56 protein-coding genes, 6 tRNA genes, 1 pseudogene and 1 riboswitch (2 of these 64 running past the window's edge) are annotated in these 56,091 nt (G+C 55.0%); of the genes and pseudogenes, 51 read left to right on the top strand and 12 right to left on the bottom strand.

What is annotated here, in order from left to right; genetic code table 11:
* The 10 genes from OCH02_RS20595 to OCH02_RS20550 all read left to right on the top strand — a co-directional run.
* A protein-coding gene (locus tag OCH02_RS20595; RefSeq protein ID WP_126501385.1) for an N-acetylglucosamine repressor crosses the window boundary here: on the top strand, positions 1-460 show its final stretch. Its footprint begins 761 nt before the window's first position; only the last 460 of its 1,221 coding nucleotides appear in the window; the start codon falls outside the window, past its left edge; the stop codon is at positions 458-460.
* Positions 461-527: 67 nt separating this feature from the next.
* A complete protein-coding gene (locus OCH02_RS20590; RefSeq protein ID WP_012005661.1) occupies positions 528-1,280 on the top strand; it encodes an HAD-IIA family hydrolase in 753 nt (250 codons plus the stop codon).
* 300 nt (positions 1,281-1,580) lie between these two features.
* Positions 1,581-3,035 (top strand): carbohydrate-binding protein, encoded by a 1,455-nt coding sequence (locus tag OCH02_RS20585; RefSeq protein ID WP_261432741.1) that lies wholly within the window; start codon positions 1,581-1,583, stop codon positions 3,033-3,035.
* Positions 3,036-3,449: 414 nt separating this feature from the next.
* A complete protein-coding gene (gene asnB / locus OCH02_RS20580) occupies positions 3,450-5,114 on the top strand; it encodes an asparagine synthase B (protein WP_261432740.1) in 1,665 nt (554 codons plus the stop codon).
* Positions 5,115-5,334: 220 nt separating this feature from the next.
* Positions 5,335-5,411, top strand: a tRNA-Met gene (locus tag OCH02_RS20575).
* A 10-nt stretch (positions 5,412-5,421) separates the two neighbouring features.
* Positions 5,422-5,506 (top strand) — tRNA-Leu (locus tag OCH02_RS20570).
* A 29-nt stretch (positions 5,507-5,535) separates the two neighbouring features.
* A tRNA-Gln gene (locus tag OCH02_RS20565) sits at positions 5,536-5,610 on the top strand.
* Between the two features lie 47 nt (positions 5,611-5,657).
* Positions 5,658-5,732 (top strand) — tRNA-Gln (locus tag OCH02_RS20560).
* A gap of 38 nt (positions 5,733-5,770) precedes the next feature.
* Positions 5,771-5,847, top strand: a tRNA-Met gene (locus OCH02_RS20555).
* A gap of 19 nt (positions 5,848-5,866) precedes the next feature.
* A tRNA-Gln gene (locus tag OCH02_RS20550) sits at positions 5,867-5,941 on the top strand.
* An 85-nt stretch (positions 5,942-6,026) separates the two neighbouring features.
* Here OCH02_RS20550 and ubiF read toward each other — a convergent pair.
* A complete protein-coding gene (ubiF, locus tag OCH02_RS20545; RefSeq protein WP_261432739.1) occupies positions 6,027-7,208 on the bottom strand; it encodes a 3-demethoxyubiquinol 3-hydroxylase in 1,182 nt (393 codons plus the stop codon).
* 325 nt (positions 7,209-7,533) lie between these two features.
* On the opposite strand from ubiF, the gene miaB reads away from it, so the two are divergent.
* From miaB to OCH02_RS20485, 12 genes are all read left to right on the top strand, one after another.
* A complete protein-coding gene (gene miaB / locus OCH02_RS20540; RefSeq protein WP_261432737.1) occupies positions 7,534-8,970 on the top strand; it encodes a tRNA (N6-isopentenyl adenosine(37)-C2)-methylthiotransferase MiaB in 1,437 nt (478 codons plus the stop codon).
* Positions 8,971-9,169: 199 nt separating this feature from the next.
* Positions 9,170-9,505 (top strand): zinc ribbon domain-containing protein YjdM, encoded by a 336-nt coding sequence (locus tag OCH02_RS20535; protein ID WP_261432736.1) that lies wholly within the window; start codon positions 9,170-9,172, stop codon positions 9,503-9,505.
* A 214-nt stretch (positions 9,506-9,719) separates the two neighbouring features.
* Entirely contained in the window at positions 9,720-10,775 is a 1,056-nt protein-coding gene (locus OCH02_RS20530; protein ID WP_261432735.1) for a PhoH family protein, read from the top strand.
* A complete protein-coding gene (ybeY, locus tag OCH02_RS20525) occupies positions 10,772-11,245 on the top strand; it encodes an rRNA maturation RNase YbeY (protein ID WP_012005654.1) in 474 nt (157 codons plus the stop codon). Before OCH02_RS20530 ends, ybeY begins: the two co-directional genes overlap by 4 nt.
* An 84-nt stretch (positions 11,246-11,329) precedes the next feature.
* Positions 11,330-12,208: a CNNM family magnesium/cobalt transport protein CorC gene (gene corC / locus OCH02_RS20520; protein ID WP_012005653.1), complete on the top strand. Its 879-nt coding sequence runs from the start codon at positions 11,330-11,332 to the stop codon at positions 12,206-12,208.
* A gap of 7 nt (positions 12,209-12,215) precedes the next feature.
* Positions 12,216-13,745 carry an apolipoprotein N-acyltransferase gene (lnt, locus tag OCH02_RS20515; RefSeq protein ID WP_261432734.1) on the top strand — a complete coding sequence of 510 codons (1,530 nt, stop codon included), beginning with the start codon at positions 12,216-12,218 and terminating at the stop codon, positions 13,743-13,745.
* Positions 13,746-14,151: 406 nt separating this feature from the next.
* Complete coding sequence (locus OCH02_RS20510; protein WP_261432733.1) at positions 14,152-15,048, top strand: amino acid ABC transporter substrate-binding protein; 897 nt, start codon at positions 14,152-14,154, stop codon at positions 15,046-15,048.
* A 200-nt stretch (positions 15,049-15,248) separates the two neighbouring features.
* Complete coding sequence (locus tag OCH02_RS20505) at positions 15,249-15,989, top strand: amino acid ABC transporter permease (RefSeq protein WP_017891917.1); 741 nt, start codon at positions 15,249-15,251, stop codon at positions 15,987-15,989.
* Positions 15,989-16,663 carry a glutamate/aspartate ABC transporter permease GltK gene (gene gltK, locus OCH02_RS20500; RefSeq protein ID WP_174353221.1) on the top strand — a complete coding sequence of 225 codons (675 nt, stop codon included), beginning with the start codon at positions 15,989-15,991 and terminating at the stop codon, positions 16,661-16,663. The genes OCH02_RS20505 and gltK overlap by 1 nt, the downstream gene beginning before the upstream one ends.
* Positions 16,663-17,388 (top strand): amino acid ABC transporter ATP-binding protein, encoded by a 726-nt coding sequence (locus tag OCH02_RS20495; RefSeq protein WP_012005648.1) that lies wholly within the window; start codon positions 16,663-16,665, stop codon positions 17,386-17,388. The genes gltK and OCH02_RS20495 overlap by 1 nt, the downstream gene beginning before the upstream one ends.
* A gap of 111 nt (positions 17,389-17,499) precedes the next feature.
* On the top strand, positions 17,500-18,432 hold the full coding sequence (rihA, locus tag OCH02_RS20490) for a pyrimidine-specific ribonucleoside hydrolase RihA (protein WP_261432732.1): 933 nt from the start codon (positions 17,500-17,502) through the stop codon (positions 18,430-18,432).
* Between the two features lie 147 nt (positions 18,433-18,579).
* On the top strand, positions 18,580-19,278 hold the full coding sequence (locus tag OCH02_RS20485) for an FMN-dependent NADH-azoreductase (RefSeq protein ID WP_261432731.1): 699 nt from the start codon (positions 18,580-18,582) through the stop codon (positions 19,276-19,278).
* A 57-nt stretch (positions 19,279-19,335) separates the two neighbouring features.
* On the opposite strand, the gene OCH02_RS20480 is transcribed toward OCH02_RS20485, so the two are convergent.
* The gene (locus OCH02_RS20480; RefSeq protein ID WP_261432730.1) at positions 19,336-19,818 is read right to left on the bottom strand and encodes a zinc ribbon-containing protein; all 483 of its coding nucleotides are present in this window, start codon (positions 19,816-19,818) and stop codon (positions 19,336-19,338) included.
* A gap of 333 nt (positions 19,819-20,151) precedes the next feature.
* Between OCH02_RS20480 and leuS the strand changes: the two genes are divergently transcribed.
* The 13 genes from leuS to lipA all read left to right on the top strand — a co-directional run bounded on the left by leuS (position 20,152) and on the right by lipA (position 33,649).
* A complete protein-coding gene (gene leuS, locus OCH02_RS20475) occupies positions 20,152-22,734 on the top strand; it encodes a leucine--tRNA ligase (RefSeq protein ID WP_261432729.1) in 2,583 nt (860 codons plus the stop codon).
* Positions 22,735-22,748: 14 nt separating this feature from the next.
* Entirely contained in the window at positions 22,749-23,309 is a 561-nt protein-coding gene (gene lptE, locus OCH02_RS20470; protein WP_017891912.1) for an LPS assembly lipoprotein LptE, read from the top strand.
* The gene (gene holA, locus OCH02_RS20465) at positions 23,306-24,340 is read left to right on the top strand and encodes a DNA polymerase III subunit delta (RefSeq protein WP_012005642.1); all 1,035 of its coding nucleotides are present in this window, start codon (positions 23,306-23,308) and stop codon (positions 24,338-24,340) included. The genes lptE and holA overlap by 4 nt, the downstream gene beginning before the upstream one ends.
* On the top strand, positions 24,330-24,992 hold the full coding sequence (gene nadD / locus OCH02_RS20460) for a nicotinate-nucleotide adenylyltransferase (protein WP_261095560.1): 663 nt from the start codon (positions 24,330-24,332) through the stop codon (positions 24,990-24,992). Before holA ends, nadD begins: the two co-directional genes overlap by 11 nt.
* A 188-nt stretch (positions 24,993-25,180) precedes the next feature.
* Complete coding sequence (gene rsfS / locus OCH02_RS20455) at positions 25,181-25,498, top strand: ribosome silencing factor (protein ID WP_012005640.1); 318 nt, start codon at positions 25,181-25,183, stop codon at positions 25,496-25,498.
* Between the two features lie 3 nt (positions 25,499-25,501).
* Positions 25,502-25,972: a 23S rRNA (pseudouridine(1915)-N(3))-methyltransferase RlmH gene (rlmH, locus tag OCH02_RS20450; protein WP_004949595.1), complete on the top strand. Its 471-nt coding sequence runs from the start codon at positions 25,502-25,504 to the stop codon at positions 25,970-25,972.
* Positions 25,973-26,010: 38 nt separating this feature from the next.
* On the top strand, positions 26,011-27,906 hold the full coding sequence (gene mrdA / locus OCH02_RS20445; protein WP_153857717.1) for a peptidoglycan DD-transpeptidase MrdA: 1,896 nt from the start codon (positions 26,011-26,013) through the stop codon (positions 27,904-27,906).
* Between the two features lie 8 nt (positions 27,907-27,914).
* Positions 27,915-29,027: a peptidoglycan glycosyltransferase MrdB gene (gene mrdB, locus OCH02_RS20440; RefSeq protein ID WP_012005638.1), complete on the top strand. Its 1,113-nt coding sequence runs from the start codon at positions 27,915-27,917 to the stop codon at positions 29,025-29,027.
* Between the two features lie 10 nt (positions 29,028-29,037).
* Positions 29,038-30,123 (top strand): endolytic peptidoglycan transglycosylase RlpA, encoded by a 1,086-nt coding sequence (gene rlpA, locus OCH02_RS20435; RefSeq protein WP_261432728.1) that lies wholly within the window; start codon positions 29,038-29,040, stop codon positions 30,121-30,123.
* A 178-nt stretch (positions 30,124-30,301) separates the two neighbouring features.
* Positions 30,302-31,513 (top strand): D-alanyl-D-alanine carboxypeptidase DacA, encoded by a 1,212-nt coding sequence (dacA, locus tag OCH02_RS20430; protein ID WP_017891907.1) that lies wholly within the window; start codon positions 30,302-30,304, stop codon positions 31,511-31,513.
* Between the two features lie 111 nt (positions 31,514-31,624).
* Positions 31,625-31,888 (top strand): DUF493 family protein YbeD, encoded by a 264-nt coding sequence (gene ybeD / locus OCH02_RS20425; RefSeq protein ID WP_009636895.1) that lies wholly within the window; start codon positions 31,625-31,627, stop codon positions 31,886-31,888.
* A 134-nt stretch (positions 31,889-32,022) separates the two neighbouring features.
* Complete coding sequence (gene lipB / locus OCH02_RS20420; RefSeq protein ID WP_085115566.1) at positions 32,023-32,691, top strand: lipoyl(octanoyl) transferase LipB; 669 nt, start codon at positions 32,023-32,025, stop codon at positions 32,689-32,691.
* Positions 32,684-33,649, top strand: coding sequence for a lipoyl synthase (lipA, locus tag OCH02_RS20415; RefSeq protein ID WP_012005634.1), 966 nt, complete (start codon positions 32,684-32,686; stop codon positions 33,647-33,649). Before lipB ends, lipA begins: the two co-directional genes overlap by 8 nt.
* Positions 33,650-33,744: 95 nt before the next feature.
* Here lipA and tatA read toward each other — a convergent pair whose 3' ends face one another.
* On the bottom strand, positions 33,745-33,954 hold the full coding sequence (gene tatA / locus OCH02_RS20410; RefSeq protein WP_006324068.1) for a Sec-independent protein translocase subunit TatA: 210 nt from the start codon (positions 33,952-33,954) through the stop codon (positions 33,745-33,747).
* A 219-nt stretch (positions 33,955-34,173) separates the two neighbouring features.
* Here tatA and OCH02_RS20405 point away from each other — a divergent pair, with 219 nt between their 5' ends.
* The 4 genes from OCH02_RS20405 to OCH02_RS20390 all read left to right on the top strand — a co-directional run bounded on the left by OCH02_RS20405 (position 34,174) and on the right by OCH02_RS20390 (position 37,946).
* Positions 34,174-35,235, top strand: coding sequence for a diguanylate cyclase (locus OCH02_RS20405; protein WP_261432727.1), 1,062 nt, complete (start codon positions 34,174-34,176; stop codon positions 35,233-35,235).
* A 95-nt stretch (positions 35,236-35,330) separates the two neighbouring features.
* Positions 35,331-35,393: riboswitch (Fluoride riboswitch) on the top strand.
* 75 nt (positions 35,394-35,468) lie between these two features.
* Positions 35,469-35,852: a fluoride efflux transporter CrcB gene (crcB, locus tag OCH02_RS20400; RefSeq protein WP_153857721.1), complete on the top strand. Its 384-nt coding sequence runs from the start codon at positions 35,469-35,471 to the stop codon at positions 35,850-35,852.
* Between the two features lie 301 nt (positions 35,853-36,153).
* Positions 36,154-36,750: a TetR/AcrR family transcriptional regulator gene (locus OCH02_RS20395; protein WP_261432726.1), complete on the top strand. Its 597-nt coding sequence runs from the start codon at positions 36,154-36,156 to the stop codon at positions 36,748-36,750.
* 5 nt (positions 36,751-36,755) lie between these two features.
* On the top strand, positions 36,756-37,946 hold the full coding sequence (locus tag OCH02_RS20390; RefSeq protein ID WP_261432725.1) for a multidrug effflux MFS transporter: 1,191 nt from the start codon (positions 36,756-36,758) through the stop codon (positions 37,944-37,946).
* Between the two features lie 66 nt (positions 37,947-38,012).
* On the opposite strand, the gene cspE is transcribed toward OCH02_RS20390, so the two are convergent.
* A complete protein-coding gene (gene cspE, locus OCH02_RS20385) occupies positions 38,013-38,222 on the bottom strand; it encodes a transcription antiterminator/RNA stability regulator CspE (protein ID WP_002210315.1) in 210 nt (69 codons plus the stop codon).
* 346 nt (positions 38,223-38,568) lie between these two features.
* Between cspE and OCH02_RS20380 the strand changes: the two genes are divergently transcribed.
* From OCH02_RS20380 to OCH02_RS20360, 5 genes are all read left to right on the top strand, one after another.
* A complete protein-coding gene (locus tag OCH02_RS20380; protein WP_261432724.1) occupies positions 38,569-39,732 on the top strand; it encodes a M20 peptidase aminoacylase family protein in 1,164 nt (387 codons plus the stop codon).
* A gap of 183 nt (positions 39,733-39,915) precedes the next feature.
* A complete protein-coding gene (locus OCH02_RS20375; RefSeq protein WP_261432723.1) occupies positions 39,916-41,241 on the top strand; it encodes an LLM class flavin-dependent oxidoreductase in 1,326 nt (441 codons plus the stop codon).
* A gap of 92 nt (positions 41,242-41,333) precedes the next feature.
* Entirely contained in the window at positions 41,334-41,861 is a 528-nt protein-coding gene (locus OCH02_RS20370) for a GNAT family N-acetyltransferase (protein WP_261432722.1), read from the top strand.
* Positions 41,862-41,909: 48 nt separating this feature from the next.
* Entirely contained in the window at positions 41,910-42,797 is an 888-nt protein-coding gene (locus OCH02_RS20365) for an amino acid ABC transporter permease (protein WP_261432721.1), read from the top strand.
* A gap of 9 nt (positions 42,798-42,806) precedes the next feature.
* On the top strand, positions 42,807-43,634 hold the full coding sequence (locus OCH02_RS20360) for an amino acid ABC transporter ATP-binding protein (protein ID WP_012005623.1): 828 nt from the start codon (positions 42,807-42,809) through the stop codon (positions 43,632-43,634).
* 30 nt (positions 43,635-43,664) lie between these two features.
* Here the strand turns inward: OCH02_RS20360 and OCH02_RS20355 are convergent, their stop codons facing one another.
* Positions 43,665-44,174, bottom strand: coding sequence for a VOC family protein (locus OCH02_RS20355; protein ID WP_261432720.1), 510 nt, complete (start codon positions 44,172-44,174; stop codon positions 43,665-43,667).
* 166 nt (positions 44,175-44,340) lie between these two features.
* Between OCH02_RS20355 and OCH02_RS20350 the strand changes: the two genes are divergently transcribed.
* Positions 44,341-44,820, top strand: coding sequence for a cold-shock protein (locus OCH02_RS20350; protein WP_017891897.1), 480 nt, complete (start codon positions 44,341-44,343; stop codon positions 44,818-44,820).
* Positions 44,821-44,908: 88 nt separating this feature from the next.
* Complete coding sequence (locus OCH02_RS20345; RefSeq protein ID WP_261432718.1) at positions 44,909-45,070, top strand: YnfU family zinc-binding protein; 162 nt, start codon at positions 44,909-44,911, stop codon at positions 45,068-45,070.
* Between the two features lie 5 nt (positions 45,071-45,075).
* Here the strand turns inward: OCH02_RS20345 and OCH02_RS20340 are convergent, their stop codons facing one another.
* The 3 genes from OCH02_RS20340 to OCH02_RS20330 form a co-directional block, all read right to left on the bottom strand.
* Positions 45,076-46,524 (bottom strand): GGDEF domain-containing protein, encoded by a 1,449-nt coding sequence (locus OCH02_RS20340; protein WP_261432717.1) that lies wholly within the window; start codon positions 46,522-46,524, stop codon positions 45,076-45,078.
* Positions 46,525-47,139: 615 nt separating this feature from the next.
* Complete coding sequence (locus OCH02_RS20335) at positions 47,140-47,691, bottom strand: flavodoxin family protein (RefSeq protein ID WP_174353241.1); 552 nt, start codon at positions 47,689-47,691, stop codon at positions 47,140-47,142.
* A 130-nt stretch (positions 47,692-47,821) separates the two neighbouring features.
* Complete coding sequence (locus OCH02_RS20330) at positions 47,822-48,733, bottom strand: LysR family transcriptional regulator (protein WP_261432716.1); 912 nt, start codon at positions 48,731-48,733, stop codon at positions 47,822-47,824.
* A 97-nt stretch (positions 48,734-48,830) separates the two neighbouring features.
* Between OCH02_RS20330 and OCH02_RS20325 the strand changes: the two genes are divergently transcribed.
* Positions 48,831-49,892 (top strand): aldo/keto reductase, encoded by a 1,062-nt coding sequence (locus OCH02_RS20325; protein WP_261432715.1) that lies wholly within the window; start codon positions 48,831-48,833, stop codon positions 49,890-49,892.
* Between the two features lie 315 nt (positions 49,893-50,207).
* A complete protein-coding gene (locus OCH02_RS20320) occupies positions 50,208-50,369 on the top strand; it encodes a YnfU family zinc-binding protein (RefSeq protein ID WP_315899233.1) in 162 nt (53 codons plus the stop codon).
* Between the two features lie 22 nt (positions 50,370-50,391).
* Here OCH02_RS20320 and OCH02_RS20315 read toward each other — a convergent pair whose 3' ends face one another.
* A complete protein-coding gene (locus tag OCH02_RS20315; RefSeq protein WP_261432714.1) occupies positions 50,392-51,339 on the bottom strand; it encodes an MBL fold metallo-hydrolase in 948 nt (315 codons plus the stop codon).
* A 94-nt stretch (positions 51,340-51,433) separates the two neighbouring features.
* Here OCH02_RS20315 and OCH02_RS20310 point away from each other — a divergent pair, with 94 nt between their 5' ends.
* Complete coding sequence (locus OCH02_RS20310; RefSeq protein WP_261432713.1) at positions 51,434-52,366, top strand: LysR family transcriptional regulator; 933 nt, start codon at positions 51,434-51,436, stop codon at positions 52,364-52,366.
* Here OCH02_RS20310 and OCH02_RS20305 read toward each other — a convergent pair.
* On the bottom strand, positions 52,351-53,895 hold the full coding sequence (locus OCH02_RS20305; protein WP_261432712.1) for a glycosyltransferase family 39 protein: 1,545 nt from the start codon (positions 53,893-53,895) through the stop codon (positions 52,351-52,353). The genes OCH02_RS20310 and OCH02_RS20305 overlap by 16 nt on opposite strands.
* A 246-nt stretch (positions 53,896-54,141) precedes the next feature.
* On the opposite strand from OCH02_RS20305, the gene OCH02_RS20300 reads away from it, so the two are divergent.
* Positions 54,142-54,831 (top strand): VIT family protein, encoded by a 690-nt coding sequence (locus OCH02_RS20300; protein WP_261432711.1) that lies wholly within the window; start codon positions 54,142-54,144, stop codon positions 54,829-54,831.
* A 30-nt stretch (positions 54,832-54,861) separates the two neighbouring features.
* Here the strand turns inward: OCH02_RS20300 and OCH02_RS20295 are convergent, their stop codons facing one another.
* Entirely contained in the window at positions 54,862-55,236 is a 375-nt protein-coding gene (locus OCH02_RS20295) for a hypothetical protein (protein WP_261432710.1), read from the bottom strand.
* Between the two features lie 275 nt (positions 55,237-55,511).
* A complete protein-coding gene (locus OCH02_RS20290) occupies positions 55,512-55,919 on the bottom strand; it encodes a DUF3224 domain-containing protein (protein ID WP_261432709.1) in 408 nt (135 codons plus the stop codon).
* A 62-nt stretch (positions 55,920-55,981) separates the two neighbouring features.
* On the opposite strand from OCH02_RS20290, the pseudogene OCH02_RS20285 reads away from it, so the two are divergent.
* A pseudogene (locus tag OCH02_RS20285) lies at positions 55,982-56,091 on the top strand (integrase); its annotated part runs 46 nt beyond the window's last position; the annotation flags it as partial.

Below are 56,091 nucleotides of genomic sequence, written 5' to 3'. Positions count from 1 at the left end.
CGAGCGCTGCCACTGCGGCAACTTCGGCTGTCTGGAAACCGTCGCCGCCAACGCCGCGATTGAACACCGTGTGCGCCAGTTGCTGACCCAGGGTTACCCCAGCAAGCTGACCCTCGACGACTGCAACATTGCCGCCATCTGCAAGGCCGCCAACCGCGGGGACCTGCTGGCCAGCGAAGTGATCGAACACGTCGGCCGCTACCTCGGCAAAGCCGTGGCTATCGCCATCAACCTGTTTAATCCGCAGAAAGTGGTGATCGCCGGTGAAATTACCGAGGCGGAAAAAGTGCTGCTGCCGGCGATCCAAAGCTGCATCAATACTCAGGTGCTGAAGGACTTCCGCAAAAATCTGCCGGTGGTCACCTCCGAACTCAACCATCGCTCGGCGATCGGCGCTTTCGCCCTGGCCAAGCGGGCGATGCTCAACGGCGTGCTATTGCAGCGATTGCTGGAAAGCTGATCCGCCGCTTCAGGCAGGTGTGCTATCTTCGCGTTTTGCCTGCCGCAAATCATGAGAAACAGCAACAATGACAATCAAAAACGTTATATGTGATATCGACGGCGTGCTGCTGCATGACAACACGCCGGTTCCCGGTGCCGATCTTTTCCTGGCGCGCATTCAGGAACAGGGCATGCCGCTGGTGGTGCTGACCAACTATCCGTCACAGACCGCGCAGGATCTGGCGAACCGCTTCGCCGCCGCCGGACTGGAAGTGCCGGAAAGCGCGTTTTATACCTCCGCCATGGCCACCGCCGATTTCCTGCGCCGTCAGGAAGGCAAAAAAGCCTATGTGGTCGGTGAAGGCGCGCTGATTCATGAACTGTATAAAGCCGGTTTCACCATTACCGACATCAATCCGGACTTCGTCATCGTCGGCGAAACCCGCTCCTACAACTGGGACATGATGCACAAGGCCGCCTACTTCGTGAATAACGGCGCGCGCTTTATTGCTACCAACCCGGATACCCACGGCCATGGTTTTGTGCCGGCCTGCGGTGCGCTGTGCGCCCCCATCGAGAAAATCACCGGCCGCAAACCGTTTTACGTTGGCAAGCCAAGCCCGTGGATCATCCGTGCCGCACTGAATAAGATGCAGGGGCATTCGGAAGAAACGGTGATCGTCGGTGATAACCTGCGCACCGATATTCTGGCAGGCTTCCAGGCCGGTCTGGAAACCGTATTGGTGCTGTCCGGCGTCTCGACGCTGAACGATGTCGAAACCATGCCGTTCCGCCCGAGTTATATCTTCCCGTCCGTCGCCGATATCAATATTTTCTAATGCCTGCGGTGGCCATCACGGCCACCCTTATACCCGTCATACTTGAAGCTGCATTTTCGTTGGCTGCGTTTATGCGTCCCAGTCACATAGTTATCTATGCTCCTGTGGACTTACAAACTGGCCGCCTCAATGCAACTCCAATTATTTAGGGTAACGTCCCCAAGTTGAATTAAATTTATTATTGCCCACCAAAGGTTTCACCCCAGCCTCGTTTAAAAAGCGCACTCTATATTTACGCCCCGCCAATCACTGATATTGACGTCGTGCGGAAATAATCTTACTTAAAAAAACGAGGTTACCATGAGCACCAATAATATGATCAATGCACAAGCAGCAGATGACGCAGCCATCATGCCGGACATGACCAATAAAAAAATCATGATGGGTTTTTGGCACAACTGGGCCGCCGGTGCCAGTGACGGTTATCAGCAAGGCCAATTCGCCAATATGAATTTGACCGACATTCCGGCCGAATATAACGTGGTCGCCGTGGCCTTTATGAAAGGCGAAGGTATCCCCACCTTCAAGCCTTACAACCTGTCTGATGCCGAGTTCCGCCGTCAGGTTGGCGTGCTCAATAGCCAGGGCCGCGCCGTGCTGATTTCACTGGGTGGTGCAGACGCGCATATTGAATTGAAAACCGGCGACGAAGACAAGCTGGCCAATGAGATTATCCGCCTGGTGGAAACCTACGGTTTCGACGGGTTGGATATCGATCTGGAACAGGCCGCCATTGGTGCAGCCAATAATAAAACCGTTCTGCCGGTCGCACTGAAAAAAGTTAAATCACACTATGCAGCCGAAGGTAAAAACTTTATTGTCAGCATGGCGCCCGAGTTCCCTTATTTACGCACCAACGGTACTTACCTGGATTATATTACCGCGCTCGAAGGCTATTACGACTTTATCGCGCCGCAATATTATAATCAGGGCGGTGATGGTATCTGGGTGGATGAAGCCAACGGCGGTAAAGGCGCCTGGATCACCCAGAATAACGATGCCATGAAAGAGGATTTCCTGTATTACCTGACCGAAAGTCTGGTAACCGGCACCCGTGGTTATACCAAAATCCCGGCAGCCAAATTCGTTATCGGTCTGCCAACCAACAATGACGCTGCCGCCACCGGCTATGTGGTCGACAAAATGGCGGTTTATAACGCCTTCGCGCGTCTTGACGCCAAAGGTTTGTCGATCAAGGGCCTGATGACCTGGTCGGTAAACTGGGACAACGGCAGGAGCAAGGCCGGCGTGGCTTATAACTGGGAATTCAAAACGCGTTATGCCGCGCTGATCCAGGGAGGGATCACGCCACCACCGGGAAAGCCTGATGCGCCAACGGCGTTGAACGCGACCACGATCGCCGCAACGTCGTTGACGTTGAACTGGGCGGCTGCCAGCAGCGTCAATCCGGTGAGTCAATATACGGTTTACCGTAACGGTAGCGCTATCGGCCAGACCGGCGGCCTGTCGCTGCAAGACAGCGGCCTGACTCCGGCAACGCAATACAGCTACTTCGTTACCGCCACCGATAACCAGGGCAGTACCTCACTGCCGAGCAATGCGCTGGCGGTGAAAACCGCAGACGGCGGCACACCGCCCGATCCTACCCCAGGCGAGTGGCAGAACAACCACGGCTATAAGGTCGGTGATGTGGTGACCTATAAAGGCAAGAAATATACCTGCCTTCAGGCACACACCTCTAACGCGGGCTGGACGCCGGATGCGGCCTTCACCCTGTGGCAGTTGACCGCCTGATAAGCAGCAATGAGTTGCCGGAAAAACCGCCCGGCAACTCATCTATTTAGTAAAAAAATGCATATTCGTTAATTTTATGCGTCATTAACTGAACATCCGCTAATATTCGACCTATCCCAAACAACTATTTTCCAGCGCAGCGCTAAAACGCTTGCATCCCCTGCCGCTTTTGACGCATTTTCATAAACACAACGCAGCAAAACCGTGCCATCGCTGATGAGCCGGCCATGCTGCCTATAAAACCAAACACAACATCACAGTCTATGCCCAAAATAATTCGAGTTGCTTGTAGGCGGCAACTGAGCGAAGCCCCAGGAGCCTACTCAAGTATGTGACTGGGGTGAGTGAAGGCAGCCAACACCCAAGCCACTTGAAGTATGACGGGTATAAAAAAGTCGTTAGGAGAGTCGGTATATGTGTTCTATTTTCGGTGTGCTCGATCTGAAGTCCGATCCCGTTGAACTGCGTAAGAAAGCGCTGGAGCTGTCCCGTCTGATGCGCCATCGCGGCCCGGACTGGTCCGGTGTTTACGCCAGCGATAAAGCCATTCTGGTGCATGAGCGCCTGTCGATTGTCGACGTCAACAATGGCGCCCAACCGCTGTACAACGCTGCGCACACCCACGTTCTGGCGGTTAACGGTGAAATTTACAACCACCAGGCACTGCGTCAGCAACTTAGCGAGCGCTATGAGTTCCAGACCGGTTCCGACTGTGAGGTGATCCTGGCGCTGTATCAGGAAAAAGGCACCGACTTCCTCGACGATCTGCAGGGCATGTTCGCCTTTGCCCTGTACGACTCCGAGAAAGACGCTTACCTGATTGGCCGCGACCATCTGGGCATTATCCCGCTGTACATGGGGCATGATGAATTCGGCAACCTGTATGTTGCCTCTGAAATGAAAGCGCTGGTGCCGGTTTGCCGCACCATCAAAGAATTCCCGGCGGGCAGCTATCTGTGGAGCCAGGACGGTGAGATCCGCGAATACTACCAGCGTGACTGGTTCGATTACGATGCGGTTAAAGACAACGTCACCGACGCCAACGCCCTGCACAACGCGCTGGAAGATTCGGTGAAAAGCCACCTGATGTCTGACGTGCCTTACGGCGTGCTGCTGTCTGGCGGCCTGGACTCTTCGGTGATCTCCGCCATTACCAAAAAGTACGCCGCACGCCGCGTGGAAGATCAAGAGCGCAGCGAAGCCTGGTGGCCGCAGCTGCACTCCTTCGCCGTCGGCCTGGAAGGTTCACCGGATCTGCGCGCCGCGCAGGACGTGGCTAACCACCTGGGCACCGTACACCACGAAATTCATTTCACCGTGCAGGAAGGCCTGGACGCCATTCGCGACGTGATTTATCACATCGAAACCTATGACGTCACCACCATCCGTGCCTCCACCCCGATGTACCTGATGTCACGCAAGATCAAGGCGATGGGTATCAAGATGGTGCTGTCTGGTGAAGGTGCGGACGAAGTGTTCGGCGGTTACCTGTACTTCCACAAGGCACCGGATGCTCGTGAGTTCCACGACGAAACCGTGCGTAAACTGCTGGCCCTGCATATGTTTGACTGCGCGCGCGCCAACAAGGCGATGTCCGCCTGGGGCGTGGAAGCCCGGGTCCCCTTCCTGGATAAAAAATTCCTCGACGTGGCGATGCGCATTAACCCGAAAGACAAAATGTGCGGCAATGGCAAAATGGAAAAACATATCCTGCGTGAATGTTTTGAATCCTACCTGCCAGCCAGCGTGGCTTGGCGCCAGAAAGAGCAGTTCTCCGACGGCGTTGGCTACAGCTGGATCGACACCTTGAAAGAAGTCGCTGCCAAGCAGATCAGCGATCAACAGCTCGAAACCGCACGTTTCCGCTTCCCGTACAACACGCCTAGCTCCAAGGAAGGCTACCTGTATCGCGAAATCTTTGAAGAGCTGTTCCCCCTGCCAAGCGCGGCCGAATGCGTGCCTGGCGGCCCGTCAGTAGCCTGCTCTTCAGCCAAAGCCATCGAATGGGATGAGTCGTTCAAAAAGATGGACGATCCTTCTGGTCGTGCAGTCGGCGTTCACCAGTCCGCCTACAAATAATCGCCGGGCGTTTTATTCCCTGGGCGGGCCTTCGGGCCCGCCTTTTTGTTGATGTTTTCAACCATTAATTGTCGGAATTGGTGATTTTATCGCCATACTGTTCACAACCCAGACAAACAACACATCCGGTCGCTTTTTCGGGAAAAAACTTGTTGACGCAAAACGGCCATATACGCATAATGCGCCCCGCAACGCCGATGAAGGTTGCGCGAAAAAAGATGGCTACGTAGCTCAGCTGGTTAGAGCACATCACTCATAATGATGGGGTCACAGGTTCAAATCCCGTCGTAGCCACCATCTTTTTTTTGCGGGAGTGGCGAAATTGGTAGACGCACTAGATTTAGGTTCTAGCGCCGCAAGGTGTGCGAGTTCAAGTCTCGCCTCCCGCACCATTTCTTATCATCGGGTTGCAGGCATCAGATGGGGTATCGCCAAGCGGTAAGGCACTGGTTTTTGATACCAGCATTCCCTGGTTCGAATCCAGGTACCCCAGCCATTTTTTAAATGGTTGGATGCAGTAAGAAGAAGTTGAAAATTTGTTGATGGGGTATCGCCAAGCGGTAAGGCACTGGTTTTTGATACCAGCATTCCCTGGTTCGAATCCAGGTACCCCAGCCATCAACATCATTGACTTTTAAAGTAAAATATCAAAAAATGGCTACGTAGCTCAGCTGGTTAGAGCACATCACTCATAATGATGGGGTCACAGGTTCAAATCCCGTCGTAGCCACCATATTTTACTGTTACACCATTGGGGTGTCGCCAAGCGGTAAGGCTCTGGTTTCTGATACCAGCATACCCAGGTTCGAATCCTGGCACCCCAGCCACATTTAGAAAAGCCCGCTTCGGCGGGCTTTTTGCTATTGGGCATTCGGGTCAATGGCCGGGCCCAGCAAGCTGAACCCGTTCAGGTTATAAACCCAGCGCATACTTCAACGCATGTTCCTTTAGCTTGCCCGCCCGTTGGGCCGCCATCAACGCAAGATTGCGTGCCACACTTAACGGTGCCAAATTATTGCTAAAGGCGGTGTAAAACAGATCCATACCGCTTTGCATCAGCAGATTATCGGTACGGCGACGACGCTGATAGCGCATCAGCACCGCTTCACTGCTCCCGTCCTCACCCTGTTCCCGCGCCTCACTCAAAACCGCCAGCAAGGCGTCCACATCGCGATATCCCAGGTTCACGCCCTGCCCGGCTAACGGATTAATGGTGTGTGCTGCGTCGCCGAGCAACGCCAGCCCCGGTAACACATAGCGCTGTGCGTGGCGACGCGCCAGCGGGAAAGATCCGGCGGCATGCACTTTCACCGTTCCCAAACGTGCAGGAAACGCCTCAGCGATTTCGCGCTCAAGTTGCGCTGGTGGCATCGCCTGCAACTGACGGATACGCTGTGGGCTGTCGTACCACACCAGCGAAGCCCATTGATCATACAGCGGCAGGAAAGCGCGTGGGCCTGAGGGGAAAAACTGCTGCCAGGTCACATCCTGCTGCGGTGCACCGGTCTCAACGGTGATCAACATGCAGGACTGACGGTACTGCCAGCCGCTGGTACCGATGGCCGCCAAATTACGCACCTGCGAATTGGCCCCATCAGCGCCGACCACCAGACGCGTCTGAAGCGTCTCAGAGGAGTCCAGTGTCACTCGCCAATGCTCGTCACCCCGTTGCAGCGAACGCAGTCTGGCGGGGCAATAGAGCGTCAGATTGTCGCACTGCTCGAGCTGCTGCCACAGTGCCAGTTGCAAAATGCGGTTTTCCACCATAAAGCCCAGCTCGGGCAGGCCGAGTGAAGCGGCGTCAAACGCCACCCGTGCCGATGCCCACTCCCAGGTTTCCAAACGGCGGTACGGCGCAGTGCGCATCGCTTGCACCGCCGGCCAGGCACCGAGCTGTTTGAGCAACCCTACCGAGGTGCAGCCAATCGCGGAAATACGCAAGTCCGGCGGGCTTTGCGCATCGAATGCTTGCGGCGCCTGATGTTCCAGCAATGCCACCGACCAACCGGCCTGCGCCAGCCCCAGCGCAGCGGCCGCGCCAACCATGCCACCGCCTACCACCACCGCGTCATACCGTTTTTGAGAAGTGTTCATATTGTTGGCTATTTTTTCTTGGTTAATTATCGCCATCCCCACCGGCATGGCGTTTGGCATCAGTGTAACGGATTTTTAATTTGGCTTCAGGTCGCATGCCGTTTTCCCCACGCTGGTCACAACGGCGTCAAATGTTTACAATATACCTGTCGTCTTTCAAGCTGCAGCGTTGTTGGCTGCATTCGCTCACCCCAGTTACTTACCTGAGTAAGCGCCTGGGGACTCCCGAACTTGCCGCCTAACTGCAACTTGAAAGCCATAAGTTATAAGCGCCCTGCATGTCGCGTATCGCAACTTTCGCTCCGCACTGAGTAATGGCAAGTCAATGACCAAAAAACTACATATCAAAACCTGGGGCTGCCAGATGAATGAATATGATTCATCAAAAATGGCGGACTTACTGGGAAGCACGCACGGTTATCAATGGACCGACAACGCTGAAGAAGCGGACGTGCTGCTGCTCAATACCTGCTCGATCCGCGAGAAAGCGCAGGAAAAAGTTTTCGCCATGTTGGGCCGCTGGAAGCTGCTGAAAGAAAAGAACCCGGCGTTGATCATCGGCGTGGGGGGTTGCGTGGCCTCACAGGAAGGTGAGCATATCCGTAGCCGTGCGCCTTGTGTCGACGTGGTGTTTGGGCCGCAAACCCTGCATCGCCTGCCGGAAATGCTCAACCACGTGCAGGGCACCCGCAGCCCAATCGTCGATATCAGCTTCCCGGAGATCGAAAAGTTCGACCGCCTGCCGGAACCCCGTGCCGAAGGCCCGACCGCCTTTGTCTCCATCATGGAAGGCTGCAACAAATACTGTACCTTCTGCGTGGTGCCTTATACCCGCGGAGAGGAAGTCAGCCGCCCAAGCGACGACGTGCTGTTTGAAGTCGCCCAACTGGCGGCGCAAGGCGTGCGTGAAGTCAACCTGCTCGGCCAAAACGTCAATGCCTACCGCGGGGCAACCTACGACTGCGGCATCTGCTCCTTTGCCGAACTGTTGCGCCTGGTGGCGGCCATTGACGGCATCGACCGCATCCGTTTCACCACCAGCCATCCGATTGAATTCACCGACGATATTATTGCGGTATACGAAGACACGCCGGAGCTGGTCAGCTTCCTGCATCTGCCGGTCCAGAGCGGTTCAGACCGCATACTGACCATGATGAAGCGCGCGCACACCGCACTGGAATACAAAGCGATCATTCGCAAACTGCGCAAGGCGCGGCCGGATATTCAGCTCAGCTCTGATTTTATTATCGGCTTCCCGGGGGAAACCCAGGCCGACTTCGAACAGACCATGAACCTGATTGCCGAGATTAACTTCGACACCAGCTTCAGCTTTATCTACTCGTCACGCCCAGGTACCCCGGCGGCCGATATGGTGGACGACGTCAGCGAAGACGAAAAGAAACAGCGCCTGTATATCCTGCAGGATCGCATCAACCAGCAGGTGCTGCAGTTCAGCCGCCGGATGCTCGGCACCGTACAGCGCATTCTGGTGGAAGGCACCTCACGTAAAAGCGTGATGGAGCTGGCGGGCCGTACCGCCTGTAACCGCATGGTAAACTTTGAGGGCACGCCGGATATGATTGGCCAGTTCGTGGATGTGGAAATCACCGAAGTCCTGACCAACTCACTGCGTGGTGCAGTGGTGCGTACCGAACAGCAGATGGATCTGCGCGTACATGAATCCCCGCAGTCGGTGATCGCCCGTACCCGCAAAGAGAATGCGCTGGGTGTCGGCATTTACCACCCTTCCCTTCATACTTGAAGTTGCATCTGTGTTGGCTGCGCACGCTCGCCCCGGTCACTTAGTTTACTAAGCTCCCGGGGATTCGCGTCCTTGCCGCCTTGATGCAGCACCAATTATTTTGGGATGACAATTAGCACATCCCCCTTTATTTCTCTGTCGGGCCACGCGCCCGGCAATTTTCTTTTTTTTATTTTTTTGATTGAAGAGGCGACATAGCATGCAACTCCCACACTGCCCGAAGTGCAATTCCGAATACACTTACCAGGACAACAATCTGTTTATCTGCCCTGAGTGCGCCCACGAGTGGAGCGACAGCGCCCCGGTGGAAGACAACGATGCGCTGATTGTCAAAGATGCCAACGGCAACCTGCTGGCCGACGGCGACGCCGTGACCGTGGTAAAAGATCTGAAGGTCAAAGGCAGCTCTTCGATGTTGAAAATTGGCACCAAGGTGAAGAACATTCGCCTGGTGGAAGGCGATCACAACATCGACTGCAAAATTGATGGCTTTGGCCAAATGAAACTGAAATCCGAGTTCGTGAAAAAGAACTGATCCCAGCTTCTCTTCTCAAGTCATTACGCGGCTGTTTTGGCCGCGTTTTTCCGCCCCCTGCCCTTGAAATTCAGCGCCGACGCACAGATAGATCATGGGTAAACTTGCACCCATGCTCCGCACCATGAATAATTCAGGGTAGAGAACCTCAGGGTTTGCCCTGAATGCGCGTACCGAAAATCAACCAGGCCCGATATGAGCCTTGAGGAATAGTTTGAACGTCGCAACACAAGAAATTTTGTTAGAGCCGGCAGACAATCAGCGATTGCTCAGCCTGTGCGGCCCGTTTGATGACAATATCAAACAACTCGAACGCCGGTTGGGCATTGAAATCAACCGCCGTGATAACCGTTTCAAGCTGGTTGGCAAAAACCTGTGCGTGGTTGCCGCCGCCGATATCCTGCGCCACCTGTATGTGGATACCTCGCCCATCCGCGGCGTGATCCCGGATATCGACCCGGAACAGATCCATCTGGCCATTAAAGAAAGCCGGGTGTTGGAACAGGTTGCCGACAGCGTGCCCGATTACGGCAAAGCGGTTACCATCAAAACCAAACGCGGCATGGTGAAACCACGCACGCCGAACCAGGCGCAGTACATCGCCAATATTCTCGACCATGATATTACCTTCGGTATTGGCCCGGCCGGTACCGGCAAAACCTATCTGGCGGTTGCCGCTGCGGTAGACGCGCTGGAACGCCAGGAAATTCGCCGCATTATGCTGACCCGCCCTGCGGTCGAGGCCGGTGAGAAACTGGGCTTCCTGCCGGGAGATCTGAGCCAAAAGGTCGATCCTTACCTGCGCCCGCTGTACGACGCCCTGTTCGAAATGCTGGGCTTTGAGCGCGTGGAGAAACTGATTGAACGTAACGTGATTGAAGTTGCACCGCTGGCCTATATGCGTGGCCGCACCCTGAATGATGCGTTTATCATTCTTGATGAGAGCCAGAACACCACCATCGAACAGATGAAAATGTTCCTGACGCGCATCGGCTTCAATTCAAAGGCAGTGATTACCGGTGACGTGACGCAGATAGACCTGCCGCGCAACCAAAAATCCGGCCTGCGCCATGCCGTGGAAGTGCTGTCGGACGTTGAAGAACTGAGCTTCAACTTCTTCCATAGTGAAGACGTGGTACGTCATCCGGTGGTGGCCCGCGTGGTCATCGCCTATGAAGCCTGGGAAGCCGCCGAACAAAAGCGCAAAGACGCCATTGCCGAACAACGTAAACGCGAGGCGATCCTCGCCTCCGAGCAGGAGACACCATGAGTCAGGTGATTTTGGATCTGCAGCTGGCCTGTGCAGACAACAGTGGCCTGCCGGACGAAGCCACCTTCCAGCGCTGGCTGGAAGGCGTGCTGCCGCAGTTTCAGGAAGAAGCAGAGGTCACCATTCGCCTGGTGGATGAAGCCGAAAGCAATGAACTGAACCTGACCTATCGTGGCATGGACAAACCGACCAACGTGTTGTCATTCCCGTTCGAAGCACCTCCGGGTATCGAGCTGCCGTTGCTGGGCGATCTGATCATCTGCCGTCAGGTGGTTGAACGAGAAGCGGCTGAGCAAGACAAGGCGCTGGAGGCCCACTGGGCGCATATGGTTGTCCACGGCAGCCTTCATCTGCTAGGGTATGACCACATCGAAGACGATGAAGCCGAAGAAATGGAGTCTTTGGAAACCGAAATCATGCACGGACTGGGTTACCCGGACCCGTACCTGGCGGAAAAAGACCCCCTCTGACGTCAGCTGATTTCCCCACAGCCCCCGTATGGGGCTGTCGCTGACTCCCCTAACTCTGACATGAGTGATATTAACTAAAACGCCATGAGCGACGACCATTCACAAAGCAATGACAGCCCCAGTCCCAAGAAGGGGTTCTTTACTCTTATCCTTAACCAGCTGTTCCACGGCGAACCTAAAAACCGTGGCGATCTGGTAGAGCTGATCCGTGATTCCGAGCAAAACGATCTGATCGATCCCGATACCCGAGACATGCTGGAAGGCGTGATGGATATCGCCGAGCAGCGCGTGCGCGACATCATGATCCCGCGCTCCCAGATGGTGACGCTCAAGCGTAACCAAACGCTGGAAGAGTGCCTGGACGTGATTATCGAATCCGCCCACTCGCGCTTCCCGGTGATCAGCGAAGATAAAGATCACATCGAAGGCATTCTGATGGCCAAGGATCTGCTGCCGTTTATGCGCGCAGAGTCCGAGGAATTCAGCATCGACAAGGTGCTGCGCACCGCGGTAGTGGTGCCGGAAAGCAAGCGGGTCGACCGGATGCTGAAGGAGTTTCGCTCCCAGCGTTATCACATGGCGATTGTCATTGACGAATTCGGCGGCGTGTCCGGCCTGGTCACTATCGAAGACATTCTGGAACTGATTGTCGGCGAAATTGAAGACGAGTATGACGACGAGGACGACCTGGACATCCGCCAGCTCAGCCGTCATATGTATACCGTGCGCGCACTGGCGCCGATTGAAGACTTCAACGAAGCCTTTGGCACCCACTTCAGCGACGACGAGGTCGACACCATCGGTGGCCTGGTCATGCAAGCCTTCGGCCACCTGCCTGCACGTGGGGAAACCATTGAAATCGAAGGTTACCTATTTAAAGTTGCGATGGCAGACAGTCGACGTATCATCCAGGTTCATGTAAAAATTCCGGACGATTCTCCGCAACCGAAACTGGAAGAATAAATCGAACATGGCTAAAGCCTCTTACCTTGATCGCCAGTGGGTTCGCGCCCTGCTGGCGCTGTTGACGGGTGCCAGTGGCACGCTGGCATTTTCCCCTTACGACATTTGGCCGGCGGCCATTGTCTCCCTGTTTGGCCTGCTGGCCGTTACCCTGAACCGCACCACCAAACAGTCCGCCCTGCTCGGCTTCTGCTGGGGCTTTGGCCTGTTTGGTACCGGGATCAACTGGGTTTACGTCAGTATCGCCGACTTCGGTGGCATGCCGTTCTCCGTCAATATCTTCCTGGTGGCACTGCTCGCCGCCTATTTGTCGCTGTATACCGGGCTGTTCGCCGGCTTGCTGGCACGCCTTTGGCCTACCACCAGCTGGTATCGTCTGGCCATTGCCGCACCGGTACTGTGGCAGGTCACCGAGTTTTTACGCGGCTGGGTGCTGACCGGCTTCCCGTGGCTGCAGTTTGGCTACAGCCAAATCAACGGCCCGCTGAAAGGCGTGGCGCCGCTGCTGGGGGTGGATACCATCACCTTTATGCTGATGGCGATTGCCGGGTTGCTGGTATACGCCGTCAGTCAACGCCGCATCACGCCGGCGGTGGTGGCGGTTGCGCTACTGCTGTTGCCGTGGCCGCTGCGCCAGCTGCACTGGTATACCCCGCAGCCGGACAAGGCGGTCAACGTCGCTATGGTGCAGGGCAATATCGCTCAGTCGATGAAGTGGGACCCGAAAGCGCTGGTCAGTACGCTGCAAACCTATCTGGATGAAACCCGTCCATATATGGGCAAAGCGCCGATCATCATTTGGCCGGAGTCCGCCATCCCGGATTATGAAGCCAGCCAGAACGGCTTCCTGACCATGATGGACGACCTGATGCGTGCCAAAAACAGTAGCCTGATCACCGGCATTGTTGACGTGCGCGCCACTCCGCAGGGCCAGCAAATCTACAACAGCGCCATCGTGTTGGGTGAACCGACGCCATACGTGTATCCGGCCAAAGACCGCTACAACAAGCACCATCTGGTACCGTTCGGCGAGTTTGTGCCGTTGGAAACCCTGCTTCGCCCACTGGCCCCTTTCTTCGACCTGCCGATGTCCTCTTTCAGCCGTGGCGATTACGTCCAGCCACAGCTCAGCGTGAAGGGCTATAACCTGACGGCGGCGATCTGTTATGAAATTGTCCTCGGTCAGCAGGTACGCGATAACTTCCGCCCGGACACCAACTTCCTGCTGACCATCTCCAACGATGCCTGGTTCGGTCATTCCATCGGCCCGTGGCAACACTTCCAGATGGCACGGATGCGTGCACTTGAGTTGGGCAGACCTCTGTTGCGCAGCACCAATAATGGCGTGACAGCCGCAGTGGATGCTAACGGTGAAGTGATTGCGGAAATCCCGCAGTTCACTCGCAAGGTGCTGGAGGTGAAAATGCCCCCCACCACCGGCACTACGCCTTATGCCCGCTTTGGTGCCACGCCATTGTGGATAATCACCTTACTGCTCGGCGGTCTGGCGCTGGTCCTCGGCCTGCGTCGTAAATAATCCCCCGGGGCGCGGCCATCGCCACGCCCCGTTCAATGACTCGTGATATACCCTATAAATTTCAAGCGACGGGTATAAACCATACGAAAATCAACGCTTCTGGCACACTCCTTGCTTTAATTACTTTGTGATTTAGAGCCGATTTACTTTTGCTGACGTTTCGTCGTATCTGTGCACAACCCGAGAGCATCACTGGCACCATAAGGGTGCACTGGAGTTTTGTTGCATTAATTTGGTGCGCGTGGCGTCTCAAAAAAAGAAACATTTTAGTTTCAATCTGTTCACAATCGGCTATTTTCTAACGGTTATCTGTTCTAAGACTATCTTTATACTTGAGCAATAAATCTCCATTTAGAATCTGATGCTCTTTGTATTTGAGCCACCACAACAGCAAAGGAGTTGGACCATGCAAATGCGTAAATTGGCGTTATCGTTACTGCTGATCGGTACGGCGGCTAACGTAGCCCATGCGGAAGAACTGACCGGTACGCTGAAGAAAATCAAAGACAACGGCGTGATCGTTGTCGGCCACCGCGAATCGTCAGTGCCGTTCTCCTACTACGACAACCAGCAGAAAGTGGTGGGCTACTCCCAGGACTATTCCAACCAAATCGTTGAAGCAGTTAAGAAAAAACTGAACGCCCCGAATCTGCAGGTCAAAATGCTGCCGATCACCTCGCAGAACCGTATTCCACTGCTGCAAAACGGTACCTTTGACTTCGAGTGCGGCTCGACCACCAACAACCTTGAACGTCAGAAACAGGCCGCCTTCTCCGACACCATCTTCGTGGTCGGTACCCGCCTGCTGGTGAAAAAAGGCTCTGACGTTAAAGATTTCAAAGATTTGGCAGGCAAACCGGTCGTAGTCACCTCCGGCACCACTTCGGAAGTGCTGCTCAATAAACTCAACGACAGCGGCAAAATGAACATGCGCATCATCAGCGCCAAAGACCACGGTGATTCATTCCGCACCCTGGAAAGTGGCCGCGCAGTGGCCTTTATGATGGATGACGCCCTGCTGGCCGGTGAACGTGCGAAAGCCAAGAAGCCGGACCAATGGGAAATCATCGGCACGCCGCAGTCGAAAGAAGCCTACGGCTGTATGCTGCGTAAAGAGGATCCTGAGTTCAAAAAACTGGTCGATGACACCATCGCTCAGGCCCAGACTTCTGGCGAAGCGGCAAAATGGTTTGATAAGTGGTTCAAACAGCCAATCCCACCGAAGAACCTCAACATGAACTTCGAACTGTCAGACGACATGAAGCAGCTGTTCAAAGAGCCTAACGACAAAGCACTGAACTAATAAAACAGGCGCCAGGCCAACCTGGCTCTGTTGATGACTGGGACAGACAGGAGTGCGGGGGGCCGTTCCCCTCCCGCATTTTCCCCTTAACGCACCACCGATGCCCGCACAGACAGGTCAGCCCGACTGGCCGCGGTGCTATCGACGCGGAAAAAGTCATCAATCTTTAGGCGCTCTGCGCCCGCTTAACGGAGTTTGTTATGTCAATAGATTGGAACTGGGGTATCTTCCTGCAGCAGGCCCCGTTTGGGAATACCACTTACCTCGGCTGGATTTGGTCCGGCTTTCAGGTCACGGTAGCCCTCTCCGTCTGTGCATGGATTATCGCTTTCTTTGTCGGTTCGCTATTCGGTATTTTGCGTACCGTACCCAACCGCTTTCTTTCCACCCTCGGCACCTGTTACGTCGAGCTGTTCCGTAACGTGCCGCTGATCGTGCAATTCTTTACCTGGTATCTGGTGATCCCGGAACTGCTGCCGGCCAATATCGGCATGTGGTTCAAAACCGAACTCGATCCTAACGTGCAGTTCTTCGTTTCCTCGATGCTGTGCCTGGGGTTGTTTACCGCCGCTCGCGTATGCGAACAGGTACGCGCTGCCATTCAGTCACTGCCACGCGGTCAGAGAGCCGCCGGACTGGCGATGGGCCTGACGCTGCCGCAAACCTATCGCTACGTGCTGTTGCCGAACGCTTATCGGGTGATTGTGCCGCCGATGACCTCGGAAATGCTTAACCTGGTTAAAAACTCCGCCATCGCTTCCACCATCGGGCTGGTCGACATGGCTGCGCAGGCCGGCAAACTGCTGGATTACTCGGCGCACGCCTATGAATCCTTTACCGCGATTACGCTGGCTTATATCGCCATCAACGCGGTGATCATGCTGTTTATGCGACTGGTAGAGCGAAAAGTGCAGTTGCCCGGCAATCTGGGGAGTAAATAATGTACGAATTTGACTGGGCATCAATTGTCCCAAGCTTCCCTTACCTGCTGCAAGGTTTGTTGATCACGCTGAAGATCACCGTGACCGCCATTGTCTTTGGTATCCTCTGGGGCACCATTCTGGCCGTCATGCGTCTGTCGCCATTCAAGCCCATCAGTTGGTTTGCCGCGCTGTACGTCAACCTGTTCCGTTCGGTGCCGCTGGTAATGGTTCTGCTGTGGTTCTATCTGGTAGTTCCAAGCTTATTGCAAAAGGTTCTGGGGCTGTCGCCGAAAACCGATATTCGCCTGATCTCGGCTATGGTAGCCTTTTCCCTGTTTGAAGCGGCCTATTACTCGGAAATCATCCGCGCCGGTATTATCAGCATCTCGCGCGGCCAGTCTTCCGCCGCACTGGCGCTGGGCATGAGCCACTGGCAGTCAATGAAACTGGTTATTTTGCCGCAGGCGTTCCGCGCCATGGTGCCACTGCTGCTGACTCAGGGCATCGTACTGTTCCAGGATACTTCTCTGGTCTACGTACTGAGCCTGGCTGACTTCTTCCGTACCGCCTCAACCATCGGCGAGCGCGACGGCACCCAGGTTGAAATGATCCTGTTCGCCGGCTTTGTCTACTTTGTTATCAGTCTCGCCGCCTCGGCGCTGGTAAGCTATTTGAAGAAAAGGACTGTTTGATGATATCCCTGAAAAATGTTTCTAAGTGGTACGGTCACTTTCAGGTTCTGACCGATTGCACCACCGAAGTAAAAAAAGGCGAGGTGGTGGTCGTCTGCGGTCCTTCAGGCTCAGGCAAGTCTACCCTGATCAAAACCGTTAACGGCCTGGAGCCAATCCAGCAGGGCGATATCCTGGTGAACGGTACCCCGGTCAACAACAAGAAAACCAATCTGGCGCAGCTGCGTTCCAAGGTCGGCATGGTGTTCCAGCACTTTGAGCTGTTCCCACACCTGTCGATCATCGACAACCTGACGCTGGCGCAGGTAAAAGTGCTCAAGCGCGATAAAGCCGCCTCCCGTGAGAAAGGCCTGAAGTTGCTGGAGCGCGTCGGCCTGACCGCTCATGCCAACAAGTTCCCCGGACAGCTTTCCGGTGGCCAGCAGCAGCGTGTGGCTATCGCCCGTGCGCTGTGCATGGATCCTATCGCCATGCTGTTCGATGAACCCACCTCGGCGCTCGATCCGGAAATGATCAACGAAGTGCTCGACGTTATGGTCGAACTGGCGAACGAAGGCATGACCATGATGGTGGTGACCCACGAAATGGGCTTTGCCCGCAAGGTAGCCAACCGGGTGATCTTTATGGACGAAGGAAAAATTGTCGAAGACCGCAATAAAGACGACTTCTTCAACAACCCCGAGTCAGAGCGTGCCAAAGACTTCCTGGCAAAAATCCTGCACTGATTTATCTGATGCGCTCCATTCGGGGCGCATCTCCCCTCTCCCGGCACTAAAAGCGCTTGTTTCTCCCTGGTTTTGATCTGATGCTCGGAACACAACTACAAGGAGATCTCTATGCCTCGCCCTATCATTATCGATTGCGATCCCGGCCTCGACGACGCCATTGCCCTTGCCATGGCACTGAGTTCACCGGAACTTGAAGTGAAAGCCATTACGACCTCCGCCGGTAACCAGACGCCGGAGAAAACCCTGCATAACGCACTCGGCCTGCTGACGCTGATGAAACGCGAAGACATTCCTGTCGCCGCCGGTGCCGCGGCCCCGCTAATGCGTGAGCTGGTGATTGCCGACTATGTGCATGGCAAAACCGGCATGGGCAATACCCATCTGCCAACGCCCACCATCAATCCGGTCAAACAAAGCGCCGTCGAACTGATCGCCAGCCTGCTGCGCAGCAGCGCGGAGCCCATAACGCTGGTGGTTACCGGTCCGATGACCAATATCGCCCTGCTGCTGGCTCAACACCCTGAGCTAAAAGGCAACATCGAGCGTATCGTCTTTATGGGCGGTGGCATGAACGCCGGTAACACCACCCCGGTGGCGGAGTTTAATATTTTCGTCGATCCGGAAGCCGCCGAAATGGTACTCAAATCCGGCGTACCACTGACCATGGCAGGCCTGAACGTCACCCATCAGGCGCTGGTGCTACCACAGGATATCGAACGAATCCGCCAGATTGACAATCCGGTAGCGCGGGCAGTAGCAGAAATGCTCGACTTCTACCTGCCACTGTATCTCAGCCACCCGCGCGGGTTACCCGGTGCCGCAATGCACGACCCCTGCACCATCGCCTGGCTGCTGGCACCACAGCTGTTTGGCAGTATCGAACGCTGGGTCGGTGTAGAAACCAAAGGGGAGTACACCCAGGGGATGACGGTGGTGGATATCTTTGGGCAAAATGGCAAAGCGGCCAACGTGGAAGTGCTGACCGATATCGATCGTGAAGGGTTTATCAATCTGCTGGCTGAACGCGTCGCACGTTATTGACAGCCGAAACTCGGGCATGGTCAATATTCAGTTTTTTTGATTTAACTCAGCGAATTTTTACGCTATCACTGGCCCAGGCTTGCCTCTAAGATGCTTTAAACGCACAGCAAACGCTGACAACCTTAGAGTAAGCCTGGAGATATCCGCATGAGTCGTATACTGGTCCTGAAATCAAGTATCCTGGGCGATTACTCCCAGTCTGGAAAATTAGTCGATTTTTTTGTTCAACAGTGGCGTGAAGCACACCCAAGCGACAGCTTTACCTTCCGCGACCTGGCCAACCCAACCCTGCCGGAGCTCGATGGTGAAGTGATTGGCGGCTTTAGCGCCGGCGATAAACCCTTAACGCCACATCAGCAAAAGACGTTGGCGCTGTCCGATGAGCTGATTGCCGAATTGAAGTCGCACGACACCATTATCATCAGCGCCCCAATGTACAACTTCAATATCCCGACCCAGTTGAAAATCTATTTCGACCTGGTCGCGCGTGCCGGCCAAACCTTCCGTTATACCTCCGAGGGTTCCGAAGGTCTGGTCACCGGTAAAAAAGCGATTGTGATCTCCAGCCGCGGCGGTATCCATGCTGATACACCAACCGATCTGATCACGCCTTACCTGAAGCTGTTCTTAGGGTTTATCGGAATTACTGACGTGGAGTTCGTGTTGGCGGAAGGTTTTGCTTACGGGCCGGAAGCAGCAGAAAAAGCAACGCAGGACAGCCAGATAGCGGTAGCACAGAAAGTGCCTGCGGCAGTATATACCGCCCCCGCTCGCCAACCTGAACTGACCACAGCGCCGGCCGGCGGCGGTTTCCTCAGTAGCCTGATGAAAAAGCTGTTCGGTTAATGACGACCTCCCTGCCCCGGCCCTTTCCACTCGGGAAAAGGCCAGGGTGCGGGAAACTCAAGGTTCGAAAGGCCGACGCTGAAACTGGTCATGGCCGCATTTCGGGCATAGCGGCAACACTTCCGGCGTGTAAAACGCCAAATGATGATGACACTGCTCGCACACCAGATTCCCCAACCCGACCACCTCACCGCTGTGGTAAACGCCATGGTGACTGACGTCTTTGAAAACTTCGCGCCATTCCAATTGGGTTTTGTCGGTAATGTCCGCCAGTTCCTGCCACAGGCTCTCTTTAATCACCCGCATAAAAACGCTGTCGGTAAATTCTTCCCGGCTTTCCTGGTAACTGCGCGCAAACTCTTCCAGATCGCGCCTTACCGCCAGGGTCACCTGCTCCACTTCATCGCGCGTCAGCTCACCGGCGTCGTTCAGCCGTTTTTCAGCGCTCGCCACCAGTGAATCAATATCACGTTCGCCATTTTTCAGGCGTTCGGTCAGAGATGCCACCAATTCGCGGTAGTACTGAGCAACCTTGTTCATAATCTCTCCTCGGTGAACTTACGTGACAGGGCTTTCCTCCCATACCCTATAACTTAAGCTTTCAAGTTGCAGCTAGGCACCTGGCTGCGGCTTGAAAGATGATGGGAATAAAGTAGCTCTTATCATTTTAGCGGTAAATTGCTGATGTCACTTGGCAACGCATGGGATCCTCAAGATGTGAGTCATATCATGGCGGAGATTTTTTAAATACGCCGAGTCGGGCGCTTGGTGTTGTTGCCGAGAGGTCTTATCAGCTATGCTATGCGGATCTATAAGTACTCAACAGAATGCTACGGATGTAGCTGTTTTACACCTACAGGACCACCAGCCGCCATGCAAGAGCAATACCGTCCAGAAGACATAGAATCGAACGTACAGCTTCACTGGCAAGAGAAGCAGACTTTCAAGGTTACCGAAGATGCAAGCAAGGAAAAGTATTACTGCCTATCCATGCTGCCATACCCATCAGGCCGTCTGCACATGGGGCACGTTCGTAACTACACTATCGGCGACGTGATCTCGCGCTATCAGCGCATGCTAGGCAAAAACGTACTACAGCCGATCGGCTGGGATGCGTTCGGCCTGCCGGCGGAAGGTGCCGCGGTAAAAAACAACACCGCTCCGGCTCCGTGGACCTACGACAATATCGAATATATGAAGAACCAGCTAAAACTGCTGGGCTTCGGCTACGACTGGGATCGCGAGATCGCCACCTGCGATCCGGATTACTACCGTTGGGAACAGTGGTTCTTCACCAAGCTGTATGAAAAAGGCCTGGTCTACAAGAAGACCTCTGCGGTCAACTGGTGCCCACACGATTTGACCGTGCTGGCCAACGAACAGGTTATCGACGGCTGCTGCTGGCGCTGTGACACCAAGGTTGAGCGTAAAGAGATCCCACAGTGGTTTATCAAAATCACCGATTACGCCGATCAACTGCTGAACGACCTCGATACGCTGGAAAGCTGGCCAGAGCAGGTGAAAACCATGCAGCGTAACTGGATTGGCCGTTCCGAAGGGGTGGATATCACCTTTGACGTGGCGGGCAGCGACGAGAAACTGACCGTTTACACCACCCGTCCAGACACCTTTATGGGTGCGACCTACGTGGCCGTTGCCGCGGGTCATCCATTGGCGCAACAAGGCGCGGTGAACAACCCGGCGCTGGCTGAGTTTATCGAAGAATGCCGCAACACCAAAGTGGCCGAAGCCGAAATGGCAACGATGGAGAAGAAAGGCATGCCGACCGGCCTGTTCGCCATCCACCCGCTGTCCGGCGAGCAAGTGCCGGTTTGGGTCGCCAACTTCGTGCTGATGGAATACGGCACCGGCGCGGTAATGGCCGTTCCGGCTCACGACCAGCGTGACTGGGAATTCGCCACCAAATACGGTTTGCCGATCAAACCGGTAGTGCTGGCGCTGGACGGCAGCCAGCCGGATGTCCAGGCAGAAGCGATGACAGAGAAAGGCACGCTGTTCAACTCCGGCGAGTTTGACGGTTTGGACCACCAGGACGGTTTCAACGCCATTGCCGACAAACTGGTCGCCAAAGGCGTCGGCCAACGCAAGGTCAACTACCGTCTGCGCGACTGGGGCGTTTCCCGTCAACGTTACTGGGGCGCACCAATCCCGATGGTCACCCTGGAAGACGGCACCGTAATGCCAACCCCGGAAGACCAACTGCCGGTGATCCTGCCGGAAGACGTAGTGATGGACGGCATCACCAGCCCGATCAAGGCCGACCCCGAGTGGGCGAAAACCACCGTTAACGGTCAGCCGGCACTGCGTGAAACCGACACCTTCGACACCTTTATGGAGTCTTCCTGGTACTACGCGCGCTACACCTGCCCGCAGTACGACCAGGGCATGCTGGATCCGGCCGCCGCCAACTACTGGCTGCCGGTGGATCAGTATGTCGGTGGTATCGAACACGCCATCATGCACCTGATGTACTTCCGTTTCTTCCACAAGCTGCTGCGTGACGCGGGCCTGGTCGATTCCGACGAGCCGGCAAAACGCCTGCTGTGTCAGGGCATGGTGTTGGCCGACGCTTTCTATTACAGCGGCAACAGCGGCGAACGCGTCTGGGTTTCCCCAGCCGACGCCATCGTTGAGCGCGATGACAAAGGCCGCATTACCAAAGCCACCGATCCACAAGGTCGTGAACTGGTCTATGCTGGCATGAGCAAAATGTCGAAGTCGAAAAACAACGGCATCGACCCACAGGTAATGGTTGAGAAATACGGTGCGGATACCGTGCGTCTGTTCATGATGTTCGCCTCACCGGCAGAAATGACGCTGGAATGGCAAGAATCCGGCGTGGAAGGGGCAAACCGCTTCCTGAAACGCGTCTGGAAACTGGCCTACGAACACCTGGAAAAAGGTGCCGTACAGCCGCTGAACGTAGCAACGCTGACGGAAGACCAGAAAGCGCTGCGCCGCGATCTGCACAAAACCATCGCCAAAGTGACCGATGATATCGGCCGTCGTCAGACCTTCAACACCGCCATTGCCGCCGTGATGGAGCTGATGAACAAGCTGGGCCGTGCTCCGCAGGAAAGCGAGCAGGATCGCGCTCTGCTGCAGGAAGCCCTGCTGGCAGTGGTCCGTATGCTGTATCCGTTCACCCCGCACGTGTGCTTCTCACTGTGGCAGGCGTTGGGCGGTGAAGGCGATGTGGACACCGCAGCCTGGCCGCAAGCCGACGAGCAGGCGATGGTCGAAGATTCCAAGCTGGTGGTAGTACAGGTCAACGGCAAGGTCCGCGCTAAAATTACTGTGGCAGCTGATGCAACCGAAGAACAGGTGCGTGCGCGCGCCGCTGAGGAACATCTGGTCGCTAAATATCTGGACGGGGTTACGGTTCGTAAAGTGATCTATGTTCCGGGCAAATTGCTTAACCTGGTTGTGGGTTAACACAAGGAGGAATTGTGCGACAACGTATTCTGACGCTGTTGCTGGGGTTGGCGGTGCTGGTCACCGCCGGCTGCGGTTTTCACCTGCGTGGCACCACGCAGGTACCCTCGGAAATGAAAACGCTGATTCTGGACAGTTCAGACCCTTATGGGCCGCTGACCCGTTCGGTGCGTGAGCAATTACGTCTGAGCGACGTGACCATTGTCAAAGATGCAAAACGTAAGGATCTCCCTTCCCTGCGCATCATTGGCGCCACTGAAAGCCAGGATACCGCCTCTATCTTCCAGGACGGTAAAACCGCTGAGTACCAAATGGTGCTGACGGTCCAGGCACAGGTGTTGATCCCGGGTCACGATCTGTATCCGCTGAACGTAAAAGTATTCCGTTCGTTCTTCGATAACCCGCTAACCGCACTGGCAAAAGATTCCGAACAGGAAATTATTCGTCAGGAAATGCGTGAGCAGGCCGCCCAGCAACTGGTGCGTAAACTGCTGACGGTGCATGCGGCGGAAGAAGAAACGCAGCAGAAAGCCGCTGCGGCCGGTGAAAAAGCGGCCAGTCGCGTAGATCAATGATCCGTATTTACCCTGAACAACTTGCCGCGCAGCTCCGAGAGGGGCTGCGCGCTTGTTATTTATTGAGTGGCAATGAACCACTGCTGTTACAGGAAAGCCAGGATCTGATCCGCCAAACGGCACAGCAGCACCAGTTCACCGAGCACTACAGCATTTCACTCGATGCCCACACCGACTGGGACGCCATTTTCAGCATCTGTCAGGCGATGAGCCTGTTCGCCAGCCGTCAGACGCTGTTGCTGATCTTCCCTGAAAACGGGCCGACCGCCCCGATAGGCGAACAGCTGATCAAGCTGGCTGCTCTGCTGCATGACGATATTTTGCTGATGCTGCGTGGGCCACGCCTCACCAAAGCCCAGGAAAACAGCGCATGGTTCAAGGCACTCAGCCCACATGGCGCTTACGTCAGTTGCCAGACACCGGAACAGGCGCAGTTACCCCGCTGGGTAGCCCAGCGCGCCAAAACCATGAAGCTGGAACTGGACGACGCGGCCAATCAGTTGCTGTGTTACTGCTACGAAGGCAACCTGCTGGCGCTGTCGCAGGCGCTGGAACGACTGTCGTTGTTGCATCCGGATGGCAAGCTCACGCTGCCGCGTGTCGAGCTGGCGGTCAATGACGCCGCGCACTTCACACCATTCCATTGGCTGGACGCCCTGCTGGCGGGGAAAAGCAAACGGGCCTGGCATATCCTGCAACAGATGCAGCAGGAAGATGTCGAGCCGGTGATCCTGTTGCGCACCTTACAGCGCGAATTGCTGCAATTGTTGAACCTGCAACGGCGTATGGCGTCAGTGCCGCTGCGTACGCTGTTCGACCAGTACAAGGTCTGGCAAAACCGCCGTAACCTGGTCACCCAGGCATTGCAACGGTTATCCGGTGCCCAGCTGCGACAAGCCGTTCATCTGCTGACGCAGATTGAAATCACCCTTAAGCAGGATTACGGCCAGTCGGTCTGGTCGGAACTGGAAACCCTGTCGATGCTGCTGTGCGGCAAACCTCTGGCCACGAGTTTTTCCGATGCCCACTAATTCGCAAGGCACCACCGTCCTGCACGCCCTGTTTGGCGGCACCTTTGACCCAATCCATTACGGCCATCTGCGCCCGGTGGAAGCGTTGGCGGCAGAAGTTGGGCTGAATCGGGTGACGCTGTTGCCAAATCATGTGCCGCCACACCGCCCTCAGCCCGAGGCTAACGCTCAGCAACGGTTGAAGATGGTTGAACTGGCAATCGCCGGCAACCCGCTGTTTGCGGTTGACGATCGCGAACTGCACCGTACCACACCCTCCTATACCATAGAGACGCTGGAAGCCATTCGTAAAGAACGTGGCGCTGCATTGCCGCTGGCGTTTATCATTGGCCAGGATTCGCTGCTGACGCTGCACAAGTGGCACCGCTGGCAGTCGCTGCTGGATACCTGCCACCTGCTGGTGCTGGCCCGTCCGGGCTACAATGACCGAATGGACACGCCGGAACTGCAGCAGTGGCTGGAACAGCATCAGGTGACCGATGCCGCGCTGCTCAGCCGGCAGCCACAGGGCTATATCTATCTGGCCGATACGCCGCAGCTGGAAATTTCAGCAACGGAAATCCGCCAGCGTCGCCATCAGGGCCTCAACTGTGACGACCTGTTGCCGCGTTCGGTACAGCGCTATATCGAGTTACAGGGTTTATATCGCTAGCGAGAGCCGCATGATATACTGCGCCGCTATTTTTCAGGTATTCGCTGAAAACCCCGGAAACCTTAGCTGGCCGGGCAGTCACCAGCTGGCTTTCAGCGGCATCCTGCCGACTTATCATTGATTCAGGCCGCCAAACGGGCAGTTGCCCGCCGCAGTCGAATGAACAGAACACTCCCGAGGGGGAACCTTTGCAAGGTAAAGCGCTCCAAGATTTCGTCATCGATAAAATTGATGACCTGAAAGGCCAAGACATTATCGCTCTGGATGTCCAGGGTAAATCCAGCATCACCGATTGCATGATCATCTGCACCGGTACCTCTACCCGTCACGTGATGTCGATCGCCAACCACGTGGTGCAAGAATCCCGTTCTGCGGGCATGGAACTCTATGGCATGAAAGGCCAGGAAGCTTCCGACTGGATAGTGGTTGATTTGGGCGAAGTGATCGTCCACGTGATGCAAGAAGAAAGCCGTCGTCTGTATGAGCTGGAAAAACTCTGGAGCTAAGCGGTGAAACTGCAACTGGTTGCTGTCGGCACTAAAATGCCAGACTGGGTGCAGACCGGCTTTATGGATTATCTGCACCGTTTTCCGAAAGATATGCCGTTTGAGCTGACCGAAATCCCGGCGGGCAAGCGCGGCAAGAATGCCGATATCAAACGCATTCTGGAAAAGGAAGGCGAGCAGATGCTGGCGGCGGTAGGCAAAGGCAATCGCATTGTCACGCTGGATATCCCCGGTACGCCGTGGGAAACACCGCAGCTGGCGCAGCAGCTCGAACGCTGGAAGCAGGACGGCCGCAACGTCAGCCTGCTGATTGGTGGCCCGGAAGGGCTGGCCCCGGCGTGCAAGGCCGCAGCCGAACAAAGTTGGTCGCTCTCACCGTTGACATTGCCGCATCCTTTAGTGCGCGTCCTGGTGGCTGAAAGCCTCTATCGCGCCTGGAGTATTACAACAAATCATCCTTACCACCGGGAATAACCGGTGGTAACCGTGACAGAGTGAAATAAAGCAGCGGGATGAAAATAGAACGTAACCCTTTTCGCGACTATACGGCTGAATCCGCCCTGTTTGTACGCCGCGCCCTGGTGGCGTTTCTGGTCATCCTGGTGCTGACCGGCACCCTCATCGCCAATCTGTATAACCTGCAAATCGTCCGCTTTGAGGATTACCGTACCCGCTCCAACGAAAACCGCATCAAACTGGTGCCGATCGCGCCCAGTCGCGGCATTATCTACGATCGCAACGGCACCCCGCTGGCGCTCAATCGCACCATTTATCAACTGGAGCTGATGCCGGAAAAGGTCGATGACCTGAAGGCCACGCTACAGGCACTGCGTCCGGTGGTCGATCTGACCGATGACGACATCACCAACTTCGAGAAAGAGCGCAAACGCTCACGCCGCTTCGTCTCCATTCCGGTGAAAACCGCCCTGAACGAAGTTCAGGTGGCACGTTTTGCGGTTAACCAGTTCCGCTTTCCCGGCGTCGAGGTCAAAGGCTACCAGCGTCGCTACTATCCATATGGCTCCGCTCTGACCCATGTCATCGGCTACGTATCGAAAATCAACGACCGCGATGTTGAACGTCTGGATAAAGACGGCAAGCTGGCCAACTACGCCGCCACTCACGATATCGGCAAGCTGGGCATCGAACGCTATTACGAAGAGACCCTGCATGGCAAAACCGGCTATGAAGAGGTTGAAGTCAACAACCGCGGCCGGGTGATCCGCCAACTGCATGAACAACCCCCTTCCGCCGGTCAGGACGTTTACCTGACGCTGGATCTCAACCTGCAACGCTATATCGAGCAGTTGCTGGTCGGCAGCCGTGCGGCGGTGGTAGTGAGCGATCCGCGGACCGGCGGCATTTTGGCGATGGTCTCTAACCCCAGCTATGATCCGAACCTGTTCGTTGATGGCATCTCCAGTAAAGATTATCAGGGCCTGCTCAACGATCCGAACCGACCGCTGATTAACCGCGCCACGCAGGGGCTATATCCACCGGCGTCGACGGTTAAACCGTACATTGCCGTCTCGGCGCTCAGTGCCGGGGTGATCACCAAAAACACCAGCCTGTTCGATCCCGGCTGGTGGCAATTGCCCGGCTCGGAAAAACGCTTCCGCGACTGGAAAAAGTGGGGTCACGGCCGCCTGAACGTCACCAAGGCGCTGGAAGAGTCAGCGGATACCTTCTTCTATCAGGTCGCCTACGACATGGGTATCGATCGCCTGTCGACCTGGCTGACCCGATTCGGTTACGGCGAATATACCGGTATCGATCTGTCCGAAGAACGTTCCGGCCTTATGCCAACCCGCGACTGGAAATTCAAACGCTATAAAAAACCCTGGTATCAGGGTGACACCATTCCGGTGGGTATCGGCCAGGGCTACTGGACGGCAACGCCGATCCAGATGGCCAAGGCACTGACCACGCTGATTAACGACGGCAACGTCAAAACGCCGCACCTGCTGCAGAGCACCCGAATCAATGGTGCGCTGGTGCCTTTCACCCAGGAAGAGAGCAAGCAGATCGGCGATATTCATTCAGGCTTCTGGGAAATTGCCAAAGACGGCATGTATGGTGTAGCCAACCGTCCGAACGGGACGGCGCGTAAGTACTTCTCGGATGCACCTTACAAAGCCGCTGCGAAATCGGGTACCGCACAGGTATTCGGCTACGAAACCTACAACGCTCACAAACTGGCGGAACACCTGCGTGACCATAAGTTGATGACCGCCTTTGCTCCGTTCAACAATCCAACGGTATCGGTCGCCATCATTCTGGAAAACGGCGGCTCCGGTCCGGCGGTCGGGACGATCACCCGTCAGATCCTCGACCATATTTTGCTGGGCGACAACAATACGCAATTACCATCTGAAGCCCCACTGCCACCAGGCGTAGAGGGTGATTAAGGTAGAACATGACTGAAAGCCAACAAAAGGGCTCGATCTGGACCAAAATCCATATCGACCCCACATTCCTGCTATTAATTCTGGCCCTGCTGGTCTACAGCGCGTTCGTGATGTGGAGCGCCAGCGGTCAGGATATTGGCATGATGGAGCGCAAGATCGGCCAGATTGTCATGGGGCTGATAGTAATGGCCGTCATGGCGCAAATACCGCCGCGGGTCTATGAAAGCTGGGCACCGTATTTATATATTTTCTGCGTGATCCTGCTGATACTGGTAGACGCTTTCGGCCAGATCAGTAAAGGCGCGCAACGTTGGCTGGATCTTGGCTTTGTGCGTTTCCAGCCGTCCGAGATCGCTAAAATCGCCGTGCCGCTGATGGTGGCGCGCTTTATGAACCGTGACGTCTGCCCGCCTTCGCTAAAGAATACCGCGATTGCGCTGGTGCTGATTTTCCTGCCAACCCTGCTGGTCGCCGCGCAGCCCGATTTGGGGACTTCGATTCTGATTGCCGCCTCCGGCCTGTTCGTGCTGTTCCTGTCCGGCATGAGCTGGAAGCTGATCGCCGTAGCCGCCGTGCTGCTGGCGGCCTTTATCCCGGTGCTGTGGTTCTTCCTGATGCACGGCTATCAGCGCGACCGCGTGATGATGCTGCTGGATCCGGAAACTGACCCACTCGGCGCCGGTTACCATATTATTCAGTCGAAAATCGCCATTGGCTCAGGCGGCCTGTCCGGCAAAGGCTGGCTGCATGGCACTCAGTCACAGTTGGAATTCCTGCCGGAACGCCATACGGACTTTATCTTCGCGGTCCTGGCCGAAGAGCTGGGGTTGATTGGGGTTCTGGTGCTGCTGGCGCTGTACCTGCTGGTTATCATTCGTGGATTGATGATCGCCGCCAAGGCACAAACCACCTTTGGTCGGGTGATGGTCGGCGGTCTGATGCTGATTTTGTTCGTTTATGTGTTTGTTAACATTGGTATGGTCAGTGGCATTTTGCCGGTAGTTGGCGTACCTTTGCCTCTGGTCAGTTACGGGGGTTCGGCGCTGATTGTGCTTATGGCTGGGTTCGGCATTATCATGTCGATCCACACGCATCGAAAAATGATGTCCAAGAGTTTATAAGGGGTGAGTAATGCGTAAGGAATGGCTTTGGGTCGGCGTTGTCGCGGTATTACTTTCCGCCTGTACCGCCCCGACCACGGAACAGCAAGCGCCACCGCAGCAGCCGTATAACGGCCCCGTGGTGGAGATCGGTGGCGTTGAGCCTCAATATGAACCCTATAACCCTAATAACATGCAGGATTATAAGGTTAATGGCGACACTTACCGCATCGTCAAGGATCCGCAGAACTTCTCGCAGACCGGTTTGGCCAGCTCCTACGGTGAAGAAGCCCGGGGCAATACCACCGCGCTGGGGGAACAGTTCGATCCTAATGGCTTAACCGCCGCACACCCAACGCTGCCGATCCCAAGCTACGTACGCGTGACCAACCTGGCCAATGGCCGCCAACTGGTGGTGCGGGTTAACGATCGCGGGCCTTACACCCAGGGTCGCATTATCGATTTGTCGAAAGCCGTCGCCGACCGCCTGAACCTGTCCAACAACACCAGGGTCAAGGTTGATTTCATCAACGTGGCCCCGGACGGCACTCTGAGCGGCCCGGGCACCATTGGTACTACCGTTGCCAAACAAAGCTATGCCCTGCCCGCACGCCCGGAGCTCGGCTCCAGCGGCATGGGAACCCCAATGCAACAGGATGTCCCGGTCCCCAACGGTGCCGCAGTACGTCCGATTGACAACAGCAGCCTGAATACCGGCGATAACGCCCCGGCAACCACTACCGGCAATAGCCGCAGCGGTTTCCTGGGGGCGCCAAGTGCCGTACCGGTCGGCGTACTGGAAGGCTCAGAGCCTGAACCTGCCGTCAGTGCCGCAGCCATTGCCGCACCGGTCGCGGCCACCGCCGCCGTTGCCGCCAATGCTTCTGCTGGTGGCAGCTATGTGGTACAGGTCGGCGCACTGAGTAGTGCCGAACGCGCGCAGAGCTGGCAACAAAGCCTGAGCCAAAAGTTTGGCGTACCGGGTAAAGTGGCCGCCAGCGGCAGCGTCTATCGCGTACAGCTCGGCCCGTTCAGCAGTCGTCAGCAGGCCGCCGAACTGCAGCAGCGTCTGGCCAGCGAAGCGCAGCAACAATCCTTTGTCACCGCCGCACCTTAAAACAGCTGTCCGGCAGGCGAACACGACTGATTAGCGTTTCTTTAACTGAAACATTTTCTTTCAGCTAAAGACGGTAAAGCGCGCTTAGTCAGAGCATTGGCTAATGCCTGCCGGGATCTCATCTGTTATAGTGTGGCTCGTTTTTAATTTTACCCTCATGGATGTTGTAGTCTCGATCATGAAACAAGTAACTTCTTTTCGCTTAATCAAGAGCATAGCGCTCGGCACAGTTATCGCAATGAGTGCAACCTCCGTTGCGCATGCCGATGACGTTAATATCAAGACCATGATCCCAGGGGTACCGCAAATCGATGCGGAGTCCTACGTCCTGATTGATTACAACTCCGGTAAAGTTTTGGCGGAAATGAACGCCGATGCCCGCCGCGACCCAGCCAGTCTGACCAAAATGATGACCAGCTACGTCATCGGTCAGGCGCTGAAAGCAGGTAAAATCGGCCAGGAAGACATGGTTACCGTGGGGCAAGACGCCTGGGCTACCGGCAACCCGGTATTCAAGGGTTCTTCGCTGATGTTCCTCAAGCCGGGTGACCGCGTACCGGTCTCCAAGCTGACCCGCGGCATCAACCTGCAGTCCGGTAACGACGCCTGCGTGGCGATGGCCGACTACGTAGCCGGCAGCCAGGACGCATTCGTTAACCTGATGAACACCTACGTCAGCAAGCTGGGCCTGCAGAACACCCACTTCCAGACGGTACACGGCCTGGACGCACAGGGTCAGTACAGTTCGGCACGCGACATGGCGTTGATCGGCCAGGCGCTGATCCGCGACGTACCGGACGAATACGCGATTTATAAAGAAAAAGAGTTCACCTTCAACAATATCCGCCAGATGAACCGTAACGGTCTGCTGTGGGATACCAGCCTGAACGTGGACGGCATCAAAACCGGTCATACCGATGCGGCAGGTTACAACCTGGTCGCTTCTGCGACCGAAGGCCAGATGCGTCTGATCTCTGCGGTGTTGGGCGGTCGTACTTATAAAGGCCGTGAGACCGAGAGCAAGAAACTGCTGACCTGGGGCTTCCGCTTCTTCGAAACCGTTGCGCCACTGAAAGTGGGCAAAGAGTTTGCGTCTGAACCCGTCTGGTTCGGCGATGCGGATCGCGTTGAGCTGGGCGTAGACAAAGACGTTTACCTGACCATCCCACGCGGCCGGATGAAAGATCTCAAAGCCAGCTACGTGCTGAACACGCCGGAAATTCATGCGCCACTGGCGAAAAACCAGGTTGTCGGCAGCATCAACTTCCAGCTCGATGGCAAAACCATCGATCAGCGCCCACTGGTGGTAATGAACGAAGTGAAAGAAGGCGGTTTCTTCAGCCGTATCGTGGATTACATCAAACTGATGTTCCACCACTGGTTCGGTTAACAGTTGAAATGGGCGAAATCGCCCCCATATACTGATTAACATTAACTCCCGCTCCGGCGGGAGTTATAATTTATAGAATCGCTATACCGATAGCCGCACTCTGGAGCGCACATGAAAACTAAACTGAACGAACTGCTCGAATTCCCTTGCTCATTTACCTACAAAGTAATGGGCCTGGCACAACCCGAGCTGGTGGACCAGGTGGTTGAAGTGGTGCAGCGCCATGCTCCCGGGGATTACAACCCACAGGTTAAACCTAGCAGCAAAGGCAATTACCACTCCGTGTCCATCACCATCACCGCCACCCATATCGATCAGGTGGAAACCTTATATGATGAGTTGGGCAACATTGAAATTGTCCGCATGGTGCTGTAATTCCAGCACAAACCCCTGCATTTCAGCCCGGGCCAGAGCATCCTCTGCCCGGGTTGCGCATTTTTGGTCAGCGAAATGCTGGCCGCGGGCCAGAGCGCTCGGTATAATGGCATTACCACTTCTGTAACCTGACGATGACTCTTTTGCAACCAGACAAGATCATTTTGCGTCAGCTGGGGTTGCAGCCCTACGAGCCTGTATCCCAAGCCATGCACAACTTCACCGATCGCCGAACCGAAACCACGCCCGATGAGCTGTGGCTGGTTCAGCATCAGCCCGTGTTCACCCAGGGCCAGGCCGGTAAAGCGGAGCATCTGTTAATGCCGGGTGACATTCCGGTTGTCCAGAGCGACCGCGGTGGCCAGGTAACCTATCATGGGCCGGGGCAGCAGGTGATGTACGTGATGGTCGATCTGAAACGCAACAAGGTTGGCGTTCGCCAACTGGTCACGGCTATCGAAGATACCGTTATTAATACCCTCGCCCACTTTCACATCGAATCGCGCGCCCGTCCGGATGCGCCCGGTGTTTACGTGGGAGAGCAAAAAATCTGTTCGTTGGGTTTGCGGATCCGTAAAGGCAGTTCATTCCACGGCCTGGCCCTGAATGTAGCTATGGATCTCAGCCCCTTCCAGCGTATCAACCCTTGCGGTTACGCCGGTATGCAGATGGCGCAGGTCAGCGCGCTGGTGCCCGGCGTTGGCATTGAAGACGTACACCCAGTCCTGGTACAGGAATTTGTTCATTTACTCGGCTACCCGAAGGTCGAGCTTCGTAACTGGAACCTGCACGATTATGAGTAAACCAATTCAGATGGAACGCGGCGTCAAATACCGCGATGCAGACAAAATGGCGTTGATCCCGGTTAAAACGGTGGTCACTGAACGGCAGGAGCTGTTACGTAAACCCGAGTGGATGAAAATCAAACTTCCTGCCGACTCTACGCGCATTCAGGGCATTAAAGCCGCCATGCGTAAAAACGGTCTGCATTCGGTGTGCGAAGAAGCTTCCTGTCCGAACCTCTCTGAGTGCTTCAACCACGGCACCGCTACCTTTATGATCCTCGGTGCCATCTGTACCCGCCGCTGCCCATTCTGCGACGTGGCCCACGGTCGCCCGGTGGCACCAGATGCCAACGAGCCGGAAAAACTGGCTCAAACCATCGCCGATATGGGTCTGCGTTACGTAGTGATCACCTCGGTGGACCGCGACGACTTGCGTGACGGCGGCGCCCAGCACTTTGCCGACTGTATCGCCGCTATCCGCGCTAAAAACCCGACCATCAAGATTGAAACGCTGGTACCGGACTTCCGCGGTCGTATGGATCGTGCGCTGGAAATCCTGACCGAAACACCACCGGATGTGTTTAACCACAACCTGGAAAACGTACCGCGCGTCTACCGTCAGGTTCGTCCGGGCGCTAACTACGAGTGGTCATTGAAGCTGCTGGAACGGTTTAAAGAAGCGCATCCGCACATCCCAACCAAGTCTGGCCTGATGGTCGGCCTGGGGGAAACCAATGCGGAAATCGTTGAAGTGATGCGCGATCTGCGTCGCCATGGCGTCACCATGCTGACTCTGGGCCAGTACCTGCAGCCAAGCCGCCATCATCTGCCGGTACAGCGTTACGTCAGTCCGGCCGAGTTCGATGAAATGAAAGAAGAAGCAATGGCAATGGGCTTCACCCATGCCGCTTGCGGTCCATTTGTCCGTTCTTCCTACCATGCCGATTTGCAGGCGAAAGGGATGGAAGTTAAGTAATTCTGGTAATGGATTGTTACCATTAAACTGACAGATACGGCAAAAAACGGATGACCCTGCGGCATCCGTTTTTTATTGCCCGTCAGAAAGCAGAATTAAACGTCTTTCTTTTCGACGCTCTGCGGGTTGGACTGACTTTCTGCCGTATTTGCCGGTGGCGGAGTCGTATCGTCACCCACCGCCTTTTTGAAGCCCTTCAGCGCAGCACCCAAATCAGCGCCCAAAGTACGCAGTTTGCTGGTACCGAACAGCAAGATGATCAACACCGCAATCACCAGAAGTTTGGTAATACTGATCCCTTCCATACTCACCTTCTTATTCATATAGCGCTGCGGACGCAGCGAGAAAACAAACCTTGCCTGAGGATATTTACCTACTTTCCCAGATTCAAAACAATAGCAACATGTAACAGAGTAAGATCCCACGCCAATATGCAACTTTAAATCGGCTGGGTACGCTTCAGACTATTCTGAGTTTTTACCCCGCATGATAGTCTGTCCTCCTGCTCATCATGGAGTTGCCGGATGTATACGCCTTCAGTCATTGATACCCGACGTTCCGGCCTCAGCTTCGCCAGACGCACCTACCTGCCACGCATTGTCGGTCTGGGGGTCGGTTTTATCTGTGTATTCTCGGTGCTTTATTCACAGCAGACGTCCCCCTGGCTATGGGGCCTGCTGATTTTCCACGGGTTTATCTGGCCACACCTTGCCTATCAATGGGCGCGCCGTTCCGCCATGCCCTTCAAGGCTGAAATCCGCAACCTGCTGATCGATTCATTTTTCGGCGGGCTGTGGGTGGCAATGATGGCATTCAATGCCTTACCGTCGGTCGTTATCCTGTCGATGATGGGCATGAATAACATCGCCTCCGCCGGAAAATCACTGTTCCTTAAAGGATTGGCGGTGCAGGTGCTCAGTGCCCTGGCAATAAGCGCACTGTTGGGCTTCCCTTTCCAACCACAAAGCACACCGCTGCAGATCTATCTGTGTCTGCCGATGATCTACCTCTACCCCACGCTATTGGGGTTGGTGACGTACCGTACCGCCAAGAGACTGGCGGAGAAAAAGCAGGAGTTGCTGCGCATCAGCATGCGTGACGGTCTGACCGGGTTGTACAACCGTCGCCATTGGGAACATTTGCTGCATCACCAATTTGACAGCTGCCGCCGCTATCAGCACAGCGCGACCCTGATCCTGATGGATATCGATCGCTTTAAGACCATTAACGACAGCTTTGGCCATGCGCTGGGTGACGAGGCGCTGGCGGTACTGGCAGAGGAACTGCTTATCGGTCTGCGCGCCGTGGATATTGTCGGGCGCTACGGCGGCGACGAGTTTGGGGCGGTGTTGCCCAACACCAGCGCCGAACAGGCCAGCATAGCGCTATTGCGCATTCAGGAGCGGCTGAACACGATTGTGTTCCGCGAAGCGCCACAGTTACGGCTGAACATCAGTGCAGGCATTGCGGATTATCATGGCGATATGAAAGGCTATCTGGACTGGTTAAAAGCTGCCGACAACGCGCTGTACCGGGCGAAGAACAAAGGCCGCAACCGCCTGGAACTGGCCGTCCCTGGCCACTGAGGCCAGAGGGACAATTTTCACTTTCCAGCCACTTTTGATACTACAAAATAGGCAACGTCGGGTGTAAGATCCCACCTGCGCGGCAAACAGCGGCGCCGATCCACGGAGATGACATTCCTCCTTAACCGCCTTCACGGGCTGATGATGTCTACGTAACCTCTCAGAGAGGTGCGTAGCATTGCGCCTGAACCTTTCTGAGTTTGTCCCCCATTTAATGAAAGGCAGTTTCGACCATGTTGAGTTCTTTACTGGCAGTTTTTATTGGCGGCGGTATGGGTAGCGTTCTGCGCTGGGCCATAAGCATGAAGATGAATCCGCTTAACGCGCACATCCCGCTGGGGACGCTGGCAGTCAATCTGCTGGGCGGCTTTATTATCGGTTTGGCTATCGCCATCTTCACCCGTCTGACGCACCTGGATCCCACCTGGAAGTTGCTGATCACCACCGGTTTTTGCGGTGGGTTGACCACCTTTTCCACCTTCTCTTTGGAGGTGGTGTATTTGCTGCAGGATGGCCGTTTTGCCTGGGCGTTGGCCAATATGCTGCTCAATCTGGCGGGATCGCTGGTGATGACCCTGTTGGCATTTATGCTGGTGGTCTGGATTAACGGGCAATAATTTAATTTCGGAGTCTTAATGTTTCCTTAATCTGCCCTAAGCATAATCTCATCCAGTACCCCACTGGATGAGAACTCAGATGTTTAGCCTGCCAAAAACGCCCACTGAAGTCACCGCCACCCTACTGTGCCTGCTCATTGTTGGGGCCTTCCTCAAGGTTTATCTGTTCGCCTGAAGCCAACCGCTGCAAACCCCACCTTTACAGTTGCGCTCTTGCCTATTGCCATTGTTGCATTACAATTGAGAATGAACGTTCGCACCCAGAAGGCGAACCGCATTTCACTTGGCAAAGGATCGGGACATGATATCCACCAGCGACAGCAGGCAGGCCAAAGTACAGGCCCGCCGCGATCAGATTGTCGACGCAGCAAAACTCTGTTTTCGTCAGCACGGTTTTCACGCCGCCAGCATGGCGGAAATCGCGCAGGGTTCCCAGCTTAGCGTCGGCCAGATTTACCGCTACTTCGACAACAAAGATGCGATCATCGAAGAGATCGTTAACCGCATCATCGCCAGTAAAATGCGGCGGCTGGAAGATCTTGGCGATCATATCAACCTGATCGCAGGCACCCTGGCGGCGCGCACTCTGTTTCAACAACCGGGTGAAAGCGAAACCGATCATATGCTGATGCTGGAAGTCACCGCCGAAGCTACCCGTAACCCGACAGTGGCAAAAATGCTCAGCGATGCCGAAACGCGGTTATTCCACCATGTTTGCCAAAACCTGCAGCGGATCTACCCGCACTTCAGCGAGCAGGAGATCGCCGCCAGAGTAGAGTTTATCGCCGTATTAAGCGAAGGCACCGGTTACCGCATACTGACCACACAAAAAGCCGACGTCAGCCTGCTGAACGGCCTATACCAACAAGCTATCTCTCACCTGTTCAGGAAACCCTAATCCTTATGACCAGACAACTCGCCAGACAACGTCTGGTGTACGCGCTCGTGCTTGGCCTGCTAGCCTCACTGGGGCCGCTGTGCATCGACCTCTACCTGCCCGCCCTGCCGGAAATGGCCGGCGATCTGAATACCTCAACCGCTACGGCGCAGCTCAGCCTGACCGCCGGCCTGCTCGGTTTGGGCGTCGGCCAGCTGATTTTTGGCCCCTACAGCGACAAGCTCGGCCGTATGCGCCCGCTGTTACTGTCGCTGACGCTGCTGCTTGCCGCCTCGCTGTGGTGCGCCCTGGCCCCCAATATCGATCAGTTGCTGATTGCCCGTCTGCTGCAAGGGCTGGCCGGTGCCGGCGGTGCCGTCATTTCTCGCGCCATCGCCCGTGACCTTTATTCCGGACACGAACTGACGCGTTTCTTTGCCCTGCTGATGTTGGTCAACGGCCTGGCACCGATCATTGCGCCGGTGTTGGGGGGCGCCTTGCTGCAGTTTATGGACTGGCGCGGAATTTTCGGCGTACTGGCGGCCATTGCCGTGCTGTTGTTCACGCTCGCCAGCCTGAAGTTAGATGAGTCATTGCCTGCCGAACGCCGCAGCCAGGGCGGTATTTTTGCCATGTTGCGGTCACTGGGCGGATTGCTGACCCAGCGTCAGTTTATGGGCCTGTGTCTGACGCAAGGTTTTGTGATGGCCGGGATGTTCGCCTATATCGGCGCCTCGCCTTTCGTGCTGCAGCAGATTTATGGCCTCAGCCCGCAGATGTTCAGCCTGTGCTTCGCCATCAACGGTGTCGGACTGATTATTTCCGCGCAGATCGCCAGCCGCCTGAGCATACATTTTGGTGAAAGGAAGGTATTGAAAGGCGGATTAACCCTGGCGGCGGTTTCTTCGCTGCTGTTACTGTTGGCAGCCAGCCTGCATGCGCCGCTGCCACTGTTGATGGTGCCGCTATTCTTCTCGGTGGCCGTGATCGGTATTGTCGGCCCGACGGCATCATCATTGGCGATGCAAAGCCAGGGCGACAAGGCGGGCAGCGCCTCTGCGCTGATTGGCGTGAGCATGTTCGCACTCGGTGCCTGTAGCGTGCCCTTGACGGGGCTGGGTGGTACTTCCAGCGTATCAATGGCACTGACCATTGTCGGCTGTTACGCCGTCGCCATTACGCTGTTTAAACTGCTGGTACGCAAAGCTCAGGCATAAAGCGACGGAAAAAAGGCAATAAAAAACCCGCTCAGTGAGCGGGTTTTAAGAATTTCGGCTGTAGCATTAGATAGCGATAACGTTAGCAGCAGATGGGCCTTTGGCACCGTTCGTGATTTCAAATTCTACACGCTGGCCTTCAGCAAGAGTTTTGAAACCATTGCTAGCGATGGCAGAGAAGTGAACGAAAACGTCCTTGCTACCATCTTCCGGAGTAATGAAGCCGAAGCCTTTGGATTCATTAAACCACTTAACGCTACCTTTAATCTTAGACATCAAACTTACCTTTAACGTGAATGAAAGACACTAAACATGTGTCCAATACAGTACAGCAATTAGACGGGATTTTGTCCACAACCTGGATCACATAAAATCGATAAAGAGTGAAAAAATCCGTGTGCTTCGGTGTAAATCGCTTGTCCCCTTTGCCATTGTCTCTGCAGGTAGTCCATTCCTCTTCAAACTACGTCGAACAACGGTCGAACGCCTGTTTCACCCGCGGTCAGCCTGCCTTGCCGGCGTGATGCAGACACAATCGCTATGAAATATAACCAGATAGTCTTTTTGCTTCCGGCCGCCCTGCACTAGGGTTAAGACTTATTAACCACTGTGAGCCAAGACTATGACCAGCCAACTGGCCGAAAAAATCGTCGCCTACCGCCGTGAACTGCATCAGAACCCTGAGCTGTCCAACCACGAATTTGCCACTACCGCCCGCCTGACCCGCTGGCTGGAAGAGGCCGGTATCCGTATTCTTCCGCTGGCGCTGAAGACCGGCGTGGTGGCTGAAATCGGCAGTGGCAAGGGGCCAATCATTGCGCTGCGCGGGGATATTGACGCCCTGCCGATTGAAGAAATTTCCGGGGTGCCGTTCAGTTCGCAAAACAGCGGCGTGATGCACGCCTGCGGACATGATTTTCACACCTCGGTGATGCTGGGCGCGGCGCATTTGTTGAAAGCACGCGAAGCCACCCTGCCTGGCACGGTACGCATTTTCTTCCAACCGGCGGAGGAAACCTTCAACGGTGCCCAGCACCTGATCGATGCCGGAGCCCTGGATAACGTGGCGGCGGTATTCGGTCTGCACAACGCGCCGGAGCTGCCGACCGGTACCTTTGCCACCCGCGCCGGGGCGTTTTACGCCAACGTCGATCGCTTCCAGATCCTGATCACCGGCAAAGGGGCGCACGCCGCCAAACCGGAGCAAGGGGTGGACACCATCGTCACCGCCAGCCAGATTGTCAACGCGCTGCAGACCCTGCCCAGCCGCAGCTTCAGTTCGCTGGAGTCGTTGGTGGTGAGCGTCACGCGCATTGCGGGCGGTAACACCTGGAATGTCCTGCCGCAGACCGTAGAGCTGGAAGGGACTGTACGGACCCATAGCGATAAGGTCCGCCGCCAGGTACCGGATAAAATTCGCCAGGTGATTAACGGCGTCGCCGCATCCCTTGGCGCACAAGCGGAACTACGCTGGCAGGCCGGTCCACCGGCGGTGGTCAACGACGCGCGCTGGGCAGCCTTCAGTAAAACCGTCGCCGCCGAAGCCGGTTACCGGGTAGAAGAGGCTGAGCTACAGATGGGCGGAGAAGACTTTGCGCTTTATCTGCACCACGTACCGGGCGTCTTTGTCAGTATCGGCTCGGCGAGTGAGTTTGGCCTGCACCACCCGCGTTTCAACCCGGATGAACAGGCGATTTTCCCGGCCTCACAATATTTTGAACTGTTAGCTGAGCGCACGCTGCAGCAATTAGCTACCACGCCGGAAAAAGCCACCAGCAAGGCATAGCGCTCGGCCGGTTATTATTCGCGGCGCAGTGTATTCTGCGCTGCGAGTTATTATTTCCCCTCGGTTATATTTGCCAATTTCAACATTAGAATATGCTGTTTTGTTGTTTTACATCCTGATGGTGCTCGTCAATAGTGGGGCTCTAAAGATAGCGCCACACCGGCACTTAACAGGGTGAAAGCAATGAGCAACAGTGCAAAAGAACCACGACAATTGCGCCTTGGCGCCATTTTGCATGGCGCATCGGGAAATATGTCCGCCTGGCGACATCCGGACGCTACTGCCGATGCCAGTATTAATCTCGATTTTAATATTGCCACGGCAAAAAAAGCCGAACAGGGTAAATTGGATTTCGTATTTGTGGCCGACGGCTTATATATCAATGAGAAATCCATTCCCCATTTTCTCAATCGTTTTGAACCCTTAACCCTGCTCGCCGCACTGTCCGCCGCCACCGATAAAATCGGGCTGGTGGGCACCTTATCCACCTCGTACAGCGATCCCTTTACCGTTGCGCGCCAGTTCGCCAGCCTGGATCACCTCAGCAAAGGCCGGGCCGGCTGGAACGTGGTGACCTCACCGCTGGAAGGGTCGGCAAAGAACTTCTCGCGCGCCGAGCATCCTGAACACAGCCTGCGCTACCGCATTGCCAGCGAATACCTCGACGTCACCAAAGGGTTATGGGACTCGTGGGAAAGCGACGCTTTTGTGCGAAACAAGAACAGCGGTGAATTCTTCAGCGCCGGTAAACTGCATACCCTAAATCACCAGGGCGAGTTCTTCTCGGTTCAGGGGCCGCTGAATATCGGCCGCACGCCGCAGGGGCGGCCCATTCTGTTCCAGGCCGGCGCCTCGGAGGACGGCAAGCAACTGGCAGCCAAACACGCCGACGCCATTTTCACCCACCATGAAAGCCAGCAACAGGCACAGGCATTTTATCAGGACGTTAAAAAACAGTTGGTGGAACAAGGCCGCGAACCGGATGACCTGCGGATCTTTCAGGGCGTCAGCGTGATTGTCGGTGACGACAATGAAGACGTGGAGCGCCAGTATTGGGAAACCGCCCGCCTGGTCAGTATCGAAAACGCACTCAACTACCTTGGCCGCTATTTCGAGCACTATGATTTCGCCCGTCATCCGCTCGATGAACCCTTCCCGGACGTCGGTGAACTGGGGCAAAACAGCTTCCGCAGCACCACCGACGCCATCAAGCGCAATGCCCGCGAACGCAATCTGACGCTACGGGAAGTCGCGCTGGAAGCCGCCTCACCTCGCCCGGTATTTGGCGGCACGCCGGAAGCGGTAGCGGACGGCCTGCAAAACTGGTTCGACACCCAGGCCGCGGACGGTTTCATCATCAGCGGCGGCACGCCAAATTCATTCGGCCACTTTGTCGATCGCGTGGTGCCGATCCTGCAGCAGCGCGGCCTGTTCCGCAGCGATTACAGCGGTGACACGCTGCGTGACCATCTGGGCCTCAAGTTGCCAGCCAATCAATTCACCCAATAACAATAATAATTTCTCAGGGATATCCGCTATGCGAACAACCTTTAGCGTCCTGCCCACCCAACGTAACGATCTGGGCGATTAGGAGCATACAGATGGCAAACGACGTTTTTATCCAAACGCTGCCGAACGATCCGCTGGTCCAGCCGGTGATCGCAGGGCTTTTCGGTGAATATCGCCAACGCTACGGCGACTATTTTGGTGACCAGGAACAGGAAGCGCTGGATGTGTACGCCCCACCGCAAGGCGCCTTTATCGTGCTGTTGCGCGCTGGGGAGCCGATCGCCATGGGGGCCTTCAAACGCTACGATCCGCAAACTGCCGAGCTGAAGCGCATCTGGACACGAACCGATCTGCGCCGCCAGGGTCTGGCACAGCGGGTATTGCAGCAACTGGAAACGCTTGCGCAGCAACAGGGTTATCGCCAACTCTACCTGACCACCGGTTTTCGCCAGCCAGAGGCGGTGGGCTTGTATTTGAGCAATGGCTACCAGCCGCAGTTCGATACCAGCGTCGATACTGAAGTCTACAGCCGCCCCCCTTACGATGGCCGGCTGCCATTTCGCAAAAGCCTGATAACAGCGGACGCACTCTGTTGCGCGCCGGAAAGGAAGATTGCCTAGGGGACGTTCCCCGTTCTTCGCCCTTTTATCTGTTTCAGGAGAGTTGTGATGTCCAAACAAGAAGTCTTAAAAGTGGTTCCCGCACGTTACCCGCTGCGGCTGGCAGGTGCGTTGTTCTCGGTGTTTATTCTGGCTGCGATCCTCCAGTCTGTGGCGACCAACGAGCGCTGGGAATGGGGGGTATTCGCCGAATGGTTCTTTGCCCCGGCGGTATTATCGGGGCTGGGGCAAACCCTGCTGCTGACGCTGCTCGGCACGCTGTTCAGTATCATCTTCGGTACGCTGCTGGCCCTGGCGCGGTTATCGCGCTCCTACCTGTTGGCCTCATTGGCATGGGGTTATATCTGGCTGTTCCGCTCGCTGCCGCTGATCCTGGTGCTGATCGTTCTGTATAACTTCTCTTATCTGTACGACTCAATCTCACTGGGTATCCCCTTTACCTCGCTGGTGTTCGCCAGCTATCCGACCATCGATATCCTCAGCCAGTTCTCGGTGGCGGTGCTGGGGCTGACGCTGGTGCAGTCGGCCTATACCGCAGAAATCATCCGCGGCGGCATTATCGGGGTCGAATACGGCCAGCATGAAGCGGCAGCTGCACTGGGTCTGCCAGGCTATCGCCGCACTTTCCGCATTATTTTGCCCCAGGCGCTGCGCTCAATCATTCCGACCGGCTTCAATGAAATTATCAGCCTGGCGAAGGGCACTTCGATTGTCTACGTGCTGGCGCTGCCGGAGCTGTTTTATACCATTCAGGTGATCTACAACCGCACCCAGCAGGTGATACCGCTGCTGATGGTCGCCACCGTCTGGTACCTGTTCATCACCACCGCGCTGTCGGTCATTCAGTATTACATCGAACGCTATTTCGCCCGTGGCGCAGTGCGCGAACTGCCGCCAACGCCATGGCAGAAACTGGCCGGCTGGTTAAAACCTTAGGAGGATCCCATGTCCGAAGCCATTGATTATTATGCCCTGCGCGAAGCGGCGGTACACAGCATCGTGCCAGTACCGGCACGCGGCCTGATTGAAATCAGCAACGTCAGCAAATTTTTCGGTAAACACAAGGCGCTGGACGACGTCAGCCTGACATTGCAACCGGGCACCGTCACGGTGATCCTCGGCCCTTCCGGTTCCGGCAAGTCCACCCTGCTGCGGGCCATCAACCACCTGGAGCGTGTCGATGAAGGCTTTATCCGGATCGACGGTGACTATGTTGGCTACCGGCGCAAAGGTGACAAGCTGTATGAGCTAAAAGAGAACGCCATTCTCAAGCAGCGTATCAACGTCGGTTATGTGTTCCAGAACTTCAACCTGTTCCCTCACCTGACGGTACTGGAGAACATCATTGAAGCCCCGATAGTGCATAAAATTTACTCGCGGGCCGAGGCCAAAGAGGTCGCTTATCAACTGCTGGATACCGTCGGCCTGCGCCACAAGGCAGACGCCTACCCACGCCATCTGTCCGGCGGGCAACAGCAGCGCATCGCCATTGCCCGTGCTTTGGCGCTGAACCCGAAGGTGATTTTGTTTGATGAACCGACCTCGGCGCTCGATCCAGAGCTGGTCGGTGAAGTATTGGACGTCATCAAGGGGCTGGCAGATCTTGGCGTAACGCTGGTGGTGGTCACCCATGAAATTGGCTTTGCGCGCGAGGCGGCGGATCAGATTGTTTTTATGGTCGATGGGCAAATCGTCGAACAGGGCGACGCTCGTCGGGTGCTGAACCATCCGCAACACCCTCGCACCATCAACTTCCTCAATAAAGTGCTGTGATCAACGGGGCGTCAGCGGCGCCCCGCTCTATTAGAGAGACGCGAAACGGCGCTTTTCAGCGGTAAAATCCAGCGGTTTGATGCCACGCTGATTACGATCCTGCGCAGTCAGTAGCGCCGGAGGAATAAACCAGGTCACTTCAAACAATAACCCATCCGGATCGTGCCCATAGATGCTTTTGTGCACGCCATGATCTTCTTCCAGCCCAAGAATGCCGCGTTGCGCCAACTGGTCGCGAATGCGCTCGAGTTCGTCCAGACTGTCGACTTCCCAGGCTAAATGGTACAACCCGGCCGGCGGCTCGTTTTCCGCCGGTGGCTCACCGTTGGCGCGAAATACTCCGGCCCGCTGCTGCCCCAGGTTCTTGCTGAACAGCGCCAGATCGTGATCGTTATCCGAATCGGCCGCCTGGGTAAACACCGCTTTCTCGGGGCTGCCTGAGGGTTTGAGCTTAAACCCCAGCACCTGATGATAAAAATCTGCGCTTTGCTGTACATCGCTGACATACAGCACCGCATGGTTTAGCCGTTTAATGCCCATCGATTGTCCCTTTCAGAAATGAATAAAGTCAGAAAGAAAATAGCATGTGCCGACAACCCCGCTAAATGCCGTAATCGCATTATCAAATGCCGGGCACGCAATCTGTCACTGCAGGGCATTCCGCGCTATCATATGCACTGTATTGAGCGACTTTATGAGAATGATGATGAACGGCAAGATAACGACTTTTTTTGAAGACAAAGGCTTCGGCTTTATTACCGATGAGAACGGGGAAAATCGTTATTTTCACGTGATTAAAGTGCAGAATCCGGAGCTGATTAAGAAAAACGCGGCGGTGACTTTCGAACCGACCAACAACACCAAAGGCCCATCGGCGTTTGCGGTCAAGGTGCTGGCGTCGAGTAAGTACATCATCATCGCCAACGAAAGAATCAAGATCACCAGCATCAAATCCTTCAACACCTTCACCAAAGAAGTGCCGGTGAAAGCGGACGTGGATAAAGAAAATACCGTGCTGTCGGTCGGCCTGTTGATGAACCGCATTCGCCCGCAGTCCGAAGAAGCGCCGCAGACCATGCAAACGCTGCGCATGCTGACCATCACCACCTTCCAGAACGACACCCATACCTTCTCTGAACATGAGATCGACATGGATGAAACCCTGAAAGTACTGAAAAGCCTGTAATCCCTTTTCAGGCGTATAAAAAACATTCTAAGCAATTTGATACCACCTGTGTTAGCGTGGGTTTTCACCTGACACAGGCCATTTTACTATGTCTGATACCAGCAGTGTTAAAGGCTTTATCAACCGCTCCACCAAAATCGCCTGCCCCAAATGCGCCTACGTCACCACTCAAAAATGCGCGATGCTGCGGCAAAATGTCATGCTTATCTGCCCAAACTGCGGTACCGAGTTTGAACCCAAGCAGAACTGAAGCCCTTATTTAAACATGATGTGACCAACGCTGTTGCCACTTACCGCGTTAAACGATTCCACCCGGTTACGCCCCTGCGACTTGGCGCGATAAAGCGCGATATCCGCCATATTCATTAACTGTTCCAGCGATTTAACTTCGTTCATCCCCAGACTGGCGACGCCAACGCTGATGGTGATGTTCAACGGCACCTTGCCAGAGGGGAGCAAATCGGCTTTTTGTACCAATTGCCGCAAATGCTCTGCCAGTGCCACCCCCTGCGCCGCCAGCGCCCGCGGCAGCATAATGGCGAACTCTTCCCCACCCAAACGGCCAAACAGCTGATCGTGACGCAACTCGCGCCGGACAATATGGGCGAATGAAGCCAGTACCTGATCGCCCACCAGATGCCCATGGGTATCATTAATCTGTTTAAAATGGTCGATATCGATCAGCAGCAGCGACACCGCCTCCTTCGATTTATGTTTATGCTCCAGCAGTTCACCGGCCTTGCGCGTCATTGCATTGCGCGCCAGTACACCGGTCAGAAAATCGTGATTGGCGCTGTGCTCCAGTCGCCGCAGCAGCTTACGGTTAACGGCAATTGAACTGGCAAGGATCAGTGGCCCCATCACCAGCATGGCAATCCCCAAACGGGCTGACATCAGCGTGTCGAGGAAGGCAACGTGGTTGTTGGGCGTTTCATACAGCATCAGGTTGGCGGAGATACTGCTGATCTCGGTCATACCGGTCAGCAGCGTCAACAAGGTGACCGTGAACAATTGGTAGCGCACCGCGCACCACAGCAGCGCCGGAATGGGAAAGGCAATAGCCCCCGGACCGCCGATATACACACTAAACACCAGTGAAAACAGCAGTGCCAGCAGCGGCATACTGGCACGCAATTGCCAGTTGAACTGCATACGCAACAGTTGTTTAAGACGCGGTGCCGCCAGCAGTACGGGCAACAGCAGCAGGTTGGTCGAGAACTGCTCGCTGAACCAGGCTAACCAGGCGATAACGGCCGTGTTGTTGTACAGGCTGTCATTACGCAGTATCGATAAGGTCGACGCCACCGCCGCGCTACTCAGGCTGGCGGTAAACATATAAAGGATGGTCTGGGGCTTGCCCATCCGGCGCTGCGACTTTGGCAGCAGCGACATCACGCCGTAACCGGTGGCAATCAACGACATATTGCAGGCGTTCAACCACATCGCCAGCGACAGGCTCTCGCCGTTGGCTAAATCGGCGGCGACCATCCCAATATAGATGGCCAGCCAACCGGATGGCCTGGCATAGGCGGGTTTACGTAATAACAGGCCGAGCAAAATCGCATTCACCGGCCAAAACAGCGAAAGCGATCCTATTGGACGGGTAAAAATACCCAGCAGGGAAAGCAAAAAGGCCAGCAGAAAAAGCGTAATCAGCTGGATAGCCGCAGGCAAACCATGTTTGTCGCTTATTCTGGCGTTCATCACCTTACCCATATATTTATAATAACCAGAGCAATTCTATGCATGTTCCCTCGCCCGGCATAATGCAAATGACATGAAAACCAGAGGCAGACTTAAAAAAATACAGGCAGATCAATCACAAAGATACATTCACTTTTATTTAACGGAATGTTCTTAACTCAAGCAGTCAAAGAGATGGTTCATGATGAAACGAAATTTCATCCTGCCGAAAATAATGTTCAAGGATATCTACCAGCATAGCGTAAAGCATCGCCAATCAGCACAATACAATGACCTTAAAAATAAAATGGTATTTTACTTACTGCCAAACCATTCCGCTGGCTATTATTTTTCAGCAAGCGACTCCTGACAACAATTAAAACCGGGAATATAAAAAAAGCCCGCACAGTGCGGGCTCGCTTGAAGAGCAGCTAATTGACAGTTACGACACAGCCATTGCATGCCTGTGTTGCTGCTCATTGTATCGCCGGAAGCTTAAGCCCACCTTAGTAACAAAAAACCCGGTCTAGGAACCGGGAATGTTTGTACGAAATGCAGTGTTAGCCCAAGCAGGCTAATAACATTCACCACTTTACGCTGCAATTGTGTAGAAAAAATGAGCAAAATGGATGGCTGTTAAGCCAGTTTGGCGGCAAAACCCGCCACGCGTTGCCCGTAAAGGCTGGCCGTTTCCAAATCGCCAGACAACATTTCATCCACACCGGCGTCGGCAGGCGTTTGCACCAGCAGCCCTACCGAACCGCCCAGGTTGTTGATATCGGTACGCTGCGCCGACTTGGTATTCGCGGGCATCAGCCCCAGGCTGACCCACAGGCCGCCATGCTGCGAGGCCAGAGTTTGCAGAGCGATCAGCGTAACCTGCTTATCACCATTCAGGCTGGCGCTGTTGGTGAATCCACCGAAAACCTTATCCTGCCACTTACGGCCAAACCAGGCCTTTGAACTGGCATCGGCAAACTTTTTGAATTGCCAGGACGGGCCACCCATATAGGTCGGCGAACCAAAGATAATGGCATCCGCCTCATCGAGTTTCTGCCAGGCTTCATCGCTGATATTGCCTTCCTGATCGATAGCGATCAGTTCCGCTTGCGCGCCCTCGGCAACAACCTTTGCCAAACGCTCGGTGTGGCCGTAGCCGGAATGAAAAATAACCACTGTCTTCGCCATTAGGAACTCCCAGATCGTTGCAGTAGAGTGCCGACGGCACTCGAGGATATTCTTATCCAATCTAATCAACTGACCCTGGGGTGAATACCAAATTTATCTGACAGAGTTATTCAAAAAAACCGGCCGGTACTCATGCGCCAATTGCCTGTGGGCCCTGCTGCCGGGCGAAATCAATAAACGCACGCAGCGGCCGCGGCATTTGCCGGTTGGCGGGGTAGTAAAGATAGAAACCGGGAAACGGTGGCGTCCAGGCCGCCAGCAACGGCAGTAATCGACCGTCGTTCAGTGCCTCTGCCACCTGACTCTCAAACAGATAGGCAATCCCCAATCCATCCACAGCGGCACGCACCAGCACCTGCGGCTCATCGACGATCAGCGGCCCCTCCACCGCGATTTCCAGCTTTTCGCCACCGCGCTCGAATTCCCAACGATAAATACTGCCATTGGTTGGCCAGCGAGTATTCAGGCAGCGGTGCTGACGGAGCGCATCGGGGGTTTGCGGCGTGCCATAACGCGCCAAATAAGCTGGCGAGGCTACCACGCACATTCGTTGCTCGCCCCCCAGCGCGACGGCCACCATATCCTTCTCCAGCCGCTCATGCAGCCGCACACCCGCGTCAAAACCCGCGGCCACCATATCCACCAGCCGATCCTCCACGCTCAGATCCACAACAATATCGGGATAATGCGCATTGAACGGGGCCAACAGCGGAGCCAAGTAATGGATCGCCGCCAGGCCGGAGGCGTTAAGCCGTAGGGTACCCGCAGGCTGTAAACGCAGCGCGGCGGTCTGCGTCACGGCGGCCTCAATCTCGGCAATTGCCGGTGACAAACGCGCCAACAGCAACTCCCCCGCTTGGGTTAGCGCGACACTTCGAGTGGTGCGATTCAGCAGACGCACGCCCAACCGGGTTTCCAGATTGCGCTGCGTCTGGCTAAGCGCTGAGGCGGACATGCCCAATTGCGCTGCGGCACGGGTAAAGCTGCCATGTTCAACAATGACGGCAAAAGCGCGTAATTCCGCGAAGTCACTTCCTCTCATTATGCCCCCTGCACTTAATAATTCATGAAGATTATAGCGTATTCATTACACTCCCGGAGGGGCCTATGCTTGAACAAAACCACAGAGGAAATACCCCATGCTGACATCACTGGCCCTGAACCATTACCGCCTGCTTGGCCGCTCTGGCCTGCGCGTTTCGCCGCTGGCGCTCGGCACCATGACCTTCGGCACCGATTGGGGCTGGGGCGCAGAACAAGCGGAAGCTCGTCGGCTGTTTGACGTTTATGTAGAGCGTGGCGGCAATTTTATTGATACCGCCAACCGCTATACCGAAGGCAGTTCCGAACGATTTATTGGAGAATTCGCCACCGGACGCCGCGACCGTCTGGTGATCGCCACCAAGTACACGCTACCCATGCAGCCCGATAATCCAAACTCTGGCGGTAACCACCGTAAAAGCATGGTGCGCTCGGTGGAAGAAAGCCTGCGACGCCTGAACACCGATTATATCGACCTGCTGTATCTGCACGCCTGGGACGCCACCACTCCGGCGGAGGAGATCATGCGCGCCATGGACGATCTGGTACGGGCCGGCAAAGTGTTATATCTGGCCGTTTCGGATCTGCCCGCCTGGCAGGCCGCCAGAATGCAGACACTGGCAGATTTACGCGGTTGGTCGCCGTTGATTGGCCTGCAGATTGAATACAGCCTGTTGGAACGTACCGTGGAGCGAGAACTGATACCGATGGCGCAAGAGCTGGGCCTTGGCGTCATTCCATGGTCACCGCTGTCCGGTGGCATATTGAGCGGAAAATACAGTCGCCAGGATTTACAAGCGCAGGGGGAAGAGAACGGAACCCGACGTGCCATGGTTCGCAACAAAGGTATGCTGACCGAGCGCAACATTACCCTTGCCGAAACGGTATTAACCCTGGCCAGGGAGGCGGGTTTTAGCCCTTCTCAAGTGGCCCTGGCCTGGACGCTGCGCAACCCGGCAGTGACGGCCCCAATCATAGGTGTACGCACGCTGGCACAACTGGAAGATAACCTGGGAGCGCTGGAGGTCAGGCTGACAGCAGAGCAGTGGCGGCGTCTGGACACGGCAAGCGCCATTGAACTGGGTTTCCCCCATGATTTTCTGGCGCTACAGGTTACGCGCGACATTATGTTTGGCGGTTTGACGATTGAGCGCAGATAAAAAAAATCCCGCACCAGGCGGGATAAACTTAACAGGGATGGGGTAATACACTACAGGGAATGGATAACACACAACATCATCGGGTAGGACTACATTACCAATCCCAATGTATAGAACTGTCATCCCTGAGTAAGTTTGCTCCGGCAGATGTAACGCCGGATGGAAATGTGACATTGTTGCCCCTGGCGCTACCGTTCAGGAACTCGCGCAGCGCTTTAGCAACCTCACACAAATGATTAATAAATAATCGATCAAGGGCTATTAAAAGCCCCGGGTGGTATACTGAAAAACCCCTACATCTACCCGGTGAAAGATATGTCTATCTTTGATGCCCTTAAGATGTTCAGCAACACAACGGTTAAAGTGACGTGTCCAGAATGCGCTCACGTGTTTGAACAAAATAGCCGCAAAGTGCGTAAAAACATCACCCTGATTTGCCCCAAATGCGGCCACTATTTCCTTCCTGACGAAAAGTAGTGCCTGCAACGCCTCACCGCCTTTAGTGCGAAAGCTGAGTGGTATAGTTGGCGGCAACCCAACGATAGCCGTTGCCCTCGGCCTTCACGTGCCCCAGCCCGGGGAATGAGATATGGGCTGCGGCCACCCAATCTCCCTCGCGCGCCACCTGTGCCAGAATACGCTCTCGGGTTTGCACTGCCTGCTGTTGGTTCACATCAAAATGGATCGCCACCTCAGGGTCCGGCATTTGCACCGCCTTGGCATGAATGATGTCACCCCACAATACCAGCGTTTGCCCTTCGCTTTCGACCCGATAGACCACGCTACCCGGCGTGTGGCCCGGTGCCGGTAGCGCCTGGATACCGTCCAGTACTCTTAGCGGCGCAGTGAAAGTTTTCAGCTTACCGGCTGCGATCACCGGATTAAGCGAATCTGCCGACTCCTTGAAGGTATGCCTCTGGCTCGCCTCCACCTTGCCGAGATTGGCCGTATTCAGCCAAAAATCCACGTCTTTTTTATCGACATAAACCAGCGCATTAGGAAATGCCGGTTTGCCGTTTAACGACGCTCCGCCAGAGTGATCGCCATGTATGTGGGTCAACAGTACCGCGTCCAGGGTTTCCGCCGGGTAGCCCGCCGCACGCAGATTTTCCAACAGGTGCCCACCGGTTTTGCCCAATAGCGGTCCGGCCCCCGTATCAACCAGCACTCGCTGCTTGCCGGTATCAATAACAAAGGTGTTGATTGAAGTTTCCGCCTGCGGCGTCATCGCCTCCAGGGCCATCCTTTGCTTCAGCTCCTGCGGCGAGATATGGGTCAACAATTTATCGAGCGGGATGGTCACCGTGCCGTCGGACACGGCGGTAATGACAAATTTACCCAGTGGCATGCGGTAATAGCCCGGTGCCTGTGCCTGGACCTGCACATCCGCCGTGGCGGCACCAGTCAACAGTAAGCCGGCAAATGCCAGCGCAGAAAACAGCTTCATAACATCCCCTTCAGTTAGAAAAATGCGTCGCCTTTAACGCTGACGGAGATTATGGTAGCGGCAGTTAACATCATTCAAATTGATTGGAATGATTATGAACATCAGAGAAAATGATTTTAGTCGTATCGACCTGAACCTACTGACGGTGCTGATGGTATTGTTTCGTGAACGCAGCGTGTCGCGGGCGGCAGAAAAGCTGTATCTGGGGCAACCGGCCGTCAGCGGTGCATTGGCACGTCTGCGTGACATGTTCAATGACCCACTGTTTATCCGTACCGCTCAGGGTATGGAACCCACCCCAAGGGCACAAGCGCTGGTGCTGGCATTGACCCCCTTGCTGGAAGAGATGCAACAGGTGCTATTTCAGCCCCCCAATTTCGTTGCCGCCACGGCGCAACACAGCTTCCGGATAGGCATGGCCGATTGGGTCGAAATGTGGCTGATGCCCGCGCTAATGGCTGACCTGAAACAGCAGGCACCCGGTATCACTCTAAACGTGGTGGCCACCGATCCATTCCAGGACTGTGATGCACTGGAGCAGGACCGTATTGATCTGGCCATTTCCGTCGCGCCCTCGGGACCTAAATGGCTGCAGCGAGAAGTGTTGACCAAGATGAACTTCTGCACTTTGTGGCATCCGGGACAGCTAAACCTGCCCACCCCGCTGCCGCTGGCGAATTACATTACTAACGACCATCTGCTGGTTTCCTACCGTGGCGCAAACACCAGCGCTATCGATGAACAGCTGACTACTTATGGGCTACAGCGTTCGGTGCGTTACACCAGCCCGCACTTCGCCACGCTGCCGCTGATCCTGCAGCGCAGCCCGGCACTGGCCACCGTACCTGCAGGGTTGGGCAAAATCTGGAGTCAGGATTATGGCCTGAAGCGCAGCGAGCTACCGCTGGATCTCCCACCTTTCGAAGTAGCCATGTTGTGGCATCACAAACGCAGTCAGGATCCCGCGTTACTGTGGCTGATGGAGCGGGTATCTGCACTGACGGCAGCCGCTTATCTGGCGGGGTGAACCACAAACAGACGCGATTCGAATCCACCACTTTTAAAGGTACGGGTATTAACCCACCCTGACGGCGAGCGACCAAAATCCTGATTGAAATCGCCACCGCTGACCAACCATACCCGGTGATACTTCACTGACAAAGCTTTGAGATTATCGACGTAGGTTTGCGCCGCCCGATCGTGGAAGAAAGTCCCAAATCCATAGGCATTGGGTTTACCGGAAATGCCGTTGGGTTTTATCGGGGTATATAACAACGCGCGGTAGTCTTTTTTGTTGTAATAGACATAACTCAGATAATTGAACATGTTGCTGACGACAACCGCATCACCAGGCTGATAACCACTGTTGATATAGTGCACCATCCCCTTAAACTGATCTTTATCCGATAAATAATCATCGCGCAGCCCACTGCCGAACAGCAGGCTAAAAAACACCAGCAGCGAAACCCCACGAAGCTTACTTTTACTTTCTGCAATCAGGATCGCCAAAATGATTGGGATACCTAACGCAGCAAAAAACAAATAGCGATCAACAAACAGCGGCATCCGCCAGGAAATCGCAAACAGCAGCAAGACCGGGACAAATACGCCACTGAGCAGCAATAGTTTGAATTTGTTCTCTACCCCACGTGAAACCAGCAGCAAACCAGACAACCCAACGAAGAAGGCCGGCAGCAACAGGAAAATGCCCCAGTAATAATTTCGGCCATCATCTCCGGTTAAAAAACGCCAGAGCATGGCGGGCAAGTCGCTCCATGCCACTTGTGGGATCCAGCCGACGTCCCCACCGACTCTTAGCTCCGCAATATGAGCCAGCAAATTTAACAACACCAGCAACCAGGGGATATAAGCCAGCCCGATGGCCAGATTAGCCAGCCACCACGTCGATTGCTTTAAATAACAAACCGGTTCATCACGCCGACAGGACAGTGCCAATAGCACCATCCAGTGAGTTACCAGAGCAAAAATGGTGAAGTAGTGAGTATATAAACTCAGCGTCATCAACACCGCATAGGCCGCCAGATAACGACGGTTGGCGGGTGCCTTCAACCACATTACCAGTGCCATGGTCGCAGCGATGATCAACATCCCCATCAGCGCATACATGCGCGCTTCCTGACTGTAACGCACCGCCATCGGCATCATTGCCATCAGGCCACCGGCCAGCAATGCCGCCCGTTCATTGGCCAGCCAACGGGTGAGTTTGATTACCAGTGCCACCGTAACCACGCCAAACAGCATGCTGAGGGAGCGCACCGCCAGAATGCTGTCGCCAAACAACAGCATCCAACCGTGCAGCAGCAGATAATAAAGCGGGGGATGTACGTCAAAGGATGCATGGTAGAGCAACGCCGACAGGTCATAGCGGCTGGTCAGCACGCTGGACGCTTCGTCACACCAAAAATATTTGTTGGTTAAAGAAACGCCCCGAATCACGGCCGCAAACATCACGATCAAATACACGTATTGTTTATAGCCGATGCCTTTTAACCTGTTGCTCGTCAGCGGGGCATTTGATATTTGTTGCAGTGACATAGCCACATTCCACCGGATTGCTCCACACAATGTGGAGACGCCGCGTCATCATTGCCGAGAGCAAGTAAATGGCGACTCAATCAATAGATAAAAGTCAGTGAAATCTCCCGACAAAGCATCCGCTTTACGGGCAGGGGCCAGATGCAGGCTAAACTAAAATTTCCGAACTTTGCTCGCTGATAAACCAGCCTGAGTTCCGCAAAGCAGACCGGTTGAATCGACAGGCTGAAATATGGGAGCGGTGTGATGCACAGAGAACGACACAGCATAGAGAAAATAGGCTGGCTCAGAGCGGCGGTCCTTGGCGCTAACGATGGCATTGTTTCTACCGCAAGCCTGCTGTTGGGGGTAGCATCCGCCAATGCCACTCACCAAAGTATTTTGTTGACCGGCATTGCCGGTTTGGTCGCTGGTGCGATGTCGATGGCAACCGGTGAATATGTTTCCGTGTCTTCGCAGTCAGACACCGAGAAAGCCGCCCTGGCGGAAGAACAGGCCGAGCTGGATGCCGATTTTCAGGGTGAATTTCGCGAGTTAACCTCAATTTATGTCCATCGGGGTCTGGACGCCGCGCTGGCGAAACAGGTGGCCGCAAAACTGATGAGCCATGATGCTTTGGCAGCACATGCGCGCGAGGAATTGGGCATTTCAGAAATCACCACCGCCCGCCCCTTGCAGGCTGCTCTGACTTCTGCAGCAAGCTTCTCGACGGGGGCCATATTGCCTTTATTGGTGGCCGCTATTGCCCCGGCCCAGTGGGCGATCGCCGCCATTGCCCTTTCCGCATTAATTTCGCTGGCCATACTGGGCGGGATTGCCGCCAAGGCCGGTGGGGCACCGATACTTCCTGGTATTATTCGCATTACTTTCTGGAGCGCCCTGGCGATGGGGGTTTCATCTGGCGTCGGTGCGCTTTTTGGTTCTATGGCCGGCTGAGGTTGGCGACCCCGTGACTCCCCATTTCGGTTATAAAATAATGACGCACACTACCGGTAATGTATTCAAAATAATTCCCCAGGTAATACTGGAACGTAAAATAGTCTCGGCTGCTATTACAGGCGCTATTTTATCCGTTAGTCCTTCAGTCTTTAAATAATCAGCCAGACGGTCGAGATTGCCATTAAATTCCTTCATCAGTGACTTTAACGCCTTTGGCAACAATGCCACCAGCGAAGGAATTTCAACGAATTTAAACCCACGCAACAACTCGACCAGTTCGCCGTAGCGAAGACCGCTAAAGATATTCCTCAGTAGAGAGTTATCCAATTTCGGGGCCAGCAGGCGTTGAATATCCGGTTCAAGCAAACACCAAAATGCCCTGGCTGCGTGACCTTTTCCCATCTCGTTCAAAGAAGCCTATTGTCGACAGTATGGAGATGAGCTGGCCGGGACAGCTAACCAAGCTGAGACAAAAAGCTACGTTTGACGATGATTTCACCTTCACTTAAGAAATGAAACCACGCGTCGCTGCTTATAGACGAGATCATTGTGTCCGACAACAGCTAATTGCCGTTTTTTAATGAAAAATTAGCTATATAAATAGATCCGTCTATAACGTTTGGCTTGTTACAAAAAACTCAGGACCCCTGACCACCGTATCTAAAACTATTTCTGACCTATTCAAGTTGGTAATTCAACCAAATATGATGCGTGCCATCGGTGTCGATTTTGATACCTCCAGATCCTGATATCCCTCTCAATTCATCTGTACCACTGCCTCCAACTATGCAAAAAAATTCATCTGCCCGACCAGTGCTGGCTGTAGAAGCTGAGTGGATGAAATTGAAAGTGCCTTCTTTCCCATTCACCCTACCTTTGAAGCTCTCAATTGCGATGTAACTGCCCGTTCTGGTCGTCTGGTCGAACGCCGCAGTAAACACTGTTGAGGAAATACCATCGATAGCACCCGAGTAACATTTCTCCATGGTGCTAATAGACACCGGCAAGGCAGTCGTAATCTCGGGGATTGGGCTCAGCCCAGTTGATTTGAAATTCTTAGCAGAAAAAGTGGCTAACGCTTCCATTCACATCCGTCTCTATCAAAATGGGTGGGGTCCTTATTCTACTCCACAACATAGCTATCCGCCTGCAGGAAATGGGAGGATGGTAAAGCATAGAAATGGTGCAGAGATATGCGCACTTGGCACCGAATAATTTAACTGAGCATGCGGGGCAGATTAATACGATTTTTGGTGG

The organism is Serratia quinivorans, from assembly GCF_946227985.1.
GTDB classification, from domain to species: domain Bacteria; phylum Pseudomonadota; class Gammaproteobacteria; order Enterobacterales; family Enterobacteriaceae; genus Serratia; species Serratia quinivorans_A.
This window is presented reverse-complemented; position numbering and strand designations above follow the sequence as displayed.

What these genes read in the sequence shown, in the direction of transcription:
- OCH02_RS20590 (WP_012005661.1), top strand. Translation starts at nt 528, where the DNA reads ATGACAATCAAAAACGTTATATGTGATATCGACGGCGTGCTGCTGCAT.
- OCH02_RS20585 (WP_261432741.1), top strand. Translation starts at nt 1,581, where the DNA reads ATGAGCACCAATAATATGATCAATGCACAAGCAGCAGATGACGCAGCC.
- asnB (WP_261432740.1), top strand. Translation starts at nt 3,450, where the DNA reads ATGTGTTCTATTTTCGGTGTGCTCGATCTGAAGTCCGATCCCGTTGAA.
- ubiF (WP_261432739.1), bottom strand. Translation starts at nt 7,208, where the DNA reads ATGAACACTTCTCAAAAACGGTATGACGCGGTGGTGGTAGGCGGTGGC.
- miaB (WP_261432737.1), top strand. Translation starts at nt 7,534, where the DNA reads ATGACCAAAAAACTACATATCAAAACCTGGGGCTGCCAGATGAATGAA.
- OCH02_RS20535 (WP_261432736.1), top strand. Translation starts at nt 9,170, where the DNA reads ATGCAACTCCCACACTGCCCGAAGTGCAATTCCGAATACACTTACCAG.
- ybeY (WP_012005654.1), top strand. Translation starts at nt 10,772, where the DNA reads ATGAGTCAGGTGATTTTGGATCTGCAGCTGGCCTGTGCAGACAACAGT.
- corC (WP_012005653.1), top strand. Translation starts at nt 11,330, where the DNA reads ATGAGCGACGACCATTCACAAAGCAATGACAGCCCCAGTCCCAAGAAG.
- lnt (WP_261432734.1), top strand. Translation starts at nt 12,216, where the DNA reads ATGGCTAAAGCCTCTTACCTTGATCGCCAGTGGGTTCGCGCCCTGCTG.
- OCH02_RS20510 (WP_261432733.1), top strand. Translation starts at nt 14,152, where the DNA reads ATGCAAATGCGTAAATTGGCGTTATCGTTACTGCTGATCGGTACGGCG.
- OCH02_RS20505 (WP_017891917.1), top strand. Translation starts at nt 15,249, where the DNA reads ATGTCAATAGATTGGAACTGGGGTATCTTCCTGCAGCAGGCCCCGTTT.
- gltK (WP_174353221.1), top strand. Translation starts at nt 15,989, where the DNA reads ATGTACGAATTTGACTGGGCATCAATTGTCCCAAGCTTCCCTTACCTG.
- OCH02_RS20495 (WP_012005648.1), top strand. Translation starts at nt 16,663, where the DNA reads ATGATATCCCTGAAAAATGTTTCTAAGTGGTACGGTCACTTTCAGGTT.
- rihA (WP_261432732.1), top strand. Translation starts at nt 17,500, where the DNA reads ATGCCTCGCCCTATCATTATCGATTGCGATCCCGGCCTCGACGACGCC.
- OCH02_RS20485 (WP_261432731.1), top strand. Translation starts at nt 18,580, where the DNA reads ATGAGTCGTATACTGGTCCTGAAATCAAGTATCCTGGGCGATTACTCC.
- OCH02_RS20480 (WP_261432730.1), bottom strand. Translation starts at nt 19,818, where the DNA reads ATGAACAAGGTTGCTCAGTACTACCGCGAATTGGTGGCATCTCTGACC.
- leuS (WP_261432729.1), top strand. Translation starts at nt 20,152, where the DNA reads ATGCAAGAGCAATACCGTCCAGAAGACATAGAATCGAACGTACAGCTT.
- holA (WP_012005642.1), top strand. Translation starts at nt 23,306, where the DNA reads ATGATCCGTATTTACCCTGAACAACTTGCCGCGCAGCTCCGAGAGGGG.
- nadD (WP_261095560.1), top strand. Translation starts at nt 24,330, where the DNA reads ATGCCCACTAATTCGCAAGGCACCACCGTCCTGCACGCCCTGTTTGGC.
- mrdA (WP_153857717.1), top strand. Translation starts at nt 26,011, where the DNA reads ATGAAAATAGAACGTAACCCTTTTCGCGACTATACGGCTGAATCCGCC.
- mrdB (WP_012005638.1), top strand. Translation starts at nt 27,915, where the DNA reads ATGACTGAAAGCCAACAAAAGGGCTCGATCTGGACCAAAATCCATATC.
- rlpA (WP_261432728.1), top strand. Translation starts at nt 29,038, where the DNA reads ATGCGTAAGGAATGGCTTTGGGTCGGCGTTGTCGCGGTATTACTTTCC.
- dacA (WP_017891907.1), top strand. Translation starts at nt 30,302, where the DNA reads ATGAAACAAGTAACTTCTTTTCGCTTAATCAAGAGCATAGCGCTCGGC.
- ybeD (WP_009636895.1), top strand. Translation starts at nt 31,625, where the DNA reads ATGAAAACTAAACTGAACGAACTGCTCGAATTCCCTTGCTCATTTACC.
- lipB (WP_085115566.1), top strand. Translation starts at nt 32,023, where the DNA reads ATGACTCTTTTGCAACCAGACAAGATCATTTTGCGTCAGCTGGGGTTG.
- lipA (WP_012005634.1), top strand. Translation starts at nt 32,684, where the DNA reads ATGAGTAAACCAATTCAGATGGAACGCGGCGTCAAATACCGCGATGCA.
- tatA (WP_006324068.1), bottom strand. Translation starts at nt 33,954, where the DNA reads ATGGAAGGGATCAGTATTACCAAACTTCTGGTGATTGCGGTGTTGATC.
- OCH02_RS20405 (WP_261432727.1), top strand. Translation starts at nt 34,174, where the DNA reads ATGTATACGCCTTCAGTCATTGATACCCGACGTTCCGGCCTCAGCTTC.
- crcB (WP_153857721.1), top strand. Translation starts at nt 35,469, where the DNA reads ATGTTGAGTTCTTTACTGGCAGTTTTTATTGGCGGCGGTATGGGTAGC.
- OCH02_RS20395 (WP_261432726.1), top strand. Translation starts at nt 36,154, where the DNA reads ATGATATCCACCAGCGACAGCAGGCAGGCCAAAGTACAGGCCCGCCGC.
- OCH02_RS20390 (WP_261432725.1), top strand. Translation starts at nt 36,756, where the DNA reads ATGACCAGACAACTCGCCAGACAACGTCTGGTGTACGCGCTCGTGCTT.
- cspE (WP_002210315.1), bottom strand. Translation starts at nt 38,222, where the DNA reads ATGTCTAAGATTAAAGGTAGCGTTAAGTGGTTTAATGAATCCAAAGGC.
- OCH02_RS20380 (WP_261432724.1), top strand. Translation starts at nt 38,569, where the DNA reads ATGACCAGCCAACTGGCCGAAAAAATCGTCGCCTACCGCCGTGAACTG.
- OCH02_RS20375 (WP_261432723.1), top strand. Translation starts at nt 39,916, where the DNA reads ATGAGCAACAGTGCAAAAGAACCACGACAATTGCGCCTTGGCGCCATT.
- OCH02_RS20370 (WP_261432722.1), top strand. Translation starts at nt 41,334, where the DNA reads ATGGCAAACGACGTTTTTATCCAAACGCTGCCGAACGATCCGCTGGTC.
- OCH02_RS20365 (WP_261432721.1), top strand. Translation starts at nt 41,910, where the DNA reads ATGTCCAAACAAGAAGTCTTAAAAGTGGTTCCCGCACGTTACCCGCTG.
- OCH02_RS20360 (WP_012005623.1), top strand. Translation starts at nt 42,807, where the DNA reads ATGTCCGAAGCCATTGATTATTATGCCCTGCGCGAAGCGGCGGTACAC.
- OCH02_RS20355 (WP_261432720.1), bottom strand. Translation starts at nt 44,174, where the DNA reads ATGGGCATTAAACGGCTAAACCATGCGGTGCTGTATGTCAGCGATGTA.
- OCH02_RS20350 (WP_017891897.1), top strand. Translation starts at nt 44,341, where the DNA reads ATGAACGGCAAGATAACGACTTTTTTTGAAGACAAAGGCTTCGGCTTT.
- OCH02_RS20345 (WP_261432718.1), top strand. Translation starts at nt 44,909, where the DNA reads ATGTCTGATACCAGCAGTGTTAAAGGCTTTATCAACCGCTCCACCAAA.
- OCH02_RS20340 (WP_261432717.1), bottom strand. Translation starts at nt 46,524, where the DNA reads ATGAACGCCAGAATAAGCGACAAACATGGTTTGCCTGCGGCTATCCAG.
- OCH02_RS20335 (WP_174353241.1), bottom strand. Translation starts at nt 47,691, where the DNA reads ATGGCGAAGACAGTGGTTATTTTTCATTCCGGCTACGGCCACACCGAG.
- OCH02_RS20330 (WP_261432716.1), bottom strand. Translation starts at nt 48,733, where the DNA reads ATGAGAGGAAGTGACTTCGCGGAATTACGCGCTTTTGCCGTCATTGTT.
- OCH02_RS20325 (WP_261432715.1), top strand. Translation starts at nt 48,831, where the DNA reads ATGCTGACATCACTGGCCCTGAACCATTACCGCCTGCTTGGCCGCTCT.
- OCH02_RS20320 (WP_315899233.1), top strand. Translation starts at nt 50,208, where the DNA reads ATGTCTATCTTTGATGCCCTTAAGATGTTCAGCAACACAACGGTTAAA.
- OCH02_RS20315 (WP_261432714.1), bottom strand. Translation starts at nt 51,339, where the DNA reads ATGAAGCTGTTTTCTGCGCTGGCATTTGCCGGCTTACTGTTGACTGGT.
- OCH02_RS20310 (WP_261432713.1), top strand. Translation starts at nt 51,434, where the DNA reads ATGAACATCAGAGAAAATGATTTTAGTCGTATCGACCTGAACCTACTG.
- OCH02_RS20305 (WP_261432712.1), bottom strand. Translation starts at nt 53,895, where the DNA reads ATGTCACTGCAACAAATATCAAATGCCCCGCTGACGAGCAACAGGTTA.
- OCH02_RS20300 (WP_261432711.1), top strand. Translation starts at nt 54,142, where the DNA reads ATGCACAGAGAACGACACAGCATAGAGAAAATAGGCTGGCTCAGAGCG.
- OCH02_RS20295 (WP_261432710.1), bottom strand. Translation starts at nt 55,236, where the DNA reads ATGGGAAAAGGTCACGCAGCCAGGGCATTTTGGTGTTTGCTTGAACCG.
- OCH02_RS20290 (WP_261432709.1), bottom strand. Translation starts at nt 55,919, where the DNA reads ATGGAAGCGTTAGCCACTTTTTCTGCTAAGAATTTCAAATCAACTGGG.